Consider the following 57,671-nt stretch of genomic DNA (forward strand, 5'->3'; position numbering starts at 1 on the left):
CGTGACGAGGACGGCGAGGGCGGTGGCCGCCCGAAGCGTCCCTCCGTCGCCGTGTTCCAGGCGCCCGTCTTCACCGAGCCGATGTTCCAGACCCCGGAGCGCGCCGCCGCGGCGGCCGCCGCCGAGGCCGCCGAGGAGCAGCAGCCCGAGCCCGAGCAGGCACCGGTCGCCGCCGCCCCGGCCGCCGTGGAGGAGGAGCAGACGCCGCGCCGTCGCCGCCGCCGTCGCGCCGCGGACGAGCAGCCGGCCGCCGAGCAGCCCGTGGCCGAGCCGGAGCCGGCGGTCGAGGCGGAGCCCGAGGCCGACGCCGAGGACCACGACGACCACGAGGACCACGACGAGCACGGGGACCGGCCCACGCGCCGCCGTCGCCGGGGCGGCCGTCGCCGTCGTCGCGGCGAGTCCGCCGACGCCGAGCACGACGCCGACACCGAGCCGGGCGCTTCCGACGAGGGCGCCGAGGACGCCGAGGGCGCCGAGGGCCACGAGGACGCCGAGGAGACCGACGAGGCGGACGAGCAGGCCGACGAGCGCGACGACCACGGCGCGTCCGGGTCGAGCAGCAGCCGCCGTCGCCGTCGTCGCCGCCGCCGTGCCGGTGACTCGGGCACCGAGGGCGAGTCGTCCTCGGACGACCCGGAGCGGACCGTCGTCAAGGTCCGCGAGCCGCGCAAGAAGGAAGAGAAGTCCACCTCTTCGGACGAGGTGCAGTCCATCAAGGGCTCCACGCGTCTGGAGGCCAAGAAGCAGCGCCGCCGCGAAGGCCGCGAGCAGGGCCGCCGCCGCGTCCCGATCATCACCGAGGCCGAGTTCCTGGCGCGCCGCGAGGCCGTCGAGCGCGTGATGGTGGTCCGCCAGAACGGCGAGCGCACCCAGATCGGCGTGCTCGAGGACAACATCCTCGTCGAGCACTACGTCAACAAGGAGCAGTCGACCTCGTACGTCGGCAACGTGTACCTGGGCAAGGTCCAGAACGTGCTGCCGTCGATGGAGGCCGCCTTCATCGACATCGGCAAGGGCCGCAACGCGGTGCTGTACGCCGGTGAGGTCAACTTCGAGGCGCTCGGCATGGCCAACGGGCCGCGCCGCATCGAGACCGCCCTCAAGTCCGGCCAGTCCGTGCTCGTCCAGGTCACCAAGGACCCGATCGGCCACAAGGGCGCCCGCCTGACCAGCCAGGTCTCGCTGCCCGGCCGCTACCTGGTCTACGTGCCCGAGGGCTCGATGACCGGCATCAGCCGCAAGCTCCCCGACACCGAGCGGGCGCGGCTGAAGACCATCCTCAAGAAGATCGTCCCCGAGGACGCGGGCGTCATCGTGCGCACCGCCGCCGAGGGCGCGAGCGAGGACGAGCTGCGCCGCGACGTCGAGCGTCTGCAGGCCCAGTGGGAGGACATCCAGAAGAAGTCCAAGCAGATCTCGACGTCGTCGCCGAGCCTGCTGTACGGCGAGCCGGACATGACCGTCCGCGTCGTGCGCGACATCTTCAACGAGGACTTCTCCAAGGTCGTCGTCAGCGGTGACGAGGCGTGGGACACCATCCACGGCTACGTCAACCACGTGGCGCCCGACCTGGCCGACCGCCTCTCCAAGTGGACGAGCGAGGTCGACGTCTTCGCGACGTACCGGATCGACGAGCAGCTGGCCAAGGCGCTCGACCGCAAGGTGTGGCTGCCGTCCGGCGGCTCCCTGGTGATCGACAAGACCGAAGCCATGATCGTCGTCGACGTCAACACCGGTAAGTTCACCGGCCAGGGCGGCAACCTCGAAGAGACCGTGACCAGGAACAACCTGGAGGCGGCCGAGGAGATCGTGCGCCAGCTGCGGCTGCGCGACCTGGGCGGCATCGTCGTCATCGACTTCATCGACATGGTCCTGGAGTCCAACCGGGACCTGGTCCTGCGCCGTCTCCTGGAGTGCCTGGGCCGGGACCGGACCAAGCACCAGGTCGCCGAGGTCACCTCGCTCGGCCTGGTCCAGATGACGCGCAAGCGCGTCGGCCAGGGCCTGCTGGAGTCGTTCTCCGAGACCTGCGTGCACTGCAACGGCCGGGGCGTCATCGTCCACATGGAGCAGCCCACTGCCAGCGGTGGCGGCGGCAAGCGCAAGAAGCGCGGCCGCGGTGGCAACGGTGCGGACCACACGCACGAGCACACCCACGAGGCCGTCGAGTCGGCCGAGGCGGTCGAGACCGAGGCCGAGGTCGCCGCGGAGGTCGCCGCCCCCGTGGCGCTGGCCGAGCCCGAGTTCGTGCCCGACGAGGAGCTGTACTCCAGCCCCGCCGAGGCGGAGGCCGCGGCCGGTGGCCGTGGTGGCCGCTCGCGCCGCCGTGCCACGCGCCGTGCGTCGGCCCCGGCCGGTGCGCCGAAGGCGGAGAAGCCGGAGAAGCCGGAGCAGACGGAGAAGGCCCAGAAGGCCGTGCAGGCGGAGGAGCCGGTGGCGGCCCCCGAGCCCGAGCCGGTCGTCGAGGCGCCGCAGCAGGCTGAGCCCGCCCAGCCCGTGCAGGAGGAGGTTGCCGAGGCGCCCGCGCCGCGCACCCGCCGCCGTGCCACGCGCAAGGCGAGCGCTCCTGCCGGTTCCCCGAAGGCGTCCGCCGAGGAGGCCGCCACGGTGACGGTCACGGAGCCGGTGAAGGCCGAGGAGCCGGAGCCCGTCGTGGCCGAGGAGCCGAAGGCCGACGAGGCGAAGCCGGTGGAGACCGAGGCCGCGGCCCCGGCCCGCCCGCGCCGCCGCGCCGTCCGCAAGGCCACCGCCCCGACCGCGACCGAGGAGCCGGCCGTCGTGGTCGTCCCCGCGGCCTCAGATGAGGGCGCCGAGGGCGCGGAGAGCGCCGCCGAGGCCCCCGAGGCCGATGAGGCGCCCGCCGCCAAGAAGACGGCCCGTAAGACGGCCAAGAAGGCGACGGCGAAGAAGGCGGCCACCAAGAAGACCGCGGCCAAGAAGACGGCCGCGAAGAAGACGACGGCCAAGAAGGCGGCGAAGACCACCGCCAAGAAGACGACCGCGAAGAAGACCGCGGCGGCCGAGCAGCAGGCGCTGCCGTCCGTCTCGGCCGCGGCCGACGAGGCCTGAGCCACCGCCCGGGAGACCGGGTCCGCGGGCGCCCCGCACAGCATTCGCTGTGCGGGGCGCCCGCGTATATCCGGGCATACGGGGCCGATGTGGTCTCCGGGGGCACCTGAAGTGACACCTGACTCTCCGTGCGCGCTGAACTACCTGTAAAACTCATGGAATAGTTCGGGTGAATGCAGGGGCGCGCGTTGGGGAGACGGGCGTCCGTGCCAGGGGAGGGGTGGACGATGGCGCACATGCGTCTCAGAGGCACGGGCCGGCACCGTGCGGCGAAGCCGGTGAAGAGCGGACGGCAGGCGGTGGCGCTGGCCACCGTGCTCTCCGCGGCCGGAGTGCAGGCGGGGGTCTCCGCGGGCACCGCGTCGGCCGACGAGGCGAGGGTCTGGACCGAGGGGCCGATCTTCAACGACCCCAAGGGCAGTGTGGACGCCCAGTACGCGATCCGCACGCGGCTGCTGGAGCTGACGAACGCGGCCCTGCCCGGCTCGTACATCAAGGTCGCCGTCTACCACGTGTGGGAGACCTCGGTCTCCGACGCGCTCGTGGCGGCCAAGAACCGCGGCGTGAACGTGCAGATCGTGCTCGACTCCTCCAGCCTCAAGGACCGGCCCACCAACCCCGTCTACGAGCAGCTGAAGGCCGCCCTGGGCACCAGCAGGACCGCGCAGTCCTTCGTGACGCTGTGCCCGACCGACAAGTCGTGCCTGGGCGACCCCAAGTTCGGCAAGTCGATCATGCACAACAAGTTCTGGCTGTTCTCGGCCGTCGAGGGCGCCACGAACATCGTCGTGCAGACGACGTCGAACTCGACGCCGTCCGCGAGCACGAAGTTCTACAACGACGCGCTCCAGCTGCCCAACAACCGGGTGCTCTACGGGGCGTACGCGGACTACTTCGACGACATGGTCGTCCACGACTGGGCGAACTGGGACTACCGCACCGTCAGCAACGGCCGCTACAAGGCGTACTTCTTCCCGCGGGCCGGCACCACGAACTCCACGGACACGCTGTACTCGGTCCTCAACAACGTCTCCTGCTCGTACAAGGACGCGGCGACCGGCGCCACGAAGAAGACGGTCGTGCGGGCCGCGATCTTCCAGATCACCCGGCAGGCCATCGCCGACAAGCTGGTGTCGCTGAAGAAGGCCGGCTGCACGGTCCAGATCGAGTACGCCACGGCCGACAGCGGTACGTGGAAGTCGATGCACGTCACGGGCGCCCCGCCGGTGCGCTGCTACAACGACGACCGGGACCCGCTGAACCCCGCCGCCAAGCTCGCGACGCCGTACATCATCCACACCAAGTACGTGGCGATCGACGGCATGTACGACGGCGCGCGCAACAAGATCACGTTCACCGGGTCGCAGAACGCGTCGGGTCCCGCCCTGCGCGAGAACGACGAGGCCTACGTCAAGATCGACGACGACTCCGTGCACGACACGTACGTGCAGCACTTCAACAAGGTGTGGGGCGTCGCGTACCCCGGCGCGTCGGACAGCACGAACCTCTGCAAGGGCGTCAAGGTCCTGCCGCAGGACGGTGAGGTCAAGACCACCTGAGGGGCCGGTTTGACCCTTCTGAGGGGCGACCCGTAACCTTGACCGTCGGCGTGTCCATCGACGCGCCTCACTCCCGTAAACCTTTCTTCCTCCCGAGTCCGGGGTTCCCCAGGTTCCACGGATTCGGGAGAGGCCGCCTCGTGCGGCTGGACTGCGGGAGTTCCGTTCCGAGCGAGAGAGAGATCCGCGTGTACGCCATCGTGCGCAGCGGTGGTCGCCAGCACAAGGTTGCTGTCGACGACATCGTTGAGGTTGACAAGATTTCCACTGCCAAGGTTGGCGACACCGTAGAGCTCTCTACGCTGCTCGTTGTCGACGGCGACGCTGTGACCAGCGACCCGTGGGTCCTGGCCGGCATCAAGGTCACCGCCGAGGTCGTGGACCACCACAAGGGTGCCAAGATCGACATCCTTCGGTACAAGAACAAGACCGGCTACCGCCGTCGTCAGGGTCACCGTCAGCAGTACACGGCGATCAAGATCACCGGTATCCCCACGGCTGCGAAGTAAGGGACTGAGACAAGATGGCACACAAGAAGGGCGCATCGTCCACTCGGAACGGGCGCGATTCCAATGCTCAGCGGCTCGGTGTGAAGCGCTTCGGCGGTCAGACCGTGAACGCCGGTGAGATCCTGGTCCGCCAGCGCGGCACCCACTTCCACCCGGGCAACTCGGTCGGCCGCGGCAAGGACGACACGCTGTTCGCCCTCGCCGCCGGTGCGGTGGAGTTCGGTACCCACCGCGGCCGCAAGGTCGTGAACATCGTCCCGGTCGTCTGACCCGGACTTTCTCGCGAGGCGGACCTCACTTCCCGTGACGGGAAGCGGGTCCGCCTTTCGCGTGTTGAAGTAGAGACATTTCCGTTCGTTTCTGGAGGCACTGAACCATGACCACCTTCGTGGACCGCGTCGAGCTGCATGTCGCCGCGGGTAGCGGGGGCCACGGCTGTGCCTCCGTACACCGGGAGAAGTTCAAGCCGCTCGGTGGCCCGGACGGCGGCAACGGCGGCCGCGGCGGCGACGTCATCCTGGTCGTCGACCAGTCGGTGACCACGCTCCTCGACTACCACCACTCCCCGCACCGCAAGGCCACCAACGGTGCGCCGGGCGCGGGTGACAACCGCTCCGGCAAGGACGGCCAGGACCTGGTCCTGCCCGTCCCCGACGGCACGGTCGTCCTCGACAAGGCGGGCAACGTGCTGGCCGACCTGGTCGGTCAGGGCACTACCTTCATCGCCGCCCAGGGCGGCCGCGGCGGCCTCGGCAACGCGGCCCTCGCCTCGGCCCGCCGCAAGGCCCCCGGCTTCGCGCTGCTCGGCGTCCCCGGCGACCTGCGCGACGTGGTCCTGGAGCTGAAGACGGTCGCCGACGTGGCGCTCGTCGGCTACCCGAGCGCCGGCAAGTCCTCGCTGATCTCGGTGCTCTCCGCCGCCAAGCCGAAGATCGCCGACTACCCGTTCACGACACTGGTCCCGAACCTGGGCGTCGTCACCGCCGGCGCGACCGTCTACACCATCGCGGACGTGCCGGGACTGATCCCGGGCGCCAGCCAGGGCAAGGGCCTCGGCCTGGAGTTCCTGCGCCACGTCGAGCGGTGCAGCGTGCTCGTGCACGTGCTGGACACGGCGACCCTGGAGTCCGACCGCGACCCGGTGTCCGACCTGGACGTCATCGAGGCCGAGCTGAAGGAGTACGGCGCCGGCCTGGAGAACCGCCCGCGCCTCGTCGTCCTCAACAAGATCGACGTGCCCGACGGCCAGGACCTCGCCGACCTGGTCCGGCCCGACCTGGAGGAGCGCGGCTACCGCGTCTTCGAGGTCTCCGCCGTCGCCCACAAGGGCCTCAAGGAGCTGTCCTTCGCGCTCGCCGAGCTGGTCGGCGCCCACCGTGCCGCGCAGCCCAAGGAGGAGTCGACCCGCGTCGTCATCCGTCCGAAGGCCGTGGACGACGCCGGCTTCACCGTCGTGCGCGAGGAGGACGGCCTGTTCCGGGTGCGCGGCGACAAGCCGGAGCGCTGGGTGCGCCAGACCGACTTCAGCAACGACGAGGCCGTGGGTTACCTGGCCGACCGCCTCAACCGTCTCGGGGTGGAGGACGAACTGATGAAGGCCGGCGCCCGCAGCGGCGACGGCGTCGCGATCGGCCCCGAGGACAACGCGGTCGTCTTCGACTGGGAGCCCACCATGATGGCGGGCGCCGAGATGCTCGGCCGCCGTGGCGAGGACCACCGCATGGAGGCCCCGCGTCCGGCCGCTCAGCGCCGCCGCGACCGGCAGGCGGAGCGGGACGAGGCCCAGCAGGAGTACGACGACTTCGAACCGTTCTAGCCTCCGGCGCACGGGAAGTCTCCGCGGGCCGCACCTCTGGGTGCGGCCCGCTTTGTCGTGCCCGCGCTCGCTGTGCCCGTGCGCTGCCGTGAGGCGGGTGCGCCATGCACGAAGGGGCCCCCGGGACGCGTCCCGGGGGCCCCTTCAGGCGGGTGCTCGGTTATGCGGTGACCGAGTCCTCGGACTCCGGTGCGGCCTCGCCCTCGACGGCCTCGGCGACCTGCTCCTCGACCGAGTCCTCGCGCTGCGCGGGGATCTCCGTCTCGCCCCGCGCGGCCATCCGCACGCGGCGCTCGTCGGCCCGCTCGCACAGCGCGCGCACGGCGACGTTGAAGCGGTCCATGGACGGCGGGTCCGAGGGGCCCAGGAGGTGCTCCTTGAGCTCCAGACGCGCCTCGGCGTGGATGTCCTCGGTCTCGCCGCGAACGGCCGCGAGAAGGGCGGGTACGCCCTCTGCCTCCGGCGCCAGGATCGTCGCGGCGCTCACCGTCGGGAAGCCGGTGCGGAAGTCCGTCTCCGACAGGCCCGAGGTGTTGGCGACGGCGTACGGCTTCTCGCTGCTCAGCCAGTCGGAGACGACCGAGGAGACGTCGGAGACGAGGACGTCGGCCTGGTTGAAGCAGGTGAAGATCGCCGGGCGCGCCTCGGTCACGACGAGGTGCTCCCACTCGGGGAACGACGCCCAGTACGCCCGCTCCCACGCGGCGGTCGCCTCGGCCACGGCCGCGGCGCGGTCACCGTCGGGCTTGCCCTGCAGCAGCATCTTCTCCATCTCGTCCGCGCTGGTGCGGAACGACGTGGAGGTCAGCTCGTCGAGCGCGGCGGCGGCCCGGGTCAGCTCGGCGGCCGCCTCGGGGCCCGGGCGGGCGCCGGAGCGGTGGGTGTTGGCCTCGCGGATCATCGCCATGATGCGCTTGTTGGCCTCACCGGCGGCGGGGACCTGCGAACCGGTCATGGGGTGCGGCTTGTAGATCAGCCGCACCTTCTCGTCGGCGAGCAGGTGCCGCACGATGTTCTCGCCGGCCAGGATCACCGACGTGTTGCCCGGGTTGCCGTCCCAGCCCTCCCAGGTGGGGGCGTACAGGACGGTCGTGAAGTGTCCATCAGCGGCTCCGCCGCGGGCCTTGTCCTTCGTGGGGCCCGTGCCGACCGTGATCGGGGAGAGCTGCGGGCGGCCCACCTCGACGACGTCCTTGTCCTCGACGCCGACGTCGGCCAGCTGGTAGCGGTCGCGGGCCGCGGGGCCCGCCACCCACACCTCGTCGTACGCCTTCGCGTACGGGTTGCAGGACGACAGCTTGTCGGACTCGCCGTGGTTGATGAACGCGTGCTTGATCGTCGGGATGCGCAGCACCTGCGAGGTCTTCGCGGCGTTCGCCGGGTGCAGCATCATCTTCAGCGTCGAGTTCTCCAGGGAGAACATCGTGGCGACCTTCGGGAAGCAGATGATCGGCACGTCGGTCGCGTCGATCTTGTTCACCATGAAGCGCTCGCGCAGCACGATCAGCGGCTTGCCGTCCACGTCGGCGAGCGTGGAGAGCCACATGTTCGCCTGGTACGCGGACGTCGTGCCGCCGGAGAAGTACATGGCGACGGTCGGCTCGTACGCGGCCAGCCACTTGTCGAGCCACTCGATGACCTTCTGGTCGTTCAGCGCGCGCTTCCTGGGCAGCAGCCAGGTGCCCAGGTAGAGCGCGCCGCCCCCGAACAGGGCGATCGAGACGCCGAGACCGATGCCGCCCCAGTAGGCGTCGGTCGTCGCCGCCGTGATCACCAGGCCGACGGTGGCCGGGATCGAGAAGGTCAGCAGGCGGTGGCTGGCGCGGCGGGCCAGGATCCGCGGCGGGGCCGTGGACAGGCGCAGCGCCGAGGTGTCGATGTTGCGCGTGACGATCGGCAGCGTGCGGGTGCGGCGGACCAGGACCGCGGCCGCCTGGCAGGCGAAGTGCGCCCCGTAGACGGCGAGCAGCGCGATCAGGAGCGGCGCCTGCTCACCGAGCGGGTCGATGCCGTCGATGCGCAGCAGGCCGACCAGGATCAGCATGTCGCGCAGCAGCTGCCGCACGGTGACGTCGAAGCGGATCTTGCCGAGAAGCGACAGCAGGCCGGGCTGCTTGTACTGGAGATACGTGTCGAGAGCGAGACCGGCCGCGCTCGCTGCGACGAAGACCGGGACGTACGGGACGAGCGCGCTGACGAGCTGGGCCACATAGAGCGCGAACATCGCGAACAGCGCTGAGAGCTGCACGATGCGGCGCGAGGCAAGTCCGGCGGAGGGCACGGGCTGGGCTCCTGGCAGGGATAGGAGGGTGGGGGGACCCTTGGGGGGGATGGTCCACCTCGGTGAAAAGGCTGACCACTGACCGTATGACTTTCGGCGGTCCCGTAGCAATCCTCCGTGACATCAATCACCGGATAAAGGGGCAAAGGGTACGAACCAAAGTGACCAAGTTCCCGTCCGGACCGCCCGACGGTGTCCGCCCCTCGAAACCCCGGGGCGCACGGATGACCACGTCACGTAAATTGCCAGCCATGTCAAGGGCAAGGCAAGGCGTCGCGGACGCGCGCCGGATCGTGGTCAAGGTCGGATCGTCGTCGCTCACCACGGCCGCGGGGGGCCTGGACGCGGACCGGGTCGACGCGCTCGTGGACGTCCTGGCGAAGCACCGCTCCGGAGGAGAGAAGGAGATCGTCCTCGTCTCCTCCGGCGCCATCGCGGCCGGCCTCGCCCCACTCGGCCTGACCCGCCGCCCCAAGGACCTCGCCCGCCAGCAGGCCGCCGCGAGCGTCGGACAGGGACTGCTCGTCGCCCGCTACACCGCCTCCTTCGCCCGCTACGGCGTCCGCGTCGGCCAGGTCCTGCTCACCAGCGACGACATGGCCCGCCGCGCCCACCACCGCAACGCCTCGCGCACCCTCGACCAGCTCCTGGCCATGGGCGCCTTCCCGGTGGTCAACGAGAACGACACGGTCGCCACCGACGAGATCCGCTTCGGCGACAACGACCGGCTCGCCGCCCTCGTCGCCCACCTCGTCCACGCGGACCTGCTCGTCCTCCTCTCCGACGTCGACGGCCTCTACGACGGCGACCCCAGCAAGCCCGGCACCTCCCGCATCGCCGAGGTGCGCGGCCCCGCCGACATAGCGCACGTCAGGATCGGCTCCGCCGGGAAGGCGGGCGTCGGCACCGGCGGCATGGTCACCAAGGTGGAGGCCGCCTCGATCGCCGCGGCGGCCGGCATCCCCGTCGTGCTGACCAGCGCCAGCCACGCCGCCGACGCCCTCGCCGCCCGCGACACCGGCACGTACTTCCACCGCACCGGCCGGCGCAGCGCCGACCGCCTGCTCTGGCTGCAGCACGCCTCGACCCCGCAGGGCGCGATCACCCTCGACGACGGCGCCGTGCGCGCGGTCGTCGACGGGCGCAAGTCGCTGCTGCCGGCCGGCATCGCCGCCGTGGAGGGCGAATTCAGCGCGGGCGACCCGGTGGAACTGCGCGACGAGAGCGGCCGGGCGGTCGCCCGCGGCCTCGTCAACTTCGACGCCAAGGAGATCCCGCAGCTGATCGGCCGTTCAACACGGGAGCTCGCCCGCGACCTCGGTCCCGCCTACGAACGGGAAGTCGTACACAGGGACGACCTGGTCCTCCTGCGGGCTTGATCTGCCCCCGTCCGCCTTCGAAACGCCTGTGTAAACGGCCGAAAGCCTGCCACCCGCGGGGGACCTTCCCCAAAACCACCCCATGAAGCTCCGTGGCCTGCTCAACTCTTGATGCAGGGTGTTCACGCAGGGAAGTTCCGCACGACCATTGCGCAAAGGAGGCCGTCGTGAGACGAGCGCGCCCGGGGGCCGCACCCAAGGGGTCTCGAGGGTCTGCGGAGCGGGCGCTGACCAGCGTGGCCGCGGGGGACGCGTACGAGGAGGACTCCGCCGCCGACCCGGACACCGAGCGGACCACGGTGGCCGAAGAAGGCCCCCGCCTCTGGCACATCACGCTCAGCGTCTCCGGCGCCGAGGCGCCCCTGGCCGAAGTGCGCCGTGGCCTCGAACAGCTCGCCCACGACCATCCCTTTCTGCTCACCAGCCGCTACGCGGTCGACCACGCCGAGATCCGCTACTGGGAAGAGGCCCGGGACCTGCACGACGCGGCGGCGGTGGCCCTGCGCCTGTGGGGCGAGCACCGCCAGACGTCCCAGCTGCCGCCCTGGGAGATCGTCGGACTGGAAGTCATCGACCGCCAGACCTACCACCACCGGATCGCGGCGGGATACGGCCCGCTCCCGGCGACCCCGGTCGGCGTACACCCCTTCTAGGCAGCACCGACCCCCCGCAGCCGGAACCAAACGGGCCCGACCTCCTCCCAGCCCGTTTTCGGCCATGTCTCAGCACCCGGAATACGGTCTGGACGCCACCACGCCCCCCGTTACCCTGCGGGGCATGACGCCTTCGCTCAACCCGTACGACTCGATGACCCCGGTCACCCAGGCCGCCTACCGCGCCCGCGCCGCGGCCAACGACATCGCCTCCCTGCCGCGTGCGGAGAAGGACGACGCGCTCGCCGCGATGGCCGACGCCCTCGAAGTCCGTACGGCCGAGATCGTCGAGGCCAACGCCAAGGACATCGCCAAGGCCCGCGCCGCCGGCACCTCCGAGGCCATCATCGACCGGCTCACGCTCACCCCCGAGCGGGTCCGCGCCATCGCCTCCGACGTGCGCGACGTCATCGCCCTGCCCGACCCGGTCGGCACCGTCGTGCGCGGCAACACCCTCCCGAACGGCATCGACCTGCGCCAGGTCCGCGTCCCGCTCGGCGTCGTCGGCATCATCTACGAGGCCCGGCCGAACGTCACCGTGGACGCCGCCGCCCTCTGCCTGAAGTCCGGCAACGCGGTCCTCCTGCGCGGCAGTTCGTCGGCCTACGAGTCGAACACCGCGCTCGTCCGCGTGCTGCGCGACGCCGTCGGCGGCAGCGGCCTGCCCGCCGACGCCGTGCAGCTGGTGCCCGGCGAGGGCCGCGACGCGGTCACCGAGCTGATGCGCGCCCGTGGCCTGGTCGACGTGCTGATCCCGCGCGGCGGCGCCTCGCTCATCAAGAACGTCGTGGAGAACTCGATCGTCCCCGTCATCGAGACCGGCACCGGCAACTGCCACGTGTACGTCGACGCGGCCGCCGACATCGACATGGCGATCGACATCCTCGTCAACTCCAAGGCCCAGCGCCCCTCCGTCTGCAACGCCGCCGAGACCCTCCTCGTCCACCAGGACATCGCCGACGCGTTCGTGCCGCGCGCCCTCGACGCGCTCGCCGACGCCGGCGTCACCGTCCACGCGGACCCGCGGATCCTCGGCTACGCCGCGCAGTCGAAGGCCGAGGTCGTCGAGGCGACCCCGGACGACTGGGAGACCGAGTACCTCTCGTACGACATCGCGGCCGCCGTCGTCGACGACCTCGACAAGGCCGTCGAGCACATCCGCCTGTGGTCCTCCGGCCACACCGAGGCCATCGTCACCACCTCCCAGCAGGCGGCCCGCCGCTTCACCCAGCTCGTCGACTCCACGACCGTCGCCGTGAACGCCTCGACGCGCTTCACCGACGGCGGCCAGTTCGGATTCGGCGCCGAGATCGGCATCTCCACCCAGAAGCTGCACGCCCGTGGCCCCATGGGACTCCCGGAGCTGACGAGCACCAAGTACATCGTCACGGGCGACGGCCACACCCGTTAAGCAGCGTCTTGTGGGGTGAATTCCCTTACCGTCTGCCCAAATTGACCCCTCAGGTCTACTCTGGACGGGTGCCGGAGGACGTGGGGGGCACGCCGTTCCCGGACGGCTGGGAGCCCGACGACGACCACGACCGCGGGGGCTGGGACGAAGAGTTCGCCTCCGTGGTCTTCGACGAGGACTTCGTGAAGGCCGCCGAGGTCCATGAGCCCACCGCGGTCGAGCGCCTGCTCGCCGCGGCGCAGGCCCGTGCCGAGGCCCAGGAGGCCGAGGCCCGCAGGGCCCGGATACGCCGCGGCCCGGACGACGACTTCTACGACGACGACACGGACCCGGACGGTTTCGGCCGGGACGGCTCCGACGGGTTCGGCCACGCCTTCGACGACGTGGACGACCTCTACGAGGAGGAGCTGGAGCGGGACGGCAGGACGCGCGCGTACGCGGGCATGGTCCGCTGGCGCCGGCCCGTCGCCTGGGCGCTCGCCCTGCTCATGGGCATCGGCATGGTCGCCCTCGCCTTCACCGCCGTCTACCGCGGCGCCTCGGCCGGCCGCTCGGACCAGGTGCCGCCGCCCGCGACCACGGAACTGGAGAAGAACGTCCCGGGCCCGCCGTCCGCCTCCGCGGACTACTCACGGCCTGCGGTTTCCGCGGTCCCGCGCACCCCCTGACGGTTCGCGTGGGGCGCTGTCGGAAGTTGTCGTGCACCGAGGCGTTTACCCGGGGTGCCAGAGACCTACCCTGAAGGTATGGGCGGGCCAGGAGACCCACCGGAGGGGACACCGGAAGGCACCCCCGGCGGTGGTGGCGGGAGCGAGGACGAGTACCGATCCGTCGTGTTCGACGAGTCGTTCGTCCGGGCTGCCCGGCTCCAGGAGTTCTCCGCCCAGGAGCGGATCACCGACCACGCCCCGGCCGTCCGCCGCACGCCCACGCTGCGCCGCGGGCTGACCCGGCAGGCCGCCGTCCTCGTCGTCCTGATCGTGATCGCCTTCGGCACCGCGATCTACATGGGCGTGCGCAGCCCGTACCGCACGGCGCCCGTCGCCCGGCACACCGAACCGCTGCGGATGACCGTCATCCCGCTCGCCCCGGCCGGCAAGGTGCCCGGCTCCGACTCGGTCTCCGAGCTGTACGAGCACAGCCCCGCGGCCCGGTTCCGCACGGCCGCCGACGGCATACGCCTGCCGGCCGCCCGGCGCACCGCGCACTTCTCCGACGGCCAGGTCGTCACCGCCCTGACCACGGCCAAGGACTACCTCGTCGACTCCTCGCTCGACCCGGACGTGCTCACCGGCGGCGCCGTCCGCACCGTGCGCACGCTCGTCGACCCGCAGCAGCTCGACCAGTTCGACCAGAGCTTCGCGAAGCCGGTCGTCGACGGACGGCACGCCGCGACCGGCTGGCTGGTCCGCTTCGACCCGGCGCAGACCCTCCTCGCCGACGACCACATCCGCGTGCAGGGCACGCTGCACTTCGCCGAGGCCGACGCGAACACCCTCGAAGTGACCTCGGACCACACCTTCGTCTACGCGCTGCGGCCGACGACCGACTCCGGCAGCACCGAGGCGTCCCTGTTCACGGTCCGCCGCGAACTGCACTTCCGCTTCGACCGCGACGACCTGCGCAACCACCAGGCCGAACTGCTCGTGTCCTACGTCCAGGCGGGACCGCTCGCCTGCTCCGCCGACTCGGCCGAGCACCTGCACCCGCTGCTCGCGGGCCAGACGGCGAAGAAGGACGGACCGGCGGGCACCGACCCGTACGCGACGGGCGCCGCGACCGCGCTGTGCGGCGCACTCGCCCCCAGTGCCCAACCGTCCGTCTAGGAGCGGCGGTTACTCGTCCCGGTCGTCCTGCGTGCCGTGGTTGCCGTTGTTGCCCCCGCCGTTGCCGCCGAAGTTCCCGAAGCCGCGCCGCATCCGGCCGCCCAGGTCGCCCGCGCCGCCCGCGATGTCGCTGACCAGCTTCATCAGCGGGTCCTTCGAGTTCTTCACGTGGTCCGTGTAGTGCGAGGCCGACTCGCGGAAGGAGTCGGTCACCGAGGTGTCCTTGTCCTCGCTGCGGCGCGGGTAGTGGCCGTCCATCAGACGCTGGAAGTCGCGGGTCTCGGACCACTTCTTCAGCTCGGCGGCGCGCACCGTGGTGAACGGGTGCGAGCGCGGCATGACGTTCAGGATCTTCAGGACCGAGTCGCGCAGATCGCCCCCGGCCTCGTACTCCTCGGCCTGCTTGAGGAACGCGTCCACGTTCATCTCGTGCAGGTGGTTGCCGCCCGCGATCTTCATCAGACCGCGCATGGACGCCTGCAGGTCCTGGCCGACCAGCAGACCGGCACGGTCCGCGGAGAGCTCCGACTTGCGGAACCACTCGCGCAGCGCCGTCACGATCGCCATGATCGCGAGGTTGCCGAGCGGGATCCACGCCACGCGCAGGGCGAGCGAGGTGAGGAAGAGCAGTATGGTCCGGTAGACCGAGTGGCCGGACAGCGCGTGGCCGACCTCGTGGCCCACGACCGCCCGCATCTCCTCCTCGTCGAGCAGCTCCACGAGACCGGTCGTCACGACGATGATCGGCTCGTCGAGACCGATGCACATCGCGTTCGGCTGCGGGTCCTGGTTGACGTACATCGGCGGGACCTTCTCCAGGTCCAGGATGTAACAGGCGTCCCGCAGCATCGCGTTCAGGTGCGCGAACTGGTCGTCCGAGACGCGCACCGAGTCCGACAGGAACAGCAGCCGCAGACTGCGCTCGGGCAGCAGGCCGCTGAGCGCCTTGAAGACCGTGTCGAACCCGGTGAGCTTGCGCAGGGCGACCAGCGCCGAGCGGTCCGCCGGGTGCTCGTACGCCCGCGAGGAGATCCCCGGAAAGCGCCTGCGCTGCCTGCTCGGTACGTTCTCGTGCTGCTCGTTCGGTACGTCGGGCATGCGTCCCCCATGTCGTTGTGAGTGTCCGTCGTGTCCGTTCGTGCCCCCAAGGTGGAGTCCAGACTAGGCGGAGATACCGTGACGGGGCAGCACACAGAAGGAGCGAACCGTCATGGACCACGTCGATCACGTCATCAGCGCCGCGGCGTCCGACCAGGGGGCCGGCAACCTGCTGCGCATCGTCCTGATCGTCGGCGTCCTCGGCGCCGCCTTCCTGGGCTGGTTCCTGCTGCGCGGCTACAAGCGCGACGACTGACGAGGCCGTACGGGCGGCACGTTCGGCAGAGTCGGCGTGAGCACCACGACAGCCCCCGCTTACGATGGGTCAGAAATCTCTGTCCCGATCCCACACCGGATAGGTCCTGCTGACGATGAGCCTCCACGTCTCCGCTGCCCAGCTGGCCACACTCGCCTCCGAGGGCGGCGAGCACGGCGGCAACCACGAGAGCATCAGCCCCCTCATGACGGGCGGCGCCGCTTTCGTCATCCTCGTTCTGCTGCTGTGGATCACCACGCGCTTCAACCGCGACCGCTGACCCGGACGGGACCACACGGATCGGGCCAGTAGGCTCTGCACGCATGGGAGCGCAGGACATGCCTACCGGCCCGGTCAACAGCCCGGCCGGCGGCCCGGATCGCGAGTGGGTCTCGCCCGCCAAGCGACGCCTCGGCGTCATGGGCGGAACGTTCGACCCGATTCACCACGGGCACCTCGTGGCGGCCAGTGAGGTCGCCGCGCAGTTCCACCTGGACGAAGTGGTGTTCGTGCCGACCGGGCAGCCCTGGCAGAAGAGCGACAAGAAGGTGTCCCCGGCCGAGGACCGTTATCTGATGACGGTCATCGCCACCGCCGAGAACCCGCAGTTCTCGGTGAGCCGCATCGACCTCGACCGCGGCGGACCCACCTACACCACGGACACGCTGCGCGATCTGCGCGCGCTCAATCCGGACACGGACCTCTTCTTCATCACGGGCGCCGACGCCCTGGGCCAGATCCTCACCTGGCGATACACCGAAGAGCTCTTCTCCCTGGCACACTTCATCGGCGTCACCCGGCCGGGTCACCCGCTCACCGACCCGGGCCTGCCCGAGGGCGGCGTCTCGCTCGTCGAGGTCCCGGCCCTCGCGATCTCCTCCACGGACTGCCGTGACAGAGTCGCCAAGGGAGACCCCATCTGGTACATGGTGCCGGATGGTGTGGTGCGCTACATCGACAAGCGCCAGCTGTACCGAGGCGAATGACCCTGCACCGCCGAGAGGGGCATCGGTGAACGACCGATACGACGGTTACGACCAGCAGCAGTACGAGCTGGTCGGCTATGACGAGTTCGGACAGCCGGTCTACCGGCAGGTCCAGCAGGCGCCGTCGTACGAGCGGTCCGCGGATGGCTCAGCGTACGGGTACGGCTACGACCCGTACGCGACCGGGCAGCAGCAGCCGGTCCCGCCCGCGCCGCCCGCCCCGCCGCAGCAGCAGCCCCCGCACGCGTACGACCCCTACGGTCACCCGCAGCCCGGGAGTTACGACCCGTACGGCGCCCAGGCCGGGACCGGTGAGCAGCCCCGCGTCGCCCAGCAGGTCGACGTCGAGCAGACCGCCGCCTACATCCCGCAGCAGGCGCCGCCGCGCGAGGAGCCGGCGCGGCCGCAGGACCGGGACTACCGCACCGAGCAGTTCTCCTTCGTGGAGGAACCGGACGACAACTCCGAAGACGTCATCGACTGGCTGAAGTTCACCGAGTCGCGCAGCGAGCGCCGCGAGGAGGCCAAGCGGCGCGGCCGCAACCGGATCGTCGCCCTCGTCGTCGTCCTCGCGCTGTGCCTGGTCGGCGGCGTCGGCTACCTCTGGTCGCAGGACAAGCTGCCGTTCCTGTCGAAGGACGGCGCCGCGGCCGGCGCCGCCGCCGAGACCGGCCCGCAGAACCGGGACGTGATCGTCGTCCACCTGCACAACACCAAGGGCGGCGCCACCTCCACCGCGCTGCTGGTGAACAACACCACCACCAAGCAGGGCACCACCGTCCTGCTGCCCAACTCGCTGGCGCTGTCGGCCGAGGACGGCACCGCCACCACGCTCGGCAAGTCCGTCGGCGACGACGGCTCCGCCGGCACCGGCGACGAGATCGACACGCTGCTCGGCACCGACATCGAGGGCACCTGGCGCCTCGACACCCCCTACCTCAACAACCTCGTCGAGCTCGTCGGCAACATCGACATCGACACGAACGCGACGGTCCCCGACCCGGCGAAGAAGGGCACGGCCCTCGTCCACAAGGGCGAGCAGCAGACGCTCAGCGGCCCGATGGCCGTCGGCTACGCCACGTACCGGGCGAAGGGCGAGGACCAGACCGCGCAGCTCATGCGGTTCGGCCAGGTCATGCAGGGCGTGCTGCGCAAGCTGTCGTCGGACCCGCAGGCCGCGACGACGACCGTGCAGACCCTCGCCCAGATCCTCGACCCGTCGCTGACCGAGAAGGACCTCGGCGCCTTCCTCGCCAAGCTCGCCGACCACGCCAAGGAGGGCGACTACAAGACGGCCCTGCTGCCGGTCCAGAGCGGCGGCACCCTCTCCGAGTCCGCCGCCGACTCCGTCGTCAAGGACGTCCTCGGCGGCACCGTGAAGGCCCCCGCCAAGGGCGATTCGCTGCGCGTCGGCGTCAAGAACGCCACCGGCGTCACGGCCCGCACAGAGAAGGCCCGCGTCACCCTGGTCAACGGCGGCTACACCTTCGTCTCCGGCGGCACCGGCACGAGCGTGGTGTCCTCCCAGGTCACCTACGCCGACGCCGCCCGCAAGCAGGACGCGGTGGAGGTCGCCAAGACGCTCGGCCTGCCCACGTCGGCCGTACGGAAGGGCAAGACCGCGGCTAACGCGGACGTGTCCGTCGTCCTCGGCCAGGACTACACCGGCGGGCAGTGACGCCCCTCCCGGTGGCCCCGGCGCCCTTGCGCGCCGGGGCCACCGGGAATGCAGTGAGGTCGTCCGGCGGTCCGTGAGACCCTTGAGTCAGCCCCGTGACGGACATCCGGGGATTGTGCCCGCCGACGGAAAGCCTTGTAGTGACCGCCACTGACCGTTCCCTCGAGCTCATCAACGCCGCCGCGCAGGCGGCCGCCGACAAGCTCGCGCACGACATCATCGCCTACGACGTCAGCGATGTGCTGTCCATCACGGACGCCTTCCTGCTGGCCTCCGCCCCCAACGACCGGCAGGTCAAGTCGATCGTCGACGAGATCGAGGAGCGCCTGAACAAGGAGCTCGGCGCCAAGCCGGTCCGCCGCGAGGGCGACCGCGACGCCCGCTGGATCCTGCTCGACTACGTCGACATCGTCGTCCACGTCCAGCACAGCGAGGAGCGCGTCTTCTACGCCCTGGAGCGGCTGTGGAAGGACTGCCCCGAGCTGGACCTGCCGGCCGACGCCAAGGCCACCCGCGGCAAGGCCGCCGAGCACGCCCAGCGCGAGCAGGCCGCCGAAGAGGCCGACGAGCTGCGTGAGCTGGGTGGTGAGCTGCGTTGAGCAGCTCCCGGGGGCGCCGCGTCGTCCTGTGGCGGCACGGCCAGACCAGCTGGAACCTGGAGCGCCGCTTCCAGGGCAGCACGGACATCGAGCTGACGGAGACCGGCGTCGCCCAGGCCCGCCGCGCCGCCCGCCTGCTGGCCTCCCTGAAGCCCGACGCGATCGTCGCGTCGGACCTCAAGCGCGCCGCGGCCACCGCCGCCGAGCTGGCCGCCCTGACCGGTCTCGCCGTCACGCACGACGAGAGCCTGCGCGAGACGTACGCCGGCGAGTGGCAGGGCCTCACGCACGACGAGATCATCGCCCGTTACGGCGAGCAGTACGCCGCGTGGAAGCGCGGCGAGCCCGTGCGCCGGGGCGGCGGCGAGCTGGAGACCGAGGTCGCCGACCGGGCCGCGCCCGTCGTGCTCCGGCACGCGGACAAGCTGCCGGACGGCGGTCTGCTCGTCGTGGTCAGCCACGGCGGCACCATCCGCACCACCATCGGTCGCCTCCTGGGTCTCGAGTCCCACCACTGGGAGGGGCTCGGCGGTCTGTCGAACTGCTGCTGGTCCGTCCTCGGCGAGGGCGCGCGCGGCTGGCGGCTGCTCGAGCACAACGCGGGCACGCTGCCCGAGCCGGTCCTCGGCGACGACGACTGAGGCCCTGCCGCGGCGGTTGAGGCCGGTCCCTGCGGAGCGCGGGGACCGGATTTCACTTTCCGGCAGGTCGCAGGCTAAAGTTCTTCTTGTTCGGCCCGCCGGGGGAAAAGCCCGGAGGGAGAAGAACGCAAGGGGCTATAGCTCAGTTGGTAGAGCGCCTGCATGGCATGCAGGAGGTCAGGAGTTCAATTCTCCTTAGCTCCACAGGAATCACCGGAAATCCCGTCCCGTCAGGGGCGGGATTTTTCGTTGCCCAGACAGGCCAGGTGGGTGCGCGTGTCGTCGTCCGCGGGGGAGTACACGACGATCCGGCACTCCGGCATCCCGTCGATGGACAGGGACGTCGACGTCATCCGCAGCACGCCGGACGTCTCGACGCACCGGAACGTCTTCACGCGGGAGCCCGGAGGCGCCACGTCGCCGCTCTCCCACAGCTCGGCGAAGTAGGGACTGGCCGCCGCCAGCTCGCCTATGAAGCGCTCCCACACCGGCTCGCCCACATGCCGCCCGTACGAGGAGCGCAGGGTCGCCACCATCACCGGCAGCTCCGTCTCCCGGTGGACCAGCGGGCAGGTCGCGTCGGGGGCCAGGAACAGCGTCCGCAGCGCATTGGGCACGTGGGGCCGCGTCTCGGGGCGGAGGATGAACAGGGCCCGGTACGGGGCATTGGTCGCGAGCAGATCGAACCGGCCGTTGTAGACCACGGCCGGCAAGGGGGCCACCGCGTCGAGGACGCCCTGCACCTCGGGGCGCACCGACTGCCCGGCGTCCTCGTGGGCGGGGGAGAACGGCACGTCCGCCAGGTGGTACAGGTGCTCGCGCTCCGGCAGGTCGAGGCGCAGGGTGCGGGCCACCGCGTCCAGGACCTGCGGCGAGGCATTGATCGGGCGGCCCTGCTCCAGCCACGTGTACCAGGTGACGCCGACGCCCGACAGCTGCGCGACCTCCTCGCGGCGCAGGCCGGGGGTGCGCCTGCGCGGGCCTCCGGGCATGCCGACGTCCTGCGGGGTCACCCGCGCCCGGCGGCCCCGCAGGAAGGCCGCCAGCTCGGGCCTGCGCCGGTCCTGCGACCTGCCGGTGGTGCGCTCCGTCGTGGTCATCGTCGTCACATCCCCCATCGTTCGCCCCCGGTGCCGCGCCGCGGAAGGCGCGTGCCGGGTGGTGCCGGTACCAGCATCAGCGGGCTCTCGGTACCCGTGCCCGACCGGCGTCAGGCTCCAGGACATGACGACAACCGTCCCGGAAAGTCCGCGATCCCCAACTCCCGGATCCAGTAAAGCCCCTGGCACTGACAACGGCCCCGCGGCCGGTCGCGGGCGGCTGCTCGCGGTCGTGCTGACGGCCCAGTTCATGGCCGTCCTCGACGTGTTCATCGTGAACGTCGCCGCACCCACCGTCCGGACCGAACTCGACGCGTCGGGCGCCGCGTTGCAGCTGATCGTCGCCGGATACACCATCACGTACTCGGTGCTCCTGATCACCGGCGCGCGGCTCGGCGCCCTGTTCGGGCACCGGCGGGCCGTGCTCGGCGGTCTCGCGCTGTTCACCGCGGCCTCGCTGGCCTGCGGACTGGCGCAGAGCAGCGGCCAGTTGATCGCGTTCCGCATGGTGCAGGGCGCCGGCTCGGCGCTGATGATCCCGCAGGTGCTGAGTCTGGTGCAGCGGCACTTCGCCGGACAGGCCCGGGTGCGGGCGCTCGGCGTGTACGCGGCCGTCCTCGCGGTCGGCGCCGCCGCCGGGCAGGTGGCCGGCGGGGTGCTGGTCAGCGCCGACCTGTTCGGCACCGGCTGGCGCTCGGTGTTCCTGGTGAACGTGCCGGTCGGCCTGGCCCTGCTCGTCCTCGGGCGGCGGGAGCTGCCCCGTGACGGCGCCCGGGCGGGCGGCGCCCTCGACCTGGTGGGGCTGGTGCTGCTGGGCGGCTCCGTCTCGCTGCTCACCGTCCCGCTGGTGCTCGGGCAGGAGGAGGGCTGGCCGCTGTGGTCCTGGCTCTGCCTGGGCTCGTCCGTCGTACTGTTCGCCCTGTTCTGGGCGTACGAGTCGGTTCTCGCGCGGCGCGGCGGGGCGCCGCTGATCGCGCCGCGGGTGCTGCGCCTGCCCGGCATCGGCCTGGCCGTCTTCCGGGTGTTCGCCGTGATGGCGGTCAACGCGGGCTACCTCTTCACGCTCACCCTGCACGTCCAGGGCGGCCTCGGGTACGGCGCGCTGCGCGCCGGGCTGACCTTCACGCCCGCGGCCCTCGCGTTCGGGGCGGTCGGGCTGACCTGGCGCCGCTGGCCGCAGCGGTGGCAACGGACCATGATCCCGGGCGGGTTCGTGCTCGCCGCGGCCGGAACGCTCGGCACCGGGCTCGCCCTGCGCGGCGGGGGCGACGGCGGGGCCTGGCTCTACGTCTCGTTCGTCGTGGTCGGCGCGGGCCTCTCGCTCGGCTTCAGCCCGACCCTGACGCGGGCCCTGGCCACGGTGCGGCCCGAGGACGCGGCCGACGCCAGTGGGCTGCTGGCGACCGTGACCCAGCTCGGCCAGCTGATCGGCGTCGCGGCCTTCGGAGCACTTTTCCTCAACCGGGTTGAGGCACAGGGGGCTCCTGGGGCGTATAACTCTGCGGACGCGCTCCTGTTGTGCGCTTATGCGCTGGCCGGAGCGGCTGTCCTGGCTGCCGTATCCGGACTGGTACGCATGCGTCGCTGACCGTATTGCTCCGGCCGTGGCAGAATCGGACGGCCGGAGGAGGGCTGCGTCCGACCGACGAAGACGGCCCGACGGGAGGGAGTGCGCGATGCCCTTGAGCATCAACGAGGAGGTCGACCGCCTCCTCGGCGTGGCAGCGATATCCACCGAGCCCTCGCCCCCGTCCCGTCCGGCCGACAATGTCCCGCTTCGCCTCAACTGTCCGACCTGCGGCTCCTCCCACGTCGCCCAGATGCTGGGTGACAACGGCGGGGTCTCGTACGTGTGCACGGCCTGCGGCCACAGCTGGAGCTGAACGGATCGACATGGGGTCACACAGGAGGAAGTGCGATTGGTGCGGCAGTGGTACGCCCATCGTGCGCGACATGGAGCCCGTGAACCCCGACTACCAGTACTGGTGCGAGGAGTGCGCGCGGGCGCTGATCATAAAGGGCGACCCGATCGAGACGTATCGGGAGCTGGAGGGCGAGCCGATCTACGGCCGCCTCCTGGACGAGCACTGCACGCTCAAACGGTTCTACTCGTTCGCCACAGCCTGACCCCGCAGTGCGCCAGGAAGGCGCAGGCCACCGCCGCGTAGAGCGCCGAAAGCACCAACTGGGCGCCGTTCTGATGCAGTTCGGGCCTGCCCGAGCCGTGCGGCACCCACCACAGGGCGTACGTGCAGAACGTCAGGGCCATGAGCGCGGCGACGCCGCGGCGGCCCGAGTCCCACACCAGCAGCACCAGCGGCACGCACCACACCCAGTGGTGCGACCAGGAGACCGGGCTGACCAGGAGGGCCGTCGCCGCGCACGCCAGCACCGCCTGCGCCCGCCGCCCGCGCAGCGCGGAGGCGACCGCGACGGCGAGCCCCAGCGCACCCGCCGCCGCGGCCGTGACCACCCACCAGGGGCCCGGGTCGCCGGTGTGCAGCAGCCGGGCCAGCACACCGCGCAGCGACTGGTTCGCGGTCTCCTCCGCGTGCCCGACCCGGCTCGCCTCGAAGACCATCCGGGTCCAGAAGCGGTACGAGTCGTGCGGCAGGACGGCGGCGGCCAGTGCGGTGGCGACGGCGAAGGAGTACGCCGCCACGCGCGCGTGCCGCAGCCACGGCCGCCAGGCGCCGCCCCGCGCCGCCTGCGCGAGCCCGGTGCACAGCAGGAACACCGCGAACAGGGCCGGGGTCAGCTTGATCGCCGCCGCGACCCCGATCCCGACCCCCGCCCAGCGGTGCCCGGGCCGCCGGGTCAGATCCCACAGGACGAGCACGGCCAGCAGCAGATTGACCTGGCCGTAGCGGAGCGTCGTCCACACCGGTTCGCACCACACGGCACCGGCCGCCACCCACAGGGCGTGCTCCACGCGCGCGTGGCGGCCCACCAGTCGCAGGGAGAGCAGCGCGAGGGCCACGAGCAGGACCAGGTTCACGACGGTCGCCGCGGCGCGCATCGTGGCGACGTCCAGGAACGTCAGCGGGGTGAACAGCAGCGCGGCGAAGGGGGGATAGGTCGTCGGAAGCCGGGCATGCGTCGCACGCAGGGCGTACAGGTCGCCTCCCGCCCGGACGGTCGCCCCCTCCGCGCGGTAGACCAACAAGTCGATCATGGAGACGTGGGCGGCCCGCTGGGCGAACCAGAAGCCCGCGAAGGACAGCAGGCAGACGCCCAGAGCTGCGGGAACACGACGATGGGTGCGGGACAGGGCGAGCGCGGTCACGTCAGGCGACAGTAGTGGCCCTATCCGGCCTCTTTGCCTACAGACCGGGTCAGAACGGAAACGATTTGGTGATGCACCCGGGTGACCGTGTAATGTTGGCGTCGCCGCCGGGGAAACCGACAGGAAGACCGGGCGGATCTCAGCAAGGGGCTATAGCTCAGTTGGTAGAGCGCCTGCATGGCATGCAGGAGGTCAGGAGTTCAATTCTCCTTAGCTCCACAGGAAATGAGAGCGGGCCATCCGATCGGATGGCCCGCTTTCGTGTGTCCTGGCAGCCGTGCCGGCCTGCGGCTACCTGCGGGCCCGGCTGCGGCCCGGCGGGAGCGCCGGCGGCAGGGCCGGCCGGGCGGGCAGCGCCGCGGGATCCTCCTCGATGCGCAGGGCGAGCGCGGGACAGCGCCGCACCGCCCGCACCGCACTCGCCTCCGAGTAGCGCGGCACCGCCGCCTCCGCGACCGCGGGGAAGCCGTCGGGGCCCAGCTGGATCAGCTCCGGCACGATGTCCCGGCACAGGCCGTGGCCCTGGCACAGCGTCCAGTCGACGGCGAGCCGCTTGCCGCTCGGCGCCGCGCCCGCCGGCGCCTCGTTGTGCAGCGGCAGCACCCCGCGGACCGGACGCCCGCAGCCGGCGCCCAGCACATGGGCGGCCAGGTCGTCGGTGAACGCCGAGATCGTCGACTCGATGAACGCGGCCGAACCGTCCGGGTGCTTGCACGCCCCGCGCCGCTTCACCGCGCGCGTGACCTCCCGCAACGCCTCCAGGGCGGTCGGCCCGCCGCCGCTCAGGACGTCCTCGAGGCCGCGGGCCGCCGCGGGCAGCCCGAGGTAGCAGGGCCCGCACTGGCCGGCGCTCTCCGACGCCAGCCACTGCGCCACCTTCAGGGCCTCGCCGAGCGGGCAGGTGTCCGGACCGATCGGCAGGATCGCGCCCGCGCCCAGGGCGCCGCCGCACGCCTCCAGGGAGGCCCGGGAGACGATCGCGTCCTGCGCCCCCACCCCGTCCAGCCATTTGCCGTGGTAGCCGCCCGTGAGGACGCCCTGGGGGAGCGGGGGCGCGCCCGCGAGCTGGAGGACGTAGCGCAGCGGAACCCCGGAGGGCACCTCCAGGACCATCGGGCGCGCCACGGCCCCGGAGAGCGTGAGCAGCACCGTGCCCGGCTCGTCGTGCAGGCCCGTGCGGCAGTACCGCTCGGGTCCCGTGCGGGCGGCGACGGCGAGCTGGGCGAAGGTCTCCGCGTTCGACAGGAGGGTGGGGGCGCCGCCGACCCCGGAGTCCGAGGCGCGCACCTTGCGGCCCGGCGGCATCGGCGGACCGCCGTCGGCCGAGCGGATCAGCGCCGAGGACTCCCCGGTGACCATCCGCACCGGATTGCGCTGCACGCGCGCGCGGAGCGGTGCGTTGCGGCGGTTCGTCAGGCCGCGCTCGGCGAGGGCCGCCTGCATCGACGCCTCGGTGGAGTCCCGGGTCACGCCCACGACGAGCGTGCGCGCCCCGAGCGCCTCGGCGACCAGGAGGGCGCCGTCGAGGATCAGGTGCGGGGCCCGGTTGATCAGGACGGTGTCCTTGCGGCAGGCGGGCTCGTCCTCGCTGCCGTTCACCACGACCACGGGCCGCACGCCCCGCCGGATCGCCGACTCGGCGACCGCGCGCAGCTTCTTGGCGAACGGGAAGCCCGCGCCGCCCCGGCCGCGCAGGGACACCGCCTGGGCCAGCTGGGCGAGCTGCTCGCCCGCCATGGGTTCCAGCGGGCCGTGCACCTTCAGGTGCATGTCGAGGTCGAGCCGCTCCACGAGGTCGAACCCCGAGGTGAGCTGGGGGAGACCGACGACGCGGACTTCCGGGACGTCGGGCAGTGCGGTGTTCACTGCGTGCCTCCGTAGGGCGTGGTCCAGGGCTCACCGGAGGAAGGGGCTTGGAAGGGGCCGGGGAGCGGTTCGGTGGGGGCGGGGTCCTCTGCGTAGGCGCTGGGGTTCGCGCCGCTGTCCCCGTATGCGGTGGGGTACGAGGGCACGCCTCCGTAGGGCGTGTCGTAGGCGGGGTCGTACGCGGAGGGCGGGGCCTGCGCCGGGGGTGGCGGCGACGGGGCGGGCCAGCGCTGGGTGGGCGCGGACTCGACGGGTTCCACGTAGGGCGTGGACTCCACGTACGGGAGCGGCTCGGACTCCACGTAGCGGAGCGACTCGGTCGGCGCCTCCGGACGCGGGGAGGAGCCGACGGCGCGGTAGGCGGCCGCGAATCCGACGCCGGTCGGTGCCGGGGCCGGGGTCTGTGCGGGTGCGGGCCGGACCGGTGCCCCGGTGGCGGGCAGCGGCTGGGCGGCCACGTCGCGCGGCACGGCCGGGCCGCGGTCCAGGAAGGCGAGGATCCGCGCCGCCACCTTGACCTTGAAGGGCCGTGGCGCCGCCCGCAGGCCCACCGCGCCGGCCACCGCGGCCAGGCACAGGCAGTACAGGACGAGCACGTACGCCTTCGGTGCGCGGCCCGCGTACAGGCCGTGCATCAGGGCCAGGCACCAGGCCGGATAGGCGAGCATGTGCGTCGCGCGCCAGCGGGTGGCGAGCCGGGCCGGGGAGGCCATGGAGCTGCGCAGCGCGCCGGTGATGCCCGTGGTCACCATCAGGAGGCCGGCGAGCACGCCCAGGCCGATCAGGCCGTCGCTGCCGGTGACTCCCGTGCCGAAGGGGATCAGCGCCCCGATGACGGTGACGTGCGCGAGCGCCAGCTTCACGCTGACGTGCAGCAGCAGGAAGCCCAGCGAGGCGACCGCGGTGGACCGGTGGACGGCCTGGGAGAGCAACCGCTGCCGGGAGGTCAGGAAGAGCCGGTCGGAGGCCACCAGGCCCCACACGACGGACGCCGTGAGGGAGACCAGCGAGAGCACACCCGTGGTGAAGTCGAGCGCCGCTCTGAAGGCGTCGCTCCCCGTGACCACGACCAGGGGTACGAGCAGGAGGACCGCCGCGCTCAACACCCCCGTTGTCGCGCGGCGGCTGCTACCGGTGGTGCGTGAACTCCCGGGTGAACGAGGGGAGTTCAGTGTGTGAGGGGTTCGAGGGTTCATGGGGGCGACTCCGAATGGTTCGGCACAGTGGACCCACAGCCGCACTCTAGGTCGATGCATACCAGCCAGTACGAGGTTTGAGTTATCTCGCCGTTATCTAGAGGAAGCCCGGTATTTGTGTTGCCCCGATAGCGGTCGGTACGCGGAGTAACCCTTGGCCCTCGGTGGGGCGCGGGGAACTCCGTCGCGGCTCGCGCGAGGCCTGCGGTACCCTGACGCCATGCGTGCCGTACGCCTTCTGCTTAGTGAGCCGCGCTGATCAGTCCCGACCCGCCCCAGAGCGTGTGGTCGGAATCGGCGCGGCGTCCCCTCCTGTGCGAGGGGCTTTTTCATTTCCTAAGCGCGGGCCGCTGGCAGAGACGATCGATGGAGCTTTGAGGATCATGAGCGAGACGAATAACGCCGCCGCTTCCGAGGCGGCGGTCGCGCCGCACCGCTATACGGCGGCCATGGCCGCCGACATCGAGGCACGCTGGCAGGACTTCTGGGACGAGAACGGCACCTACGAGGCGCCCAACCCGACCGGTGACCTGGCGGGGGACACCGAGGAGGACAGGGCGGTCGCCGCCCGCCCCAAGAAGTTCATCATGGACATGTTCCCGTACCCCTCGGGTGCGGGCCTGCACGTCGGTCACCCGCTGGGCTACATCGCCACGGACGTCTTCGCGCGCTTCCAGCGCATGACCGGGCACAACGTGCTGCACACCCTGGGCTTCGACGCGTTCGGCCTGCCGGCCGAGCAGTACGCCGTGCAGACGGGCACCCACCCGCGCACGTCGACCGAGGCCAACATGGAGAACATGAAGGCGCAGCTGCGCGGCCTGGGCCTGGGCCACGACAAGCGCCGGTCGTTCGCCACGATCGACCCGGAGTACTACAAGTGGACGCAGTGGATCTTCCTGCAGATCTTCAACTCCTGGTACGACGAGGACCTGAAGAAGGCCCGTCCGATCGCCGACCTGGTCCAGCAGTTCGAGACCGGTGAGCGCGCCGTTCCCGGCGGCGGCTCCTGGAGCGCGCTGAGCGAGGCCGAGCGGGCCGACGTCCTGGGCGAGTACCGCCTGGCGTACGCCTCCGACGCGCCCGTGAACTGGGCGCCGGGCCTGGGCACCGTGCTGGCCAACGAGGAGGTCACCGCCGACGGCCGCTCCGAGCGCGGGAACTTCCCCGTCTTCAAGGCGAAGCTGCGCCAGTGGAACATGCGCATCACCGCCTACGCGGACCGCCTGCTGGACGACCTGGACGGCCTGGACTGGCCCGAGGCGATCAAGCTGCAGCAGCGCAACTGGATCGGCCGCTCCGTCGGCGCCAGGATCGACTTCGGCTTCGACTCCGCCTCTGCCTGTCGCGATGACGTCATCACGGTCTTCTCGACCCGCCAGGACACCCTGTTCGGCGCCACCTACATGGTGCTGGCCCCCGAGCACGACCTGGTCGAGCGGATCACCCCGGCCGCCTGGCCCGAGGGCACCCACGACGTGTGGACGGGCGGTCACGCCACCCCCGCCGAGGCCGTCGCCGCGTACCGCAAGCAGGCCGCCGCCAAGTCCGACGTCGAGCGCCAGGCCGAGGCCAAGGACAAGACCGGCGTCTTCACCGGCGCGTACGCCACCAACCCGGTCAGCGGCGAGAAGGTTCCCGTCTTCATCGCCGACTACGTGCTGATGGGCTACGGCACCGGCGCGATCATGGCCGTCCCGGCGCACGACTCCCGCGACTTCGCGTTCGCGCGCGCCTTCGAGCTGCCGATGCGCTGCGTCGTCGAGCCGTCGGACGACCGCGGCACCGACCCGTCGACGTGGGACGACGCGTTCGTCGCCGCCGAGGCGAAGCTGGTCAACTCCTCGGGCGACGACGTCTCCCTGGACGGACTGGGCGTCGCCGACGCCAAGGCCCGGATGACCGAGTGGCTGGAGCGCAAGGGCATCGGCCACGGCACGGTCAACTTCCGGCTGCGCGACTGGCTGTTCAGCCGCCAGCGCTACTGGGGCGAGCCCTTCCCGATCGTCTACGACGAGGACGGCATCGCCCACTCGCTGCCCGAGTCGATGCTGCCCCTGGAGCTGCCGGAGGTCGACGACTACACCCCGCGCACCTTCGACCCGGAGGACGCCGACACCGAGCCCGAGACGCCGCTGTCGCGCAACGAGGACTGGGTCAATGTGACCCTGGACCTGGGGGACGGCCGCGGTCCGCGCAAGTACCGCCGCGAGACCAACACCATGCCCAACTGGGCGGGCTCCTGCTGGTACGAGCTGCGCTACCTGGACCCGCACAACGACGAGAAGCTGGTCGACCCGGCCGTCGAGCAGTACTGGATGGGCCCCCGCGAGGGCATGCCCACCGGTGGCGTCGACCTGTACGTGGGCGGCGCCGAGCACGCCGTGCTGCACCTGCTGTACGCGCGCTTCTGGTCGAAGGTGCTGTTCGACCTGGGCCACGTCTCGTCGGCCGAGCCGTTCCACAAGCTGTTCAACCAGGGCATGATCCAGGCCTACGTCTACCGGGACGCGCGCGGCATCGCCGTACCGGCCGCCGAGGTGGAGGAGCGCGACGGCGCGTACTACTACCAGGGCGAGAAGGTCTCCCGGCTGCTGGGCAAGATGGGCAAGTCCCTGAAGAACGCCGTCACGCCGGACGAGATCTGCGAGGAGTACGGCGCGGACACGCTGCGCCTGTACGAGATGGCGATGGGCCCGCTGGACGTGTCGCGGCCGTGGGACACGCGCGCGGTGGTCGGCCAGTTCCGCCTGCTGCAGCGCCTGTGGCGCAACATCGTCGACGAGGCGTCCGGTGAGGTCACCGTCGCCGACGTGCCCGAGGCCGACGTCGACGTGGCCACGCTGCGCGCCCTGCACAAGGCGATCGACGGCGTGCGCGGCGACCTGGAGGGCATGCGCTTCAACACGGCCATCGCCAAGGTCACCGAGCTGAACAACCACCTGGTCAAGTCGTACGCGGGCGGTGCGCTGCCGCGGCCCGTCGCCGAGCGCCTGGTGCTGCTGATCGCCCCGCTGGCCCCGCACGTCGCCGAGGAGCTCTGGCGCAAGCTGGGCCACGCCGACTCGGTCGTCCACCAGGACTTCCCGGTCGCCGACCCGCAGTACGTCGTGGACGAGGCCGTGACCTGCGTCGTGCAGATCAAGGGCAAGGTCAAGGCCCGCCTGGAGGTCTCCCCGTCGATCTCGGACGAGGAGCTGGAGAAGGTCGCCCTGGCCGACGAGAAGGTCGTCGCCGCGCTGGACGGCGCCGGCATCCGCAAGGTGATCGTGCGGGCGCCGAAGCTGGTGAACATCGTTCCGGCGTGACCGCCGTGAACATCGTGCCTGCGTAAGGCACTCGGGGTTGTTCCCTACGGGCAGGTTGGGGGTTCCGCTGGAACCCTCGGCCTGCCCGCTCCGTTTACGGTGGAGAGGGCGGGACGACGGGGCAGACGGACGAAATCGGAGGAGCGCCGTGGAAGCTGTGCTGGTGATCGTGGCGCTGATCTTCATCGCGTTCCTGGCGCTCGGCGCGTACGCGACGGTGAAGGCCGTCGGTGCCGCCAAGCGAGGCGTGGACCGTACGGTCGCGCAGGCCCGCAGGACCGTGGAGGACACGACGCTGCGGGCGAGGAGCTTCCAGCCGGGCACGGCCAGCGAGCTGGCACAGCTGCGCCTGAAGCTGCGCACCTCCATGCGGGCCACCCAGGACGCGCTGCACGCGCGCGTGAGCGACGACCCCACGCTCAAGGAGTCCATCGACCTGTTCGCGCGGCTGAGCGCGCACGGGCACGAGCTGGACGGGGAGCTGAAGCGGCTGGAGACCGAGCCCGACAAGAACCACGTGCAGGGCCTGCTGCCCGAGCTGCGGGCCCGCACGGAGCAGATCACGAACTCCGCCGACGCCCTGCGGCACGCGGCCCGGGACCGGGCCACCCGGTTCGCGGGCGACGACCTGGACTCCCTGAGCCTGCAGATCGACCTGGAGGCGGGGGCGCTGCGGCACTGGACGACGGAGACCGACCCCGTGCAGGAGACGCCGAGGCCGGGGCCCGCGCAGGAAACCGCCCGGCCCGCGATCACTCCACCAGGTGTGCGACCGGTGTATCCGTGGCAGAAGAAACCCCGTCCCGAGAGCACGACTTGATCCTTGGCCGACAGACGTCGGTCACCGGCCGGGCGGCGGGGGCCGGGCTGCCGTCCACGGGCCACGGCGGGTAATCTCCGGTGCATGTCCCGCCATGTCGCGATCGTCACCGATTCAACGGCCTACCTGCCGCAGCGGACGATGGAACGCCACGACATCACAGCGGTACCGGTGACCGTGGTGCTGGGGGGCCGGGCGCTCGAGGAGGGCACGGAGATCTCCGCCCGCTCGCTCGCCGAGGCCCTGCAGAAGCGGCAGCCGGTGACGACGTCGAGACCCAGTCCCGAGCGGTTCGCCGAGACGTACCGCAGGATCGCCGAGTCCGGCGCCACCGGCATTGTCTCCCTGCACCTGTCGTCCGAACTCTCCGGGACGTACGACGCCGCGGTCATGGCCGCGCGCGAGGCGCCGGTCCCGGTGCGCGTCGTGGACACCGGCATGGTGGCCATGGCCCTCGGCTTCTGCGCGCTGGCGGCCGCGGAGACGGTCGACGCGGGCGGCACCGTCGACGAGGCGGTGAACGCGGCGGAGAAGCGGGCCGCCGGCACCACGGCCTTCTTCTACGTGGACACCCTGGACTATCTGCGGCGCGGCGGGCGGATCGGTGCCGCACAGGCGCTGCTCGGCTCCGCGCTCGCGGTCAAGCCGCTGCTGCAGCTCGACGGCGGCCGCATCGAACTCCTGGAGAAGGTCCGCACGGCGTCGAAGGCGATCGCGCGGTTGCAGGAGATCGTCGCCGAGAGCGCGGGCCACGGACAGGTGGACATCGCCGTCCACCACCTCGCCGCGCCGGAGCGGGCGGACGCGCTCGCGGGCCGGCTGCGCGACCGGGTGCCGGGGCTGGCCGAGCTGCACGTCAGTGAGGTGGGGGCGGTGATCGGGGCGCACACCGGGCCCGGGTTGCTCGGGGCCGTGGTCTCGCCGCGGTCGTAAAGCCTGTCGTTCGGCGTTGTGGGTGACTGAGTTATCCACAACTGGTGGGTTGTCCCCGGGAATTGACCAAGATCCACCGGGTCGTGCCGGAGTGCCTACCGTCTCGTGACATGGCACTTCGATCACTGTCTCGGACAGCACGGGCAACCAGCGGGCCGGGGCGCGGCCCCGCTTCCGACAGCCGCGCACGACAGCACCAGCAGCACAGGCAGCACCGACAGCGCGTCGCCCGGCGGCGCATGCGGCGTCGGCGCGTCGTGGCGGAGGAGACGCGGCTGCGCGCGGAGGCGTTGTTCGCGCCGCCGGGCCGGTACGACCACGAACGGACCGAGGTCGCGCGGGCCCGTGAGAGTTCGGCGCGGGATCCGGTGCCAGTGCCGGGGCGGGGCCGAGGGACGGGGGTTGAGGCGGAGGCGGAGGCGGAGGCGGAGGCGGAGGCGGAGGCGGAGGCGGTCGAGCCTGGGCAGCCTCCATCCGAACCGGTGCCCTCGCGGCGGGCGCGCGCCGTGCTCGCCCTGCGCGACCGGTTGCCCCTGTGGGTGCAGACCCGGTGCGGGATCGAGCGGCGGGGAGCCGTCGCGCTGGCCGTGCTCCTGGGCGTCGCCGCCCTCTTCGCCGTGCAGCACTTCTGGGCGGGACGCACGGAACAGGTGCGGGCGCCGCAGGAGGTGCGGGCGGTGGCGCCGGACGCGGTGGATCCGGTGACCGGGGCCGACGGCGGTGCGGCGTACGGCGGTGCGGCATCGGCCTCCTCGGAGCCCTCGCCCGCGCCCGGGCCTGCCGCGACGGGCGGCGCCGGGATCGTGGTGGACGTCAGCGGCAAGGTGCGGCGGCCCGGGATCCACCGACTGCCGGCGGGGGCACGGGTGGCGGATGCCCTGCGGGCGGCCGGGGGAGCGACCCCGGGTGCCGACACCACGGGGCTGAACCGGGCGCGGCTGCTGATGGACGGTGAGCAGGTCCTGGTCGGAGCTCCGGCCGGGGCGGGGGCAGTGGGTGCGGTTGGTGGTGCTGGTGGAGCGCAGTCCGGTGGGGCCGGGGCGGCGGGGACGGCAGCCGCTGGTCCGATCGGCCTCAACACGGCCACGGTGGAGCAGCTCGACACCCTGCCAGGCGTCGGACCGGTCCTGGCCCAGCACATCGTGGACTACCGCACGGAGCACGGAGGTTTCCGTTCGGTCGAGGAGCTGCGCGAGGTCAATGGCATCGGGGACCGCCGCTTCGAGGATCTGCAGAATCTCGTACGGCCATGACTCGTACGCCTGCGACTCGTACGCCCATGACTCGTACGCCCGTGACTCATTCGCCTATGACTCGTACGGCCGCGAGGGGAGGGCGAGTTGACCCCTCCGGCGACGATCCGGCGGCGACCGTGGGGCGGCTCGGCGACGCGGATCCGCGCCAAGAGGGCCCGCTGGACCTGAGGTTGGTGCCGCCCGCGCTCGCGGCCTGGGTGACGGCGGCGGTGACGTTGTCGGCGCCGGTGAGGTGGACCGTGGCTGTGGTGGTGGTCTGCTCGGCGGTGGGGGCGGGGTTGTTGGGCCTGGCCAGGGCGGGCCCAAGACGTGTGGTACGCGCCGGTACCGGTGTCCTGCTGCTCTGTGTCGCCGCGTCGGCGGCCTCCGCGGGCCTGCACGGGGCCGATCTGCGCAGGGGCCCGGTGCCGGGCCTCGCCGCGCAGTACGCCCGGGTGGGCGTGGAGTTGGAGGTCACCTCCGATCCCCGGCTCACCCGGCCGAGGATCAAGGGCGATCACGCGGCGCCGACCGCCGTGCTGATCGAGGCGGACGTGGTGCGGGTGACCGCGTCGGGCGGTGGGCGGGAGTGGCGGACGCGGACGCCGGTGCTGGTCATCGTCGACGTGCCGCGTGAGGCCAGGGACTCCGGGAGTACGGGTGGCCCCGGGAGTACGGGTGGCTCCGGGAGTACTGGTGGCCGCGGGAGTACCGGTGGCCCCGGGAGTACCGGTGGCTCCGAGGGCAAGAGTGGCACCGGGAGCACCAGCGACTCCGAGGGCACCAATGGCACCGGGAACACCGAGGGCGCCAGTGGCGCCGGCGCGGCCGATGTCTCCGGGCGCGGACGTGGGCCGTGGTTGGCCCTGTTGCCGACCACGCGGTTGTGGGTCCGTGGCGGGCTCGCGCCGTCGCTCGGGGGCGGTGACCGGGTCGCGGCCGTGCTGCGGGTCGCAGAGGGGGTGCGGCCGCGCGTGGTGGGTGCGCCGAGCGGGCCGCAGCGGCTGGCCGGGAGCTTGCGCGCGGGGCTGCGGGAAGCGACGCAGGGGCTGCCCGCGGACGCGCGGGCGCTGCTGCCGGGACTGGTCGTCGGCGACACGGCCCGCGTCACACCGGAACTGCACGACGCGTTCCAGGAGACCGACCTGCTGCACCTGATGGCGGTCAGCGGCGCCAACTTCACGATTCTGCTGGCCCTGTTGATCGGACCGCCGGGCACCGCGCACCGCGTCGAGCGGCGCGGGCTCGCGCCCCGCATCGGCCTGTCGCTGAGGACGACCGCGGTGCTCGGCGGGATGCTGACGCTGGGGTTCGTGGTCGTGTGCAGACCCGAGCCCAGTGTGCTGCGGGCGGCGTCGTGCGGACTGATCGCGCTGCTCGCCATCGCCACCGGGAGACGCAGATCCCTGATCCCGGCGCTGGCGACCGCGGTCCTGTTGCTGGTCCTGTACGACCCCTGGATGGCGCGGAGTTACGGGTTCCTGCTGTCGGTGCTCGCCACCGGCGCGCTGTTGACCCTGGCCCCACGGTGGAGCGCCGCGCTGCGCGGACGAGGGGTTCCCGGGCGGCTCGCGGAGGCGCTCGGGGCGGCCGCGGCCGCGCAGGCCGTGTGCGCGCCCGTCGTCGCCGTCCTTGCGGCGCGGGTGAGTCTGGTGGCGGTGCCGTGCAATCTGCTCGCGGAGTTCGCCGTCGCGCCGGCGACCGTGCTCGGGTTCGCGGCACTGGCGGCGGCGCCGGTGGCGATGCCCGTGGCGGAGCTGCTGGCGTGGTGCGCGAGTTGGCCCGCCGGGTGGATCGCGGACATCGCCAGGACCGGGGCCGCGCTGCCGGGCAGCGGGGTGGACTGGCCCGGCGGCTGGCGCGGGGGAGCGCTGCTCGCGGTCGGCACCGTGGTCGTCGTCGTGGTGGGCCGCCGGGTGCTCGGATCGCCGTGGGTCAGCGGGCTCTGCGCGGTGCTGCTGCTCCTGGTGGTCGTGCAGCCGCCGCCGCTCGCCCGGGTGATCACCGGCTGGCCGCCGCCGGGCTGGCGCCTGGTCGTGTGTGACGTGGGGCAGGGGGACGCGCTCGTGCTCGCGGCCGGCGCGGGGACCGGGGTCGTGGTGGACGCGGGGCCCGATCCGATCCTCGTCGACCGGTGCCTGCGGTCGCTGGGCGTGACGCGGGTGCCGCTGGTGCTGCTCACGCGCTTCCACGCGGACCACGTGGCGGGTCTCTCCGGGGTGCTGAGGGGACGGTCCGTCGGGGCGATCGAGACGACCGGGTTCCCGGAGCCGGCGGACCAGGCCGCGCTCGTCCGGCGGCTCGCGGCGGCGCACGGGGTGCCGGTGGTCCGGGCGAGGGCCGGGGAGCGGCGCAGGGCGGGGCCGCTCGACTGGCGGGTGCTGTGGCCGCCGCCCGGCCCGGCACCGGCCCCGGACGGCCCGAACGACGCGAGCGTCACCCTGCTCGTGCGGGTGGCCGGGCTGACGATGCTGCTGCTCGGCGACCTCGAACCGGCGGCGCAGCGGGCCCTGTTGAGAACCGGGCCGGGGGCCGGCCTGCCCCCGGTGGACGTGCTCAAGGTCGCCCACCACGGGTCGGCGTACCAGGACCCGGAGCTGCTGCGGCGGGCCGCGCCCCGCCTGGCGCTGATCTCCTGCGGGGCGGACAACCCGTACGGGCACCCGGCACCGCGCACGGTTGCGGCGCTGCGGGCCGGGGGCGCGGCGGTGCTGCGAACGGACCGGGACGGCGCGATCGCGGTCGTCGGCGGGGGCGGGCGACGGGACGGTGCGGCGAAGGGCGGTCAGGGGCGGGACGGAGGCGGATCGGACACAGGTGGATCGGACACAGATGGATCGGACGGAGGCGGATCGGACGGAGGCGGATCGGACGGAGGCGGATTGAACGGAGGCGGATTGAACGGAGACGGAGGGGGCGGAGACGGATTGGGGGTGGCGCATTTCGATCGCTGATCGGTCGCTGATCGGCCGCTGTGGGCACGGGCCGGGTGCCGTGTAGGGAGACGGCCGTGGCGCGGGCGGTGCCGCGCGTGGCCGTCCGTGGTGGTGCACGGGCTGTGCGTGACGGGATTCGGTGGCCGTCGCCCGACCGGTCGGCGGACCGTGTCGGAGTTGTTGCTACCCGTGAGTAGAAATGCCTCTGAGCTGGCCAAACGCTAACCGGAAGGATGAATTCGGTGCGGTCGTGGGCAGGGTCGCACCTACCGTTCCATTCCCGCGATGTGGGCTCGTGTTGCCTCGAAAGCCGCAACGGTGGTCGAATGCTTCTTCGTTCAAGTAGCAATGACAGCCGTCAAGGCGCACTGGGGTGGGTAGTTCATGTTCGGCCGCTGGCTGGGAAACCGTACGAACCGGGCTCAACGGACAAGTCCCCTGGCGGCGGTGGCGGTGCCACCCAGCGCGGGGGTGCTCAGCTGCCGCGTCCTCGATCCCGTCAACGAACCGGTGCGGGGCGCCGAGTTCGCGGTGAGCGACGCGATGGGGCGCAAGGTGGTGAGCGGGGGCACCGACCCGTTCGGCTCGTTCATGGCGGCGGTGCCCGCCGGTGACTACCGGCTCGCCGTCTCGGCGGAGGGGTACGCGCCGTACCGGGGCAGCGCCACCGTCACCGAGAGCGGGCACGCTCCGCTCGGTGACGTGACGCTCCAGGTCGCTCCGCCGCCGCAGCTGCCGCAGCCGGGCGACTGGGAGATCGAGCCGATGCACTCCTCGATCGCGTTCACGGCACGGCACATCGGGCTCGCCCGGATCCACGGCAGGTTCAACACCTTCGCGGGGGCCCTGCGCGTCGCCGAGCGCATCGAGCAGTCCGCGATGCACGTCGTCATCGACGCCTCGTCCATCGACACGAACGTGAAGATGCGCGACGACCACCTCAGGTCGGCGGACTTCCTCGACGTCGAGCGCTTCCCGACGCTGGAGTTCTACAGCGAGCGGTTCGTGCACAAGGGCGGCAGCCGCTGGGCGATCACCGGGGCGCTCTCGCTGCACGGCGTGACGCGCACGGTCACCCTGGACGCGGAGTACCTGGGCCTGGGCAACGGCATGGAGGGCGAGACCCGCGCCGCCTGCCGCGCCACCGTCGAGCTGCACCGCGACGACTTCACCGTCAGCTGGCAGACCATGCTGGCGCGCGGCATCGCCGTGGTCGGCTCCAGCGTCAGGATCGATCTCGACGTGCAGATCGTGCCGAAGGACTGACCCCGTGCGGTCCCGCCGCCGACGTGCACGAAAATGGTGTCGTGAGCGATGTGAGACACGTACTGGTGCTGCCCGACCGTGACGCCGCGGAGGAGGCCGCCGAGGCGCTCGGGGAGCGTTTCCGGGTGACCGAGGAGCCCCAGCTCGTACGGGACGCCCTGGCGGGTGAGGACGACGCCGAGGACGCGCAGTGGCTGCTGGTCGTCGAGGACCCGGAGGGCCGGCTCGACGCCAAGGAGCTGGACGCGTTCGCGGGCGAGTGGGACGGGTGGCGCGAGGAGCCCTAGGGCCTGTCGTCACACTCCCGTCTGCCCCGCGGTGTCTGGTACGCACGCTCGCCGCGTTGCCGAAAGGCCCGGGTAGCTCCGCTACCAGGGCCTTCCGGCGCCTTGCGATCGCACGCACCAGACGCCGCGGGGCCGCCCTTCGGGCGACGACGGGAGTGTGACGACAGGCCCTAGAGGCCGGGGCGACCGGGGCCGGGTTGTCAGTGGTGCGTGGGATGCTTGTCCGCGATGGCCAGGAAGACTGCAAACGACGATCCACTCGCCCCTCTCACCGTCGCGGTGGGCCAGGAGGACCTGCTGCTCGACCGCGCGGTGCAGCAGGTGGTGGCGGCCGCGCGCGCGGCCGACGCGGACACCGATGTGCGCGATCTGAGCCCCGACCAGCTGCAGCCGGGCACGCTCGCCGAGCTGACGAGCCCGTCGCTGTTCGCCGAGCGCAAGGTCGTCGTCGTGCGCAATGCGCAGGACCTGTCGGCGGACACCGTCAAGGACGTCAAGGCGTACCTCGGCTCGCCCGTCGAGGAGATCACGCTGGTGCTGCTGCACGCCGGCGGTGCCAAGGGCAAGGGGCTGCTCGACGCGGCCCGCAAGGCGGGGGCCCGGGAGGTCGCCTGCCCCAAGATGACCAAGCCGGCGGACCGGCTGTCGTTCGTGCGCGGCGAGTTCCGCACGCTCGGGCGGTCCGCCACGCCCGAGGCGTGCCAGGCGCTGGTGGACTCCATCGGGAGCGATCTGCGGGAGCTGGCGTCCGCCGCGGCCCAGCTCACCGCCGACGTCGAGGGGACCATCGACGAGGCCGTCGTCGGCCGGTACTACACGGGGCGGGCCGAGGCGTCCAGCTTCACCGTGGCCGACCGGGCCGTGGAGGGGCGGGCCGCCGAGGCGCTGGAGGCGTTGCGGTGGTCGCTCGCGACCGGGGTCGCGCCGGTGCTGATCACCAGTGCGCTGGCTCAGGGGGTGCGGGCCATCGGGAAGCTGTCGTCCGCGCGCGGGGGGCGGCCGGCGGATCTCGCTCGGGAGCTGGGGATGCCGCCGTGGAAGATTGATCGGGTGCGGCAGCAGATGCGGGGGTGGACTCCGGACGGGGTCTCCGTCGCGTTGCGGGCCGTGGCCGAGGCGGATGCCGGGGTCAAGGGTGGGGGGGACGATCCTGAGTACGCCTTGGAGAAGGCGGTCGTCGCCGTTGCTCGGGCTGCCCGGGCGCAGGGGCGGGCGTAGGGGAGTCTCGCCCCCGCCGCCCTTTCCCGTCCCGTCCCTGGGGGCTGCGCCCCCAGACCCCCCTGTCGGCCTCCGGCCTCGTCCTCAAGCGCCGGACGGGCTGGAGAGTAGCGACCCTCGTCCTCAAACGCCGGACGGGCTGGGAAGCCGGACCTAGCGAAGCCTGAAGAGACCGAAGCCCCGACAGCGCGGGACCCGGACAGACCGAAGCCCCGCCTCGGATTCGTCGAGGCGGGGCTTCGGGTTACGCATCACTTGAGCCGCACCCGCGTGGCGAACGCAGTCGCGTGCGGCTCGGGGTGCCGGTCGGGGGCGGATGAGAGAGGGCCCGCCCGGGTCCCACCGGCGTCAAATCAGGTCAGGTTCAGGCCTTGAGGGCAGCGACCTTGGAAGCAAGCGCCGACTTCTTGTTGGCGGCCTGGTTCTTGTGGATGACGCCCTTCGAGACGGCCTTGTCGAGCTGACGCGCGGCAGCGCGCTGAGCCTCGACGGCCTTCTCGACGTCACCCGCGGCAGCGGCCTCGCGGGCCTTGCGGATCGCGGTCTTCAGGGAGGACTTGACGGCCTTGTTGCGCAGCCGAGCCTTCTCGTTGGTCTTGATCCGCTTGATCTGGGACTTGATGTTCGCCACGAAATGAGCCTTTGCAGGTTCAGGCACGGGGCCGGTGAAGGTCCCGTACCGGTGATTTTCACTGAGTGTGTGCCTCGCGCTGAGAGGGCATGAGACACAGCTGCCCACGGTACCAGCCGTACTCCCACCGGCCCAAACCGTGCCCAGCCCCCGGTCCGTGGGACCATGGAAGCTACGTATCGATCCCAACCGAGGCCGACCTGAGGCAAACGGCGCCTCAAGAGACAGGACCCTGCGTGCCCGCGACCCCTAACAATGTGCCCGAGCCGAGCCGTACCGACCCGGCTCTGATCCGCAACTTCTGCATCATCGCGCACATCGACCACGGCAAGTCCACGCTCGCCGACCGGATGCTCCAGCTGACCGGAGTGGTCGAGCAGCGGCAGATGCGTGCTCAGTACCTCGACCGGATGGACATCGAGCGTGAGCGCGGTATCACGATCAAGTCCCAGGCCGTGCGTCTGCCGTGGGCCCCGACCCACGACAAGAGCAATACGCACATCCTGAACATGATCGACACCCCGGGCCACGTGGACTTCACGTACGAGGTCTCGCGCTCGCTCGCCGCGTGCGAGGGGACGATCCTGCTCGTCGACGCCGCCCAGGGCATCGAGGCCCAGACCCTCGCCAACCTGTACCTGGCGATGGAGAACGACCTCACGATCATCCCGGTCCTCAACAAGATCGACCTGCCGGCGGCCCAGCCCGAGAAGTTCTCCGAGGAGCTGGCGAACCTCGTCGGCTGCCAGCCCGAGGACGTGCTCAAGGTCTCCGCGAAGACCGGCATGGGCGTCGAGACGCTGCTCGACAAGGTCGTCGCCGAGATCCCGAACCCGGTCGGCGTGAAGGACGCGCCCGCCCGCGCGATGATCTTCGACTCGGTCTACGACTCGTACCGCGGCGTCGTCACGTACGTCCGTGTCATCGACGGCCAGCTCAACAAGCGCGAGCGGATCCGGATGATGTCGACCGGCGCCACGCACGAGCTGCTGGAGATCGGGACGAACTCGCCCGAGATGCTGCCGGCCGACGGCCTCGGCGTCGGTGAGGTGGGCTACCTCATCACCGGTGTGAAGGACGTCCGCCAGTCCAAGGTCGGTGACACGATCACCTCCCTGCACAACGGCGCGACGGAGGCCCTCGGCGGCTACAAGGACCCGAAGCCGATGGTCTTCTCGGGTCTGTATCCGCTGGACGGCTCGGACTACCCCGAGCTGCGCGACGCCCTCGACAAGCTGCAGCTCAACGACGCGGCGCTGGTCTACGAGCCGGAGACCTCGGCCGCCCTCGGCTTCGGTTTCCGCGTCGGCTTCCTCGGCCTGCTGCACCTCGACGTGATCCGCGAGCGCCTGGAGCGCGAGTTCGGGCTCGACCTGATCGCCACCGCGCCGAACGTGGTCTACCGCGTCGACATGGAGGACGGCACCGAGCACGTCGTCACGAACCCGAGCGAGTTCCCCGAGGGGAAGATCGACAAGGTCTACGAGCCGGTCGTCCGCGCCACCATCCTCGCCCCGTCCGAGTTCATCGGGTCGATCATGGAGCTGTGCCAGACCCGGCGCGGCGTGCTGCTCGGCATGGACTACCTGTCGGAGGACCGGGTCGAGATCCGGTACACGCTGCCGCTCGCCGAGATCGTCTTCGACTTCTTCGACCAGCTGAAGTCCAAGACGCGCGGCTACGCCTCGCTCGACTACGAGCCCACCGGCGAGCAGACCGCGCACCTGGTCAAGGTCGACATCCTGCTGCACGGCGACAAGGTCGACGCCTTCTCCGCCATCACGCACCGCGACCAGGCCTACGCCTACGGCGTCCGGCTCGTCGCCAAGCTGCGCGAGCTGATCCCGCGGCAGGCCTTCGAGGTCCCGATCCAGGCCGCGATCGGCTCCCGGGTCATCGCCCGCGAGACCATCCGCGCCATCCGCAAGGACGTCCTCGCCAAGTGCTACGGCGGTGACATCTCCCGTAAGCGGAAGCTGCTGGAGAAGCAGAAGGAGGGCAAGAAGCGCATGAAGATGGTCGGCTCCGTCGAGGTGCCGCAGGAAGCCTTCATCGCGGTCCTGTCCAGCGACGACAGCGGGGGCGGCAAGAGCAAGAAGTAACGCTCCGCACCGAACGAGTGGTGGGCCCGGCACGCACATGCGTGGCGGGCCCACCGCTTTTGTGTGGGCCCTGTGTGGGCGGAGGCTCCTGGGGCGGCCCGGTCGAAGTTGAGTGCCGGAGCCTCTTACGCGGCGGGCGAGTGACCCTTACCCTGATCACTGCTTGCTAGTTACTCGCCAGTTAAACAAGCTGCGATTCAACAAGCCCCGTATGACCAAGCCGCCTAGGAACAAGCCGCACTGTCGCGGGCCCCGGAGGACGTCGTGAGCGACACCCAGACCCTGATCGAGAACCGTCCGCCCTCCGTGGCGTCTCTCTTCCTGGAGCGCGTCGCGGCCACGCCGGATGCCGAGGCCTACCGGTATCCAGTGCCCGTGACCTCCGGTGAAGGGCCCGACGACTGGAAGTCGCTGAGCTGGGCGCAGGCCGCGCAGCGCGTCTACTCCATCGCCGCCGGACTCGTCGAGCTCGGCGTGCAGCCGGAGGAGCGGGTCGCGCTCGCCGCCTCGACGCGGGTCGAGTGGATCCTCGCCGACCTCGGCATCATGTGCGCGGGCGCCGCGACCACCACGGTCTACCCGCAGACCAACGCGGAGGAGTCGGCGTTCATCCTGGCCGACTCCGAGTCCAAGGTGCTCGTCGCCGAGGACGCCGCGCAGCTCGCCAAGGCGCGCGAGCGGCGGGCCGAGCTGCCCGAGCTGCGCCACGTGGTCGTGATCGACGCGACCGGCGTGGAGCCGGACGCCGCCGACCCCGACGGCTGGCTGCTCACTCTTGAGGACCTGGAGGCCCGCGGCGCCGCCCACCTGGAGAAGAATCCGGACGTCGTCAAGGACCGCGTCGGGGCGATCCAGAAGGACCAGCTCGCCACCCTCATCTACACCTCCGGCACGACCGGGCGGCCCAAGGGCGTGCGGCTGCCGCACGACAACTGGTCGTACATGGCCAGGGCCATCGCCTCGACCGGCCTCGTCGGCCCGGACGACGTGCAGTACCTGTGGCTGCCGCTCGCGCACGTCTTCGGCAAGGTGCTGACCAGCGGCCAGATCGAGGTCGGGCACGTCACCGCGGTCGACGGCCGCGTCGACAAGATCATCGAGAACCTGCCGGTCGTGCAGCCCACGTACATGGCCGCCGTGCCGCGCATCTTCGAGAAGGTCTACAACGGCGTCGCCGCGAAGGCGCGCGCCGGCGGCAACGCCAAGTACAAGATCTTCCAGTGGGCGGCCGGTGTCGCGCGCGAGTACGCGAAGGTCAGCCAGGACAACTTCCGCAGGACCGGCGTGGCCTCGGTGCCCTTCGGTCTCGCGTCCAAGCACAAGGTCGCCGACGCGCTCGTGTACAGCAAGCTGCGGGAGGCGTTCGGCGGGCGGCTGCGGGCCTGCGTGTCCGGTTCGGCCGCGCTCGCGCCCGAGATCGGCTACTTCTTCGCCGGCGCCGGCGTCCACATCCTGGAGGGCTACGGGCTGACCGAGTCCAGCGCCGCCTCGTTCGTGAACCCCGGCGAGGCGTACCGGACCGGCACGGTCGGCAAGCCGCTGCCCGGCACCGAGGTGCGGATCGCGGACGACGGCGAGATCCTGCTGCGCGGCCCCGGCATCATGGAGGGCTACCACGGGCTGCCCGAGAAGACCGCCGAGGTGCTGGAGAGCGACGGCTGGTTCCACACCGGCGACATCGGCGAGCTGTCCGTCGACGGGTACCTGCGGATCACCGACCGCAAGAAGGACCTGATCAAGACCTCCGGCGGCAAGTACATCGCGCCCGCCGAGGTCGAGGGCCAGTTCAAGGCCGTGTGCCCGTACGTCTCCAACATCCTGGTGCACGGCGCCGACCGGAACTTCTGCACCGCCCTCATCGCGCTCGACGAGCCCGCCATCCTCGACTGGGCCAAGGAGAACGGACTCGACGGCAAGACGTACGCCGACGTCGTGGCCGCCCCCGCGACCGTGCAGCTCATCGAGGGCTACGTGAAGGAGCTCAACCAGGGACTCCAGCGCTGGCAGACCATCAAGAAGTTCAAGCTGCTGCCCCGTGACCTCGACATCGAGCACGGCGAGCTGACGCCCAGCCTCAAGCTGAAGCGTCCCGTCGTCGAGCGCGCCTACAAGGGGCTGCTCGACGAGATGTACTCCGGGACGCGGGAGGGCTGAGGCCCGCACGACGAGGCGCCCTAGGGGCGTCTCATCGTCCGAAGCGTTTCCTCCATCTGCGAGATGTCATGGCGCAGAGCCCGGACCTCGGGGTTCGGGTTCTGCCCCAGCTCGCGCTCGATCGACGTCATCCGGGCCGTCAGCGCGTCGAACTGCTGCTGCTCGCGGGCCAGCAGCCGCTCCAGCTGCTGGTTCTTGCGGTGCAGATCGAGGAAGACCGTCACCTTGGCGCGCAGCACCCAGGGGTCGAAGGGCTTGGTCAGATAGTCGGCGGCACCGGTCGCGTAGCCGCGGAAGGCATAGCCGGCGTCCGCGTCCGTTCCGGTCAGGAAGATGATCGGCGTGTCCTTCGTCTGGTCCAGGCGCTTGATGTTCGTCGCCGTCTCGAAGCCGTCCATGCCCGGCATCCGGATGTCCAGGAGGACGACGGCGAACCGGCGACGCAGCAGCGCCTTCATGGCCTCCTCGCCCGAACGGGCCCGCACCAGTGGCTCGTTGAGCGATCCCAGGACGGCCTCCAGGGCGACCAGGTTGTCCTCCATGTCGTCGACCAGGAGGATGCTGGCCCGATCCGTTGAACTGGACTCTGCAGTAGTGGTCATGGTGACGGTGCCTCACTCGATCGTCGGTGGGGCGACGGGTTCTCCCTCGTTCTCCCGTGGTCCCGATTCGGCGGGTTCGCCCTCGGTGGTGACGTCGTCGGTCGTGACGTCGCCGTCCTCGGGCGTCGCCGCGGCCGAGGGGGCCAGCAGATCGCAGACCACGGTCAGCAGCTGGTCGACGTCCACCGGCTTCGGCACGTAGTCGTTGGCGCCCTTGGCGATCGACTTCTCGCGGTCGCCCGGCATCGCCTTCGCGGTGAGCGCCACGATGGGCAGCCCGGCCCAGCGCGGCGTCTTGCGGATGACGGAGATGGTCTCGTACCCGTCCATCTCCGGCATCATGATGTCCATCAGGACGAGCTCGATGTCCGGACTGCGGTCCAGCGTCTCGATGCCCTCCCGCCCGTTCTCCGCGTACAGGACGGGCATGCCGACCCGGCCCAGTACGTGCGTGAGGGCGAACACGTTGCGGATGTCGTCGTCGACGATCAGGACGCGGCGGCCCGGCAGCACCTCTCCCGCGAGGCCGGTCTTCCACTGCTCCAGCTTCGTCGGCGTCGGCCAGTTGTCCTCCTGCTCATGGATCGTGTACGAGTCCGGGGACTGGTCCTGCTGCGCCGGGAGGAGGGGTGCCTGGTCCGGCAGCCGCACGGCGTCCGCCGCGTCCGGCGCCTGCTCGTGGCCGGGGTAGACCACGGGGACGTACAGCGTGAACGTGGAGCCCTCGCCCGGCTCGCTCTCGGCGACGATGCGGCCGCCGAGCAGACCCGCGATCTCCCGGCTGATGGACAGGCCGAGGCCTGTGCCGCCGTACTTGCGGTTGGTGGTGCCGTCGGCCTGCTGGAACGCCTCGAAGATCACCGGGAGTTTGTCGCGGGCGATGCCGATGCCGGTGTCGGAGACGGCGAAGGCGATCAGGTCGTCGGTCTCGCGGACGAACTGGTGCTCCGGGTCCTTGATCCGCTTGACCCGCAGCTCGACCTTGCCGTTCGCGGTGAACTTGATCGCGTTCGACAGGAGGTTGCGCAGGATCTGCTGGAGGCGCTGCTCGTCGGAGAACACCTCGCGCGGCACGTCCTCGCCGACCGACACCTCGAAGGCGAGCCCGCGGTCGAGGGTGATGGGCCGGAACGTCGCGTGGACGTAGTCGAGGAGCTTGATGAGGGGGAGCTTCTTGGGCCGGACGTCCATCCGGCCGGCCTCGATCTTCGACAGGTCCAGGATGTCGTTGATCAGCTGGAGCAGGTCCGAGCCCGAGCGGTGGATCGTCGTCGCGAACTGGACCTCCTGGTCGTTCAGGTGCCCGTCCGGGTTGTCGGAGAGCAGCCGGGCCAGGATGAGCAGCGAGTTGAGCGGGGTGCGCAGCTCGTGCGACATGTTCGCCAGGAACTCCGACTTGTACTGGGACGAGGTCGCGAGCAGGGCGGCCTTCTCCTCCAGTTCGGCGTTCGACCGCTGCAACTCCGCCTGCTGGCGCTGGAGTTCGTCCGATCGTTCCTGCAACTGCGTGGCGAGCCGCTGCGACTCGCCGAGCAGGGACTCCGTGCGGGAGTTGGCGATGATGGTGTTGATCGCGACGCCGATCGTGTTGACGAACTGGTCGAAGAACGCCAGGTGGACGTCGGAGAAGCGGGAGAACGACGCCAGCTCGATGACGCCGAGGAGCTTGTCCTCGAAGAGGATCGGGATGATGACGACGGAGGCCGGCGCGGCTTCGCCGAGCCCGCTGTTGATCTTGATGTAGTCCGGCGGGGCCTCCTCCACCAGGATCCGCTTCTTCTCCAGGGCCGCCTGCCGCACCAGTCCGTGGACCGGCATCCCGCCGGTGTCGACGACGAGGGCCGCCGCCGAGCCGTAGCCCGCGATGTACGCGAGCCCCTTGGTGGGGATGGTCGTCCGGATCGGGGTGTCGTCCTCGTCGGGCTCGGCGAGGAAGAAGGCGCCGTACTGGGCGTTCACCAGCGGCGTCAGCTCGCGCAGGATCAGGTCGGCGACCTCCATCAGGTCGCGGTGGCCCTGCATGAGCGCTGCCAGACGGGCCAGGTTCGACTCCAGCCAGTCCTTCGCGCGGGTCGTCTCGCGGAGGTTGGCCACCATCAGGTTGATGTTGTCCTTCAGCTCCGCGACCTCGCCCTGCGTCTCCACCGTGATGGAGCGGGACATGTCGCCCGAGGTCACCGCGGAGGCCACCTCGGCGATGGCGCGGACCTGCGTGGTCAGGTTCGACGCCAGCTCGTTCACGTTCGTCGTCAGGCGCTTCCAGGTGCCGTACACACCCTCGACCCGGGCCTGGCCGCCGAGTTGGCCCTCGGAACCCACCTCGCGGGCCACACGCGTCACCTCGGAGGAGAACGAGGAGAGCGTGTCGACCATCGTGTTGATCGTCGTCTTCAGTTCGAGGATCTCGCCGCGCGCGTCGACGTCGATCTTCTTGGACAGGTCGCCCTGGGCCACCGCGGTGGCGACCTGCGCGATGTTGCGCACTTGGGAAGTCAGGTTGTCCGCCATGTAGTTGACGTTGTCGGTCAGGTCCTTCCAGACGCCCGACACGCCGTGCACGGTTGCACGCCCGCCGAGGCGGCCGTCGGTGCCCACCTCGCGGGCCACGCGGGTCACCTCGTCGGCGAAGCCCCGCAGCTGCTCCACCATCGTGTTGACGGTGTCCTTCAGCTCCAGGATCTCGCCGCGCGCGTCGACCGAGATCTTCTTGGACAGGTCGCCCTGCGCCACCGCCGTCGTCACCTGCGCGATGTTGCGCACCTGCGACGTCAGGTTCGACGCCATGAAGTTCACGTTCGCCGTGAGGTCGTTCCACACGCCGGCGACGCCGCGGACCTGCGCCTGACCGCCCAGGTTGCCCTCGGTGCCGACCTCGCGGGCCACGCGCGTGACCTCGTCGGCGAAGGCCGAGAGCTGGTCGACCATCGTGTTGATCGTCGACTTGAGTTCGAGGATCTCGCCCTTCGCCTCGACCGTGATCTTCTTGCCGAGGTCGCCCTGTGCCACCGCCGTCGACACGAGCGCGATGTTGCGGACCTGGGACGTCAGGTTGTCCGCCATGAAGTTGACGTTGTCGGTGAGGTCCTTCCAGACGCCGGAGACGCCGCGGACCTGGGCGCGGCCGCCGAGCTGGCCCTCGGTGCCGACCTCGCGGGCCACACGGGTCACCTCGTCGGCGAACGCGGAGAGCTGGTCGACCATCGTGTTGATCGTCGACTTGAGTTCGAGGATCTCGCCCTGCGCGTCGACCGTGATCTTCTGGCTCAGGTCGCCGTTGGCCACGGCCGTCGTGACCTGCGCGATGTTGCGGACCTGGGACGTCAGGTTCGACGCCATGAAGTTGACGTTGTCGGTGAGGTCCTTCCAGACGCCGGAGACGCCGCGGACCTGGGCGCGGCCGCCGAGCTGGCCCTCGGTGCCGACCTCGCGGGCCACACGCGTCACCTCGTCGGCGAACGCGGAGAGCTGGTCGACCATCGTGTTCACGGTCAGCTTCAGTTCGAGCAGCTCGCCCGTCGCCTCGATCGTGACCGTACGGGTCAGGTCGCCCCGCGCCACCGCCGTCGTCACCAGCGCGATGTCCCGCACCTGCGCGGTGAGGCGCGACGCCATCGTGTTGACCGCCTCGGTCACGTCACGCCAACTGCCCGACAGACCCTGCGCCTTGGCACGGCCGCCGAGCCGCCCCTCGGTGCCGACCTCGCGGGCCACCCGGGTGACCTCGCCGGTGAACAGCGAGAGCTGGTCCACCATCTTGTTGACCGCGCGCCCCAGTCTGCGCAGGTCTCCCCGGAGCTGGCGGTTGCCGTCGTGCAGGTCGACGCGCTGCGTCAGATCGCCGCCGGCCACCGCGTCCAGCACGCGGGTGGCGTTGGCCGCCGGGGCGACCAGGGCACCGATGATGGTGTTCACGTCGTTGATGCGGGTGGCCCACGCGCCCTGGCCGGGGCTCGCCTCGAGTCTCTCGTCGAGACGGCCGTGCCGGACGATCTCCCGGCGGACCCGCGTCAGTTCCCCGCTGTAATGGGTGTTGCGGTCGATCAACTGGTTGAAGACCGCGCCGAGCTCGCCCAGCAGTCCGTCCGACGTGTCGGTGACGTGGGTGAAGTTCCCGTCGCGGGCAGCCGTCATCGCGGCGAGGAGCGGTCGGAGGTCGGCCGGGCGGATGGTGTCGTCGCCCTCGAGTCCGTCCTGAGGCACACGCATAGCACTGTTCTCACTCATAGCGGCCCACTTCGGTAACTCGATGCTTATGGGCGTGGTCAGTCTGTCACTCTGTCCATGTCGCCTGAGGCGTAAATGCCCGAACTGCTCAGGAGCCGAACCGTGGGGTCCATTCCTATTCAGCGGGAGACCACCTCCCGCGCCGGGGAACCGCCGGACCACCCGCACGGGGGACCGGTCGTGGCCCGCACGTCGCTGCCCGGAAACCCGCTGGCCCCGGCCGCCGCCCGGCGCTTCGTCAAGGCCGCGTTCGCCGAGTGGACCGAACTGGAGCTGCCCGTCGCCGCCACGCTCTGCGACCGGCTCATCGACGACGCCGTCGTCGTGCTCAGCGAACTCGTCACGAACGCCGTCGTGCACGCCGGCACCAGCGTCGAGCTGCTCTGCCGGATGGAGGAGGCCGCCCCCGACGGCACGCCCGCCGGTCTCGTCGTCGAGGTCACCGACCACCACCCGGCGCGCGCCGTCCGCAACGACCGGGCCCAGCGCACCCCCGAGACCCCCGAGTACGGCCGCGGCCTCCAACTCGTCGCGTCCCTCGCCGATTCGTGGGGCATCACGTACCGCCCCGGCACCAAGACGGTGTGGGCCCGGCTGCCCGCCGACGCCCCCGGCCCCGCGGCCGACGCCGCCGGCGAGGACGGAGCGCAGCCGGGTGCGCGCGCCCTGCAGCGCGGCCTGCGCGCCGCCGAACTGCTCGCGCCGGTGCCCAGACGCGCACCCCAGGACCGGGACTGGATCAACCGCGGCGCGCTCTCCTTCCTCGCCGAGGCGTCCGACCTGCTCGCCGGCCAGCTCGACGAGGACATGGTCGCCGCCCTCGTCGGCCAGCTCCTCGTCCCACGGCTCGCCGACTGGTGCGCGGTCTGGTTCTACGACGAGGAGGGCCGCGGCCTCCCGGGCGCCTTCGACCACGATCCGCGCGGCACCGAGGGACCGGTGCAGGCGCCGCGCCTCGCCCGGGTCTGGCACACCCACGAGAACCGCACCGAGGACCTCCGCCGGATCCTGGAGAAGGAGCCGCCGCGGCTGCCCGACTCCGTGCGTTCCGCCGCCTTCCCGGTGCCCTGGCCCTTCGAGGCGCGGGGCGGCGCCGGCCTGGAGGACTCCGGCGCCGCGCTCGCCTACCGGCTGTCCGCGGGCGGCCGCACCCTCGGCATCCTGCTCATCGGGCGGACCGGCCTGGTCCGGTTCCCCGACGAGGTCACCGGGCTCGTCGAGGACTTCAGCCGCCGCGTCGCCCTCGCGGTGAGCGCGGCCCGCCGCTTCACCCGGCAGGCCACCATCAGCCGCATCCTGCAGCGCGGTCTGCTGCCCACCTCCATCGCCGAGATCCCCGGCATGAAGACCGCCCTCGTCTACGAGCCGAAGGAGGCGGGCGGCCCCGGCGGCGACTTCTACGACGTGTTCCCGGCGGGCGACGGACGCTGGTGCTTCGCCCTCGGCGACGTCCAGGGCAAGGGCCCGGAGGCGGCCGTCGTCATCGGCCTCGCCCGGCCCTGGCTGCGGCTCCTGGCCCGCGAGGGCTACCCGGTCGCCCAGGTCCTCGACCGGCTCAACCGGCTGCTGCTCGACGACGCGACCGAGGCCGCCGACGCCGCGGCCCGCGCCCTCGCCGCGGCGGGCGGTCAGGGCGTTCCGCCGGAAGGTTCCAGCTCCCGCTTCCTGTCGCTCCTCTACGGCGAGCTGACGCCCTATGACGACGGGTCCGGGGGCGGGGCAGGGGTGTGCTGCACGCTCGCCTCAGCCGGGCATCCGCTGCCGCTGCTGATGCGGCCGGGCGGCGAGGTCGTGGCGGCGGCCGCGCCGCAGGTGCTGCTCGGCGTCGTCGACGACCCGGACTACACCAGCGAGACCTTCGAGCTGCGCACCGGCGACACCCTGCTCTGCGTCACCGACGGGGTGACCGAGCGCCGCTCGGGACACCACCAGTTCGACGACGGCGACGGGCTGGCGCAGGCCCTCGCCGGGTGCGCGGGACTCACCGCGCCGCTGCTCGCGGAGCGCATCCGGCGCCTGGTGCACGCCTTCGCGGACAGCCCGCCGGACGACGATCTGGCGCTGCTCGTGCTCCAGGCGGAGTGACCGGCGAGGCGACCGGCGAGGAGGCCGGTCCAGCGGTCGGCGGGTGACCGGCGAGGTGGCCGGGCGGGCGGTCGGTGGGTGACCGGCGCGGCGGGTTTCCCGGAGGCGGGACAATGGGGGCATGCCTTCCGTACTTCCCGACGGCGAGCCCGTGCCCGACGACGGCTCGCTCCCGGCCTCCGCGCTCGCCGCGGCCGGCGACCGCCCCCTCGGCTTCTACCTGCACGTCCCGTACTGCGCCACGCGCTGCGGGTACTGCGACTTCAACACGTACACGGCGACCGAGCTGCGCGGCAGCGGAGGCGTGCTCGCCTCCCGCGACAACTACGCGGACACCCTGACCGACGAGATCAGGCTCGCCCGGAAGGTGCTCGGCGACGACCCGCGCCCGGTGCGCACCGTCTTCGTCGGCGGCGGCACGCCGACGCTGCTGCCCGCCGCCGACCTCGTCCGGATGCTGGGGGCGATCCGGGACGAGTTCGGGCTCGCGGACGACGCCGAGGTGACCACCGAGGCCAATCCGGAGTCCGTCGACCCGGCGTACCTGGCGGAGCTGCGGGCCGGCGGCTTCAACCGGGTGTCGTTCGGGATGCAGAGCGCCCGGCAGCACGTCCTGAAGGTGCTCGACCGCACGCACACGCCCGGCCGGCCCGAGGCGTGCGTCGCGGAGGCCAGGGCCGCCGGGTTCGAGCACGTGAACCTGGACCTGATCTACGGCACGCCGGGGGAGACGGACGACGACTGGCGGGCCTCGCTGGACGCGGCGATCGGCGCCGGGCCCGACCACGTCAGCGCGTACGCCCTGATCGTCGAGGAGGGCACGCAGCTCGCGCGGCGGATCCGCCGGGGCGAGGTGCCGATGACCGACGACGACGTGCACGCCGACCGCTATCTGATCGCCGACGAGGTCTTCGCCGCGGCCGGGTTCGACTGGTACGAGGTGTCGAACTGGGCCACGTCCGAGGCCGCCCGCTGCCTGCACAACGAGCTGTACTGGCGCGGGGCCGACTGGTGGGGGGCCGGGCCGGGGGCGCACTCGCACGTGGGCGGGGTGCGGTGGTGGAACGTGAAGCACCCCGGGGCGTACGCGGCGGCCCTCGCGGAGGGGCGGTCGCCCGGGGCCGGCCGTGAGGTGCTCGCGGAGGAGGACCGGCGGGTCGAGCGGATCCTGCTGGAGCTGCGGCTGAAGGACGGGTGCCCGCTGTCGTTGCTGAAACCGGCCGGGCTGGCGGCGGCGCGCAAGGCGCTGGCGGACGGGCTGCTGGAGGGCGGGCCCTTCGGGGCGGGGCGGGCCGTGCTGACCCTGCGCGGGCGGCTGCTGGCGGACGGGGTCGTGCGCGACCTGGTGGACTGAGCCGGACTGAGCCGCACCGGGGCGGGCGCCGGTCGTGGCGCTCGCCCCGTGCCGTCGGCCGGGCGGGTCTACGGGGCCGGGGCCGTGACGAAGTCGATCAACTCCTCGACGCGGCCGAGGAGTTCGGGCTCCAGGTCCTTGTACGAGCGGACCCGCGACAGGATGTGCTGCCACGCCTCGCCGGTGTTCGCCACGCGCCAGCCCAGCGCCCGGCACACGCCCGTCTTCCAGTCCTGGCCGTGCGGGACGCGGGGCCAGGCGTCGATGCCCACCGACGACGGCTTCACCGCCTCCCAGATGTCGATGTACGGGTGGCCCACGATCAGCGCGTGCCCGCTCGTCACCGACCGTGCGATCTTCCACTCCTTGGTGCCGGGCACCAGGTGGTCGACGAGGACGCCGAGGCGCGCGTCGGGGCCCGGCGCGAACTCCGCCACGATCGCCGGGAGGTCGTCCACGCCCTCCAGGAACTCCACGGCCACGCCCTCGATGCGCAGGTCGTCGCCCCAGACCCGCTCGATGAGCTCGGCGTCGTGCTTGCCCTCCACGTAGATCCGGCCCGCCCGCGCCACCCGGGCGCGGGCACCCGGCACCGCCACCGAACCGGACGCGGTGCGTGTGGGGCGCACCGGCGCCGCTCCCGTGGGCCGGACGAGCGTGACGACCTTGCCCTCCAGGAGGAATCCGCGCGGCTCCATCGGGAACACCCGGTGCTTGCCGAAGCGGTCCTCCAGGGTCACGGTCGGCCCCTGCGCCGACTTCTCGACGCGCACGACCGCACCGCAGAAGCCCGTCGTGACCTCCTCCACGACGAGGTCGTGCTCGGCGGGGACCTCCGGGGCGGGCTTGTTCCGCTTCCAGGGAGGGGTCAGATCGGCTGAGTACAGACGACGCTGCGGGCCCGAAGGGCCCTCGGAGGGGTGGTGGCGGGAGACGGGTGGGCGCATTGGGCCGACGATATGAGGGGTGCGCGGGACTGGGCTACGACACGCCGGAAAGGGCTGCCAGTGTGGCGCGCTGCGCACGGACGAACTCCGCATTCACCACCGAACCGTGCCCCGGCACGTAGACCGCGTCCTCGCCGCCGAGCGACAGGAGCCGGTCGAGCGCCGCCGGCCAGCGGCGCGGCGCCGCGTCCGAACCCGCCTGCGGTTCGCCCGACTCCTCCACCAGGTCGCCGCAGAAGACGATCTCCGGCCGGCCCGGGACCAGGACCACCAGATCGTGGCCGCTGTGCGCGGGGCCCAGGTTCGCGAGCAGCACCTGCAGGCCGCCGCCCAGGTCGAGCGTCCACTCGCCGCACACCCGGTGGTGCGGGGTGACCAGCAGGTCGGTGGCCTCGGCCGCCCGCTCCGGGTCGATGCCGTGCCGCACGGCGGTGGCGCAGATCTCCTCGCTGCCGTGCGCGAAGACGGCGTCGATGCCCACGGCCCCGTACACCTCGACGCCGGCGAACGCCGCCGTGCCGAGGACGTGGTCGAAGTGCGGGTGGGTCAGAGCGACGTGCGTCACCCTTGCGTGTGCTCCCAGCAGGCGCCGGGTGTCCGCGCGCAGCCGGGCGCCTTCACCGAGTGAGGATCCGGTGTCGATCAGCAGCGCCGCGCCGTCCCCCACCACAAGGCCGGTCGTGCAGTCCCAGCCGGGCAGCCGGATCCGCCCCACGTTCGGAGCCAGTTCCTCCCAACCCGTCCCTGCCCAGTCGATACGTTCCATGAGCCCGACGCTAGCGCCCTTGCCGGGGCCGTACCCACCGGCCGTACACTGAGCCGGGGACCATTGGCACTCACCGTCGGCGAGTGCCAGACGAACCGCAGGAGACCGCAGAGGCAGGAGCTGGAGGTGTGCGCGGATGCTCAGTGAACGCAGGCTCGAGGTGCTGCGCGCCATCGTCCAGGACTACGTCGGCACCGAGGAGCCGGTCGGCTCCAAGGCGCTGACCGAGCGGCACAGCCTGGGCGTCTCGCCGGCGACCGTGCGCAACGACATGGCCGCCCTGGAGGACGAGGGGTACATCGCCCAGCCGCACACCAGTGCCGGGCGCATCCCCACGGACAAGGGGTACCGCCTCTTCGTCGACAAGCTCACGAACGTGAAGCCGATGACCGCGCCGGAGCGGCGCGCCGTCCAGAACTTCCTGGAGGGCGCCGTCGACCTGGACGACGTCGTCGGCCGGACCGTGCGGCTGCTCGCGCAGCTGACGCGGCAGGTCGCGATCGTCCAGTACCCGTCCCTGACCCGGTCCACGGTGCGCCACGTCGAGCTGCTCTCGCTCGCGCCCGCGCGTCTGATGCTCGTGCTGATCACGGACACCGGACGCGTGGAGCAGCGGATGGTCGACTGCCCGGCGCCGTTCGGCGAAACGTCTCTCGCGGATCTGCGGGCCCGGCTCAACAGCCGGGTCGCGGGCCGCCGGTTCGCCGACGTACCGCAGCTGGTGCAGGACCTGCCGGAGGCCTTCGAGGCGGAGGACCGCGGCACGGTCTCGACGGTGCTCTCCACCCTGCTGGAGACGCTCGTCGAGGAGTCCGAGGAACGGCTGATGATCGGCGGCACCGCCAATCTCACCCGCTTCGGACATGACTTTCCCCTCACCATCCGTCCTGTCCTCGAAGCCCTTGAAGAGCAGGTCGTGCTCCTCAAGTTGCTTGGTGAGGTGGGGGATTCGGGCATGGCCGTACGGATCGGTCACGAGAACGCCCATGAGGGACTCAACTCCACGTCCGTGGTGTCGGTCGGCTACGGTTCGGGCGGCGAGGCAGTCGCCAAGCTGGGTGTCGTCGGACCGACACGCATGGATTACCCGGGAACGATGGGAGCAGTACGCGCAGTGGCACGTTACGTCGGACAGATCCTGGCGGAGTCGTAAGTGGCCACGGACTACTACGCCGTACTCGGCGTGCGCCGCGACGCTTCCCAGGACGAGATCAAGAAGGCCTTCCGGAGGCTGGCGCGTGAGCTTCACCCGGATGTGAATCCGGACCCGAAGACTCAGGAGCGCTTCAAGGAGATCAACGCCGCCTACGAGGTGCTCTCCGACCCGCAGAAGAAGCAGGTCTACGACCTCGGGGGCGACCCCCTGTCGCAGGCCGGCGGCGGCGGGGCCGGTGGCTTCGGGCAGGGCGGGTTCGGGAACTTCTCGGACATCATGGACGCGTTCTTCGGCACGGCGTCGCAGCGCGGGCCGCGCTCGCGCACCCGCCGCGGCCAGGACGCCATGATCCGTCTGGAGGTCGAGCTCGACGAGGCGGCCTTCGGCACCACCAAGGACATCCAGGTCGACACCGCCGTGGTCTGTACGACCTGCAGCGGTGAGGGCGCCGCGCCCGGCACCTCCGCGCAGACCTGTGACATGTGTCGCGGTCGCGGTGAGGTCTCGCAGGTCACGCGGTCCTTCCTCGGCCAGGTCATGACCTCGCGGCCGTGCCCGCAGTGCCAGGGGTTCGGCACCGTCGTGCCCACCCCGTGCCCGGAGTGCGCCGGTGACGGCCGCATCCGGTCGCGGCGCACGCTGACGGTGAAGATCCCGGCGGGCGTGGACAACGGGACGCGGATCCAGCTCGCGGGCGAGGGCGAGGTCGGCCCCGGCGGCGGCCCCGCCGGCGACCTGTACGTGGAGATCCACGAGCTGCCGCACCCGACGTTCCAGCGGCGCGGCGACGACCTGCACTGCACCGTCACCATTCCGATGACGGCGGCGGCCCTCGGCACGAAGGTGCCGCTGGAGACGCTGGACGGGCTTGAGGAGATCGACATCCGGCCGGGCACGCAGTCCGGTCAGTCGGTGCCGCTGCACGGGCGCGGTGTCACGCACCTGCGGGGTGGCGGCCGGGGTGACCTGATCGTGCACGTCGAGGTGACGACGCCGCAGAAGCTCGATCCCGAGCAGGAGCGGTTGTTGCGGGAGTTGGCGAAGTTGCGGGGTGAGGAGCGGCCCACCGGGCAGTTCCAGCCCGGGCAGCAGGGGTTGTTCTCGCGGTTGAAGGATGCGTTTAACGGGCGGTGAGCCTGTTTTGGGTGGCGGGGCTCGGGGGCATCCCCCGGGCCCCGTTTTTTTGCGGGTTCGGGGGTGCCTCCTGAGGGGGGTGCCGGGTGCGGGTCGTGGGGGGTTGCTCGCGCAGTTCCCCGCGCCCCTGAAGGCGCACTGCGTGCGCCCCAGGGGCGCGGCTTCGTGTGGTTCGGGGAGAGCGGAAGGGTCGATTCGGTGGTGCGATCAGGACGTGGCACGATGCGGGCATGTCCTCCGCACTGACCGATCTCTGCCACTATCCGATCGTGCAGGCCCCCATGGCGGGCGGCGCATCCTGTCCCGTGCTCGTGGCCGCCGTGTCCGAGGCGGGCGGGCTCGGGTTCCTCGCCGCCGGGTACAAGACCGCCGACGGCATGTACCAGGAGATCAAGCAGGTGCGGGGGCTGACCGGGCGGCCCTTCGGCGTCAATCTGTTCATGCCGCAGCCCGAGTACGCCGATCCCGCCGCGGTCGACGTCTACCGGCACCAGCTCGCCGGCGAGGCCACCTGGTACCAGACCCAGCTCGGCGACCCCGACAGCGGCCGCGACGACGGCTACGACGCCAAGCTCGCCATCCTCGTCGACGACCCGGTGCCGCTGGTCACCTTCACGTTCGGCTGCCCGACCCGCGAGGTGCTGCAGGCGCTGCAGCGCGTCGGCACCCTCACCGCGGTCACCGTCACCACGGTCGACGAGGCGCAGGCCGCGCAGCGGGCGGGTGCCGACGCCGTGTGCGTCCAGGGCATCGAGGCCGGCGGACACCAGGGCACGCACCGCGACAACCCCGAGACCGACGGCGGCGGGCTCGGCCTGCTCGCACTGATCTCCCAGGTCAAGGAGGCCGTGCAGATCCCGATCATCGCGGCGGGCGGCATCATGCGCGGCGCGCAGATCGCCGCCGTGCTCGCCGCCGGGGCCGACGTCGCCCAGCTCGGCACCGCGTTCCTGGTCACCCCGGAGTCCGGCGCGCCCGCACTGCACAAGCGCGCCATGACGGACCCGCTGTTCACCCGCACCGAGCTGACCCGGGCCTTCTCCGGGCGGCCCGCACGCGGCCTCGTCAACCGGTTCCTGCGCGAGCACGGGCCGTACGCGCCCGCCGCCTACCCGGAGATCCACCACGTCACCTCACCGCTGCGGAAGGCCGCGGCGAAGGCCGGGGACCCGCAGGGCATGGCCCTGTGGGCGGGGCAGGGGCACCGGCTCGCCCGGGAGCTGCCCGCCGGCCAGCTCGTCGAGGTGCTCGCCGCCGAACTCGACGCCGCCAAGGGCGCGTTGGGGCAGCGGGGTGCCGCG

At 71.5% G+C, this 57,671-nt stretch carries 46 protein-coding genes and 2 tRNA genes (2 of these 48 only partly in view); 37 read left to right on the top strand and 11 right to left on the bottom strand.

Annotated features, from left to right (window positions below; all coding sequences use genetic code 11):
* From RBJ77_RS20985 to obgE, 5 genes are all read left to right on the top strand, one after another.
* On the top strand, positions 1-3,072 hold a 3,072-nt coding region (locus tag RBJ77_RS20985), incomplete at its 5' end, for an Rne/Rng family ribonuclease (RefSeq protein WP_372346456.1).
* Positions 3,073-3,308: 236 nt separating this feature from the next.
* Complete coding sequence (locus RBJ77_RS20990) at positions 3,309-4,631, top strand: phospholipase D-like domain-containing protein (RefSeq protein ID WP_372346457.1); 1,323 nt, start codon at positions 3,309-3,311, stop codon at positions 4,629-4,631.
* Positions 4,632-4,819: 188 nt separating this feature from the next.
* Positions 4,820-5,140: a 50S ribosomal protein L21 gene (rplU, locus tag RBJ77_RS20995; RefSeq protein WP_030362614.1), complete on the top strand. Its 321-nt coding sequence runs from the start codon at positions 4,820-4,822 to the stop codon at positions 5,138-5,140.
* A gap of 14 nt (positions 5,141-5,154) precedes the next feature.
* Positions 5,155-5,409: a 50S ribosomal protein L27 gene (rpmA, locus tag RBJ77_RS21000; RefSeq protein WP_372346458.1), complete on the top strand. Its 255-nt coding sequence runs from the start codon at positions 5,155-5,157 to the stop codon at positions 5,407-5,409.
* Between the two features lie 107 nt (positions 5,410-5,516).
* A complete protein-coding gene (obgE, locus tag RBJ77_RS21005; protein WP_372346459.1) occupies positions 5,517-6,956 on the top strand; it encodes a GTPase ObgE in 1,440 nt (479 codons plus the stop codon).
* Positions 6,957-7,116: 160 nt separating this feature from the next.
* Here obgE and RBJ77_RS21010 read toward each other — a convergent pair whose 3' ends face one another.
* On the bottom strand, positions 7,117-9,237 hold the full coding sequence (locus tag RBJ77_RS21010) for a hypothetical protein (protein WP_372346460.1): 2,121 nt from the start codon (positions 9,235-9,237) through the stop codon (positions 7,117-7,119).
* Between the two features lie 251 nt (positions 9,238-9,488).
* On the opposite strand from RBJ77_RS21010, the gene proB reads away from it, so the two are divergent.
* From proB to RBJ77_RS21035, 5 genes are all read left to right on the top strand, one after another.
* Positions 9,489-10,616 carry a glutamate 5-kinase gene (gene proB / locus RBJ77_RS21015; protein WP_372346461.1) on the top strand — a complete coding sequence of 376 codons (1,128 nt, stop codon included), beginning with the start codon at positions 9,489-9,491 and terminating at the stop codon, positions 10,614-10,616.
* Positions 10,617-10,783: 167 nt separating this feature from the next.
* A complete protein-coding gene (locus RBJ77_RS21020) occupies positions 10,784-11,269 on the top strand; it encodes a hypothetical protein (protein WP_255971495.1) in 486 nt (161 codons plus the stop codon).
* Between the two features lie 124 nt (positions 11,270-11,393).
* Entirely contained in the window at positions 11,394-12,680 is a 1,287-nt protein-coding gene (locus tag RBJ77_RS21025) for a glutamate-5-semialdehyde dehydrogenase (protein WP_372346462.1), read from the top strand.
* Between the two features lie 68 nt (positions 12,681-12,748).
* Positions 12,749-13,348 carry a hypothetical protein gene (locus RBJ77_RS21030; RefSeq protein ID WP_372346463.1) on the top strand — a complete coding sequence of 200 codons (600 nt, stop codon included), beginning with the start codon at positions 12,749-12,751 and terminating at the stop codon, positions 13,346-13,348.
* A gap of 78 nt (positions 13,349-13,426) precedes the next feature.
* On the top strand, positions 13,427-14,506 hold the full coding sequence (locus RBJ77_RS21035) for a hypothetical protein (protein WP_372346464.1): 1,080 nt from the start codon (positions 13,427-13,429) through the stop codon (positions 14,504-14,506).
* Between the two features lie 9 nt (positions 14,507-14,515).
* Here the strand turns inward: RBJ77_RS21035 and RBJ77_RS21040 are convergent, their stop codons facing one another.
* Positions 14,516-15,604: a M48 family metallopeptidase gene (locus RBJ77_RS21040; RefSeq protein ID WP_372346465.1), complete on the bottom strand. Its 1,089-nt coding sequence runs from the start codon at positions 15,602-15,604 to the stop codon at positions 14,516-14,518.
* A 112-nt stretch (positions 15,605-15,716) separates the two neighbouring features.
* On the opposite strand from RBJ77_RS21040, the gene RBJ77_RS21045 reads away from it, so the two are divergent.
* The 7 genes from RBJ77_RS21045 (at position 15,717) to RBJ77_RS21075 (ending at position 19,968) form a co-directional block, all read left to right on the top strand.
* Positions 15,717-15,860: a hypothetical protein gene (locus RBJ77_RS21045; RefSeq protein ID WP_372346466.1), complete on the top strand. Its 144-nt coding sequence runs from the start codon at positions 15,717-15,719 to the stop codon at positions 15,858-15,860.
* A gap of 115 nt (positions 15,861-15,975) precedes the next feature.
* Positions 15,976-16,140 carry a hypothetical protein gene (locus tag RBJ77_RS21050; RefSeq protein WP_372346467.1) on the top strand — a complete coding sequence of 55 codons (165 nt, stop codon included), beginning with the start codon at positions 15,976-15,978 and terminating at the stop codon, positions 16,138-16,140.
* Between the two features lie 43 nt (positions 16,141-16,183).
* Complete coding sequence (gene nadD / locus RBJ77_RS21055) at positions 16,184-16,846, top strand: nicotinate-nucleotide adenylyltransferase (RefSeq protein ID WP_255971480.1); 663 nt, start codon at positions 16,184-16,186, stop codon at positions 16,844-16,846.
* Positions 16,847-16,871: 25 nt separating this feature from the next.
* Positions 16,872-18,524: an LCP family protein gene (locus RBJ77_RS21060; protein WP_372346468.1), complete on the top strand. Its 1,653-nt coding sequence runs from the start codon at positions 16,872-16,874 to the stop codon at positions 18,522-18,524.
* A 140-nt stretch (positions 18,525-18,664) separates the two neighbouring features.
* Positions 18,665-19,123, top strand: coding sequence for an RsfS/YbeB/iojap family protein (rsfS, locus tag RBJ77_RS21065; protein WP_255971476.1), 459 nt, complete (start codon positions 18,665-18,667; stop codon positions 19,121-19,123).
* The gene (locus tag RBJ77_RS21070; RefSeq protein WP_372346469.1) at positions 19,120-19,764 is read left to right on the top strand and encodes a histidine phosphatase family protein; all 645 of its coding nucleotides are present in this window, start codon (positions 19,120-19,122) and stop codon (positions 19,762-19,764) included. Before rsfS ends, RBJ77_RS21070 begins: the two co-directional genes overlap by 4 nt.
* A gap of 131 nt (positions 19,765-19,895) precedes the next feature.
* Positions 19,896-19,968, top strand: a tRNA-Ala gene (locus RBJ77_RS21075).
* Between the two features lie 26 nt (positions 19,969-19,994).
* Here RBJ77_RS21075 and RBJ77_RS21080 read toward each other — a convergent pair.
* Entirely contained in the window at positions 19,995-20,864 is an 870-nt protein-coding gene (locus tag RBJ77_RS21080; RefSeq protein WP_372346470.1) for a helix-turn-helix transcriptional regulator, read from the bottom strand.
* Positions 20,865-21,096: 232 nt separating this feature from the next.
* Here RBJ77_RS21080 and RBJ77_RS21085 point away from each other — a divergent pair, with 232 nt between their 5' ends.
* From RBJ77_RS21085 to RBJ77_RS21095, 3 genes are all read left to right on the top strand, one after another.
* The gene (locus RBJ77_RS21085; RefSeq protein WP_372346471.1) at positions 21,097-22,452 is read left to right on the top strand and encodes an MFS transporter; all 1,356 of its coding nucleotides are present in this window, start codon (positions 21,097-21,099) and stop codon (positions 22,450-22,452) included.
* 88 nt (positions 22,453-22,540) lie between these two features.
* Positions 22,541-22,747: a hypothetical protein gene (locus RBJ77_RS21090; RefSeq protein WP_372346472.1), complete on the top strand. Its 207-nt coding sequence runs from the start codon at positions 22,541-22,543 to the stop codon at positions 22,745-22,747.
* Between the two features lie 10 nt (positions 22,748-22,757).
* A complete protein-coding gene (locus tag RBJ77_RS21095) occupies positions 22,758-22,991 on the top strand; it encodes a hypothetical protein (RefSeq protein WP_127831505.1) in 234 nt (77 codons plus the stop codon).
* On the opposite strand, the gene RBJ77_RS21100 is transcribed toward RBJ77_RS21095, so the two are convergent.
* Complete coding sequence (locus RBJ77_RS21100) at positions 22,960-24,150, bottom strand: glycosyltransferase 87 family protein (protein ID WP_372346473.1); 1,191 nt, start codon at positions 24,148-24,150, stop codon at positions 22,960-22,962. The two genes, RBJ77_RS21095 and RBJ77_RS21100, sit on opposite strands and share 32 nt — an antisense overlap.
* A gap of 146 nt (positions 24,151-24,296) precedes the next feature.
* Between RBJ77_RS21100 and RBJ77_RS21105 the strand changes: the two genes are divergently transcribed.
* Positions 24,297-24,369 (top strand) — tRNA-Ala (locus RBJ77_RS21105).
* Positions 24,370-24,441: 72 nt separating this feature from the next.
* Here RBJ77_RS21105 and RBJ77_RS21110 read toward each other — a convergent pair.
* Both RBJ77_RS21110 and RBJ77_RS21115 read right to left on the bottom strand, forming a co-directional pair.
* Positions 24,442-26,016 carry an NADH-ubiquinone oxidoreductase-F iron-sulfur binding region domain-containing protein gene (locus tag RBJ77_RS21110; RefSeq protein ID WP_372346474.1) on the bottom strand — a complete coding sequence of 525 codons (1,575 nt, stop codon included), beginning with the start codon at positions 26,014-26,016 and terminating at the stop codon, positions 24,442-24,444.
* Positions 26,013-27,122: a cytochrome b/b6 domain-containing protein gene (locus tag RBJ77_RS21115; protein ID WP_372346475.1), complete on the bottom strand. Its 1,110-nt coding sequence runs from the start codon at positions 27,120-27,122 to the stop codon at positions 26,013-26,015. The genes RBJ77_RS21110 and RBJ77_RS21115 overlap by 4 nt, the downstream gene beginning before the upstream one ends.
* A gap of 473 nt (positions 27,123-27,595) precedes the next feature.
* Here RBJ77_RS21115 and leuS point away from each other — a divergent pair, with 473 nt between their 5' ends.
* The 8 genes from leuS to holA all read left to right on the top strand — a co-directional run bounded on the left by leuS (position 27,596) and on the right by holA (position 39,215).
* The gene (leuS, locus tag RBJ77_RS21120; RefSeq protein ID WP_372346476.1) at positions 27,596-30,520 is read left to right on the top strand and encodes a leucine--tRNA ligase; all 2,925 of its coding nucleotides are present in this window, start codon (positions 27,596-27,598) and stop codon (positions 30,518-30,520) included.
* Positions 30,521-30,668: 148 nt separating this feature from the next.
* Entirely contained in the window at positions 30,669-31,340 is a 672-nt protein-coding gene (locus RBJ77_RS21125) for a hypothetical protein (protein WP_372346477.1), read from the top strand.
* An 84-nt stretch (positions 31,341-31,424) separates the two neighbouring features.
* Positions 31,425-32,273 (top strand): DegV family protein, encoded by an 849-nt coding sequence (locus RBJ77_RS21130; RefSeq protein WP_372346478.1) that lies wholly within the window; start codon positions 31,425-31,427, stop codon positions 32,271-32,273.
* A gap of 110 nt (positions 32,274-32,383) precedes the next feature.
* Positions 32,384-33,526, top strand: a complete 1,143-nt coding sequence (locus RBJ77_RS21135) for a helix-hairpin-helix domain-containing protein (RefSeq protein ID WP_372346479.1) — start codon at positions 32,384-32,386, stop codon at positions 33,524-33,526.
* Positions 33,527-33,582: 56 nt separating this feature from the next.
* Positions 33,583-36,462 carry a ComEC/Rec2 family competence protein gene (locus RBJ77_RS21140; RefSeq protein WP_372346480.1) on the top strand — a complete coding sequence of 960 codons (2,880 nt, stop codon included), beginning with the start codon at positions 33,583-33,585 and terminating at the stop codon, positions 36,460-36,462.
* 366 nt (positions 36,463-36,828) lie between these two features.
* Positions 36,829-37,710 (top strand): YceI family protein, encoded by an 882-nt coding sequence (locus RBJ77_RS21145; RefSeq protein WP_372346481.1) that lies wholly within the window; start codon positions 36,829-36,831, stop codon positions 37,708-37,710.
* A 41-nt stretch (positions 37,711-37,751) separates the two neighbouring features.
* Positions 37,752-37,997, top strand: a complete 246-nt coding sequence (locus RBJ77_RS21150) for a hypothetical protein (protein ID WP_255975688.1) — start codon at positions 37,752-37,754, stop codon at positions 37,995-37,997.
* 228 nt (positions 37,998-38,225) lie between these two features.
* Complete coding sequence (gene holA / locus RBJ77_RS21155) at positions 38,226-39,215, top strand: DNA polymerase III subunit delta (RefSeq protein WP_255975690.1); 990 nt, start codon at positions 38,226-38,228, stop codon at positions 39,213-39,215.
* A 364-nt stretch (positions 39,216-39,579) separates the two neighbouring features.
* Here the strand turns inward: holA and rpsT are convergent, their stop codons facing one another.
* Positions 39,580-39,846 carry a 30S ribosomal protein S20 gene (gene rpsT, locus RBJ77_RS21160; RefSeq protein WP_255975692.1) on the bottom strand — a complete coding sequence of 89 codons (267 nt, stop codon included), beginning with the start codon at positions 39,844-39,846 and terminating at the stop codon, positions 39,580-39,582.
* Positions 39,847-40,082: 236 nt separating this feature from the next.
* On the opposite strand from rpsT, the gene lepA reads away from it, so the two are divergent.
* Both lepA and RBJ77_RS21170 read left to right on the top strand, forming a co-directional pair.
* Positions 40,083-41,948 (top strand): translation elongation factor 4, encoded by a 1,866-nt coding sequence (gene lepA / locus RBJ77_RS21165; protein WP_372346482.1) that lies wholly within the window; start codon positions 40,083-40,085, stop codon positions 41,946-41,948.
* 264 nt (positions 41,949-42,212) lie between these two features.
* Positions 42,213-44,102 (top strand): long-chain fatty acid--CoA ligase, encoded by a 1,890-nt coding sequence (locus tag RBJ77_RS21170; protein ID WP_372346483.1) that lies wholly within the window; start codon positions 42,213-42,215, stop codon positions 44,100-44,102.
* A 20-nt stretch (positions 44,103-44,122) separates the two neighbouring features.
* Here the strand turns inward: RBJ77_RS21170 and RBJ77_RS21175 are convergent, their stop codons facing one another.
* Positions 44,123-44,704, bottom strand: a complete 582-nt coding sequence (locus tag RBJ77_RS21175; protein ID WP_255975698.1) for a two-component system response regulator — start codon at positions 44,702-44,704, stop codon at positions 44,123-44,125.
* A 12-nt stretch (positions 44,705-44,716) separates the two neighbouring features.
* Positions 44,717-48,835 (bottom strand): HAMP domain-containing protein, encoded by a 4,119-nt coding sequence (locus RBJ77_RS21180; RefSeq protein ID WP_372346493.1) that lies wholly within the window; start codon positions 48,833-48,835, stop codon positions 44,717-44,719.
* A gap of 195 nt (positions 48,836-49,030) precedes the next feature.
* Between RBJ77_RS21180 and RBJ77_RS21185 the strand changes: the two genes are divergently transcribed.
* Both RBJ77_RS21185 and hemW read left to right on the top strand, forming a co-directional pair.
* Positions 49,031-51,013, top strand: coding sequence for a SpoIIE family protein phosphatase (locus RBJ77_RS21185; protein WP_372346484.1), 1,983 nt, complete (start codon positions 49,031-49,033; stop codon positions 51,011-51,013).
* A 121-nt stretch (positions 51,014-51,134) separates the two neighbouring features.
* The gene (gene hemW / locus RBJ77_RS21190) at positions 51,135-52,367 is read left to right on the top strand and encodes a radical SAM family heme chaperone HemW (RefSeq protein WP_372346485.1); all 1,233 of its coding nucleotides are present in this window, start codon (positions 51,135-51,137) and stop codon (positions 52,365-52,367) included.
* 68 nt (positions 52,368-52,435) lie between these two features.
* Here the strand turns inward: hemW and RBJ77_RS21195 are convergent, their stop codons facing one another.
* A complete protein-coding gene (locus RBJ77_RS21195; protein ID WP_372346486.1) occupies positions 52,436-53,314 on the bottom strand; it encodes a DUF3097 domain-containing protein in 879 nt (292 codons plus the stop codon).
* A 34-nt stretch (positions 53,315-53,348) separates the two neighbouring features.
* Entirely contained in the window at positions 53,349-54,080 is a 732-nt protein-coding gene (locus tag RBJ77_RS21200) for an MBL fold metallo-hydrolase (RefSeq protein ID WP_372346487.1), read from the bottom strand.
* Between the two features lie 136 nt (positions 54,081-54,216).
* Between RBJ77_RS21200 and hrcA the strand changes: the two genes are divergently transcribed.
* On the top strand, positions 54,217-55,233 hold the full coding sequence (gene hrcA, locus RBJ77_RS21205; protein WP_255975708.1) for a heat-inducible transcriptional repressor HrcA: 1,017 nt from the start codon (positions 54,217-54,219) through the stop codon (positions 55,231-55,233).
* Positions 55,234-56,370: a molecular chaperone DnaJ gene (dnaJ, locus tag RBJ77_RS21210; protein WP_372346488.1), complete on the top strand. Its 1,137-nt coding sequence runs from the start codon at positions 55,234-55,236 to the stop codon at positions 56,368-56,370.
* Positions 56,371-56,600: 230 nt separating this feature from the next.
* On the top strand, positions 56,601-57,671 hold the 5' portion of the coding sequence (locus RBJ77_RS21215) for a nitronate monooxygenase (protein WP_255975712.1). Its footprint extends 3 nt past the window's final position; the window shows 1,071 of its 1,074 coding nt (coding positions 1-1,071); it begins with the start codon at positions 56,601-56,603; its stop codon lies off the right edge, out of view.
* A protein-coding gene (locus tag RBJ77_RS21220; protein WP_372346489.1) for a 16S rRNA (uracil(1498)-N(3))-methyltransferase crosses the window boundary here: on the top strand, position 57,671 shows a 1-nt sliver of it. 746 nt of this gene lie beyond the right edge of the window; a 1-nt sliver of its 747-nt coding sequence is all that appears in the window; only part of the start codon is in view: it crosses the right edge, with 1 base visible at position 57,671; its stop codon lies off the right edge, out of view. Before RBJ77_RS21215 ends, RBJ77_RS21220 begins: the two co-directional genes overlap by 4 nt.

The organism is Streptomyces sp. KL116D, assembly GCF_030766975.1.
Lineage (GTDB): Bacteria > Actinomycetota > Actinomycetes > Streptomycetales > Streptomycetaceae > Streptomyces > Streptomyces longispororuber_A.

Coding starts and splice junctions, on each gene's coding strand:
- RBJ77_RS20990 (WP_372346457.1), top strand. CDS start 3,309: ATGCGTCTCAGAGGCACGGGCCGGCACCGTGCGGCGAAGCCGGTGAAG.
- rpmA (WP_372346458.1), top strand. CDS start 5,155: ATGGCACACAAGAAGGGCGCATCGTCCACTCGGAACGGGCGCGATTCC.
- obgE (WP_372346459.1), top strand. CDS start 5,517: ATGACCACCTTCGTGGACCGCGTCGAGCTGCATGTCGCCGCGGGTAGC.
- proB (WP_372346461.1), top strand. CDS start 9,489: ATGTCAAGGGCAAGGCAAGGCGTCGCGGACGCGCGCCGGATCGTGGTC.
- RBJ77_RS21025 (WP_372346462.1), top strand. CDS start 11,394: ATGACGCCTTCGCTCAACCCGTACGACTCGATGACCCCGGTCACCCAG.
- RBJ77_RS21035 (WP_372346464.1), top strand. CDS start 13,427: ATGGGCGGGCCAGGAGACCCACCGGAGGGGACACCGGAAGGCACCCCC.
- RBJ77_RS21040 (WP_372346465.1), bottom strand. CDS start 15,604: ATGCCCGACGTACCGAACGAGCAGCACGAGAACGTACCGAGCAGGCAG.
- RBJ77_RS21045 (WP_372346466.1), top strand. CDS start 15,717: ATGGACCACGTCGATCACGTCATCAGCGCCGCGGCGTCCGACCAGGGG.
- RBJ77_RS21050 (WP_372346467.1), top strand. CDS start 15,976: ATGAGCCTCCACGTCTCCGCTGCCCAGCTGGCCACACTCGCCTCCGAG.
- nadD (WP_255971480.1), top strand. CDS start 16,184: ATGGGAGCGCAGGACATGCCTACCGGCCCGGTCAACAGCCCGGCCGGC.
- RBJ77_RS21080 (WP_372346470.1), bottom strand. CDS start 20,864: ATGACCACGACGGAGCGCACCACCGGCAGGTCGCAGGACCGGCGCAGG.
- RBJ77_RS21090 (WP_372346472.1), top strand. CDS start 22,541: ATGCCCTTGAGCATCAACGAGGAGGTCGACCGCCTCCTCGGCGTGGCA.
- RBJ77_RS21095 (WP_127831505.1), top strand. CDS start 22,758: ATGGGGTCACACAGGAGGAAGTGCGATTGGTGCGGCAGTGGTACGCCC.
- leuS (WP_372346476.1), top strand. CDS start 27,596: ATGAGCGAGACGAATAACGCCGCCGCTTCCGAGGCGGCGGTCGCGCCG.
- RBJ77_RS21130 (WP_372346478.1), top strand. CDS start 31,425: ATGTCCCGCCATGTCGCGATCGTCACCGATTCAACGGCCTACCTGCCG.
- RBJ77_RS21135 (WP_372346479.1), top strand. CDS start 32,384: ATGGCACTTCGATCACTGTCTCGGACAGCACGGGCAACCAGCGGGCCG.
- RBJ77_RS21140 (WP_372346480.1), top strand. CDS start 33,583: ATGACTCGTACGGCCGCGAGGGGAGGGCGAGTTGACCCCTCCGGCGAC.
- RBJ77_RS21145 (WP_372346481.1), top strand. CDS start 36,829: ATGTTCGGCCGCTGGCTGGGAAACCGTACGAACCGGGCTCAACGGACA.
- holA (WP_255975690.1), top strand. CDS start 38,226: ATGGCCAGGAAGACTGCAAACGACGATCCACTCGCCCCTCTCACCGTC.
- RBJ77_RS21175 (WP_255975698.1), bottom strand. CDS start 44,704: ATGACCACTACTGCAGAGTCCAGTTCAACGGATCGGGCCAGCATCCTC.
- RBJ77_RS21180 (WP_372346493.1), bottom strand. CDS start 48,835: ATGACGGCTGCCCGCGACGGGAACTTCACCCACGTCACCGACACGTCG.
- hemW (WP_372346485.1), top strand. CDS start 51,135: ATGCCTTCCGTACTTCCCGACGGCGAGCCCGTGCCCGACGACGGCTCG.
- RBJ77_RS21195 (WP_372346486.1), bottom strand. CDS start 53,314: ATGCGCCCACCCGTCTCCCGCCACCACCCCTCCGAGGGCCCTTCGGGC.
- RBJ77_RS21200 (WP_372346487.1), bottom strand. CDS start 54,080: ATGGAACGTATCGACTGGGCAGGGACGGGTTGGGAGGAACTGGCTCCG.
- hrcA (WP_255975708.1), top strand. CDS start 54,217: ATGCTCAGTGAACGCAGGCTCGAGGTGCTGCGCGCCATCGTCCAGGAC.